Annotated in this window: 47 protein-coding genes and 1 pseudogene; 14 read left to right on the top strand and 34 right to left on the bottom strand. The window is 63.9% G+C overall.

Annotation, left to right across the window (positions count from 1 at the left end; translation table 11 throughout):
* Positions 1-193 precede the first annotated feature (193 nt).
* From ABQJ48_RS07650 to ABQJ48_RS07640, 3 genes are all read right to left on the bottom strand, one after another.
* Complete coding sequence (locus tag ABQJ48_RS07650; RefSeq protein WP_367837082.1) at positions 194-1,093, bottom strand: MipA/OmpV family protein; 900 nt, start codon at positions 1,091-1,093, stop codon at positions 194-196.
* Between the two features lie 417 nt (positions 1,094-1,510).
* On the bottom strand, positions 1,511-2,266 hold the full coding sequence (gene msrA / locus ABQJ48_RS07645) for a peptide-methionine (S)-S-oxide reductase MsrA (RefSeq protein WP_367837081.1): 756 nt from the start codon (positions 2,264-2,266) through the stop codon (positions 1,511-1,513).
* 110 nt (positions 2,267-2,376) lie between these two features.
* The gene (locus tag ABQJ48_RS07640; protein WP_367837080.1) at positions 2,377-2,907 is read right to left on the bottom strand and encodes an Lrp/AsnC family transcriptional regulator; all 531 of its coding nucleotides are present in this window, start codon (positions 2,905-2,907) and stop codon (positions 2,377-2,379) included.
* Between the two features lie 170 nt (positions 2,908-3,077).
* Between ABQJ48_RS07640 and ABQJ48_RS07635 the strand changes: the two genes are divergently transcribed.
* Positions 3,078-4,094 (top strand): 1-aminocyclopropane-1-carboxylate deaminase, encoded by a 1,017-nt coding sequence (locus tag ABQJ48_RS07635; protein WP_367837079.1) that lies wholly within the window; start codon positions 3,078-3,080, stop codon positions 4,092-4,094.
* Positions 4,095-4,193: 99 nt separating this feature from the next.
* Here ABQJ48_RS07635 and ABQJ48_RS07630 read toward each other — a convergent pair whose 3' ends face one another.
* On the bottom strand, positions 4,194-5,084 hold the full coding sequence (locus ABQJ48_RS07630) for a LysR family transcriptional regulator (protein WP_367837078.1): 891 nt from the start codon (positions 5,082-5,084) through the stop codon (positions 4,194-4,196).
* Between the two features lie 132 nt (positions 5,085-5,216).
* Between ABQJ48_RS07630 and ABQJ48_RS07625 the strand changes: the two genes are divergently transcribed.
* Positions 5,217-5,942: a pirin family protein gene (locus ABQJ48_RS07625; RefSeq protein ID WP_367837077.1), complete on the top strand. Its 726-nt coding sequence runs from the start codon at positions 5,217-5,219 to the stop codon at positions 5,940-5,942.
* A 168-nt stretch (positions 5,943-6,110) separates the two neighbouring features.
* Here the strand turns inward: ABQJ48_RS07625 and ahpF are convergent, their stop codons facing one another.
* The 3 genes from ahpF to prpR all read right to left on the bottom strand — a co-directional run bounded on the left by ahpF (position 6,111) and on the right by prpR (position 10,580).
* Positions 6,111-7,703, bottom strand: a complete 1,593-nt coding sequence (gene ahpF / locus ABQJ48_RS07620) for an alkyl hydroperoxide reductase subunit F (protein ID WP_367837076.1) — start codon at positions 7,701-7,703, stop codon at positions 6,111-6,113.
* 159 nt (positions 7,704-7,862) lie between these two features.
* Positions 7,863-8,426, bottom strand: a complete 564-nt coding sequence (ahpC, locus tag ABQJ48_RS07615; RefSeq protein ID WP_367837074.1) for an alkyl hydroperoxide reductase subunit C — start codon at positions 8,424-8,426, stop codon at positions 7,863-7,865.
* Positions 8,427-8,561: 135 nt separating this feature from the next.
* The gene (gene prpR, locus ABQJ48_RS07610) at positions 8,562-10,580 is read right to left on the bottom strand and encodes a propionate catabolism operon regulatory protein PrpR (RefSeq protein WP_367837073.1); all 2,019 of its coding nucleotides are present in this window, start codon (positions 10,578-10,580) and stop codon (positions 8,562-8,564) included.
* A gap of 244 nt (positions 10,581-10,824) precedes the next feature.
* On the opposite strand from prpR, the gene ABQJ48_RS07605 reads away from it, so the two are divergent.
* Both ABQJ48_RS07605 and ABQJ48_RS07600 read left to right on the top strand, forming a co-directional pair.
* Positions 10,825-11,706 (top strand): isocitrate lyase/PEP mutase family protein, encoded by an 882-nt coding sequence (locus tag ABQJ48_RS07605; protein WP_367837072.1) that lies wholly within the window; start codon positions 10,825-10,827, stop codon positions 11,704-11,706.
* A 400-nt stretch (positions 11,707-12,106) separates the two neighbouring features.
* On the top strand, positions 12,107-13,546 hold the full coding sequence (locus tag ABQJ48_RS07600; RefSeq protein ID WP_367837070.1) for an MFS transporter: 1,440 nt from the start codon (positions 12,107-12,109) through the stop codon (positions 13,544-13,546).
* Between the two features lie 78 nt (positions 13,547-13,624).
* Here the strand turns inward: ABQJ48_RS07600 and ABQJ48_RS07595 are convergent, their stop codons facing one another.
* The 4 genes from ABQJ48_RS07595 to ABQJ48_RS07580 all read right to left on the bottom strand — a co-directional run bounded on the left by ABQJ48_RS07595 (position 13,625) and on the right by ABQJ48_RS07580 (position 18,532).
* Positions 13,625-14,503 carry a 2OG-Fe(II) oxygenase gene (locus ABQJ48_RS07595; protein ID WP_367837069.1) on the bottom strand — a complete coding sequence of 293 codons (879 nt, stop codon included), beginning with the start codon at positions 14,501-14,503 and terminating at the stop codon, positions 13,625-13,627.
* A gap of 100 nt (positions 14,504-14,603) precedes the next feature.
* The gene (locus tag ABQJ48_RS07590; protein WP_367837067.1) at positions 14,604-15,083 is read right to left on the bottom strand and encodes a nuclear transport factor 2 family protein; all 480 of its coding nucleotides are present in this window, start codon (positions 15,081-15,083) and stop codon (positions 14,604-14,606) included.
* Between the two features lie 313 nt (positions 15,084-15,396).
* Positions 15,397-16,902: a nicotinate phosphoribosyltransferase gene (locus ABQJ48_RS07585; RefSeq protein WP_367837066.1), complete on the bottom strand. Its 1,506-nt coding sequence runs from the start codon at positions 16,900-16,902 to the stop codon at positions 15,397-15,399.
* 418 nt (positions 16,903-17,320) lie between these two features.
* Positions 17,321-18,532, bottom strand: coding sequence for a CpaE/TadZ family protein (locus ABQJ48_RS07580; protein ID WP_367837065.1), 1,212 nt, complete (start codon positions 18,530-18,532; stop codon positions 17,321-17,323).
* A gap of 541 nt (positions 18,533-19,073) precedes the next feature.
* Here ABQJ48_RS07580 and ABQJ48_RS07575 point away from each other — a divergent pair.
* The 4 genes from ABQJ48_RS07575 to ABQJ48_RS07560 all read left to right on the top strand — a co-directional run bounded on the left by ABQJ48_RS07575 (position 19,074) and on the right by ABQJ48_RS07560 (position 25,308).
* Positions 19,074-19,463, top strand: coding sequence for a hypothetical protein (locus ABQJ48_RS07575; protein WP_367837063.1), 390 nt, complete (start codon positions 19,074-19,076; stop codon positions 19,461-19,463).
* 734 nt (positions 19,464-20,197) lie between these two features.
* Positions 20,198-21,634: a sigma 54-interacting transcriptional regulator gene (locus ABQJ48_RS07570; protein WP_367837062.1), complete on the top strand. Its 1,437-nt coding sequence runs from the start codon at positions 20,198-20,200 to the stop codon at positions 21,632-21,634.
* Positions 21,635-21,748: 114 nt separating this feature from the next.
* Positions 21,749-22,096, top strand: coding sequence for an NIPSNAP family protein (locus tag ABQJ48_RS07565; protein WP_367837060.1), 348 nt, complete (start codon positions 21,749-21,751; stop codon positions 22,094-22,096).
* A gap of 527 nt (positions 22,097-22,623) precedes the next feature.
* Positions 22,624-25,308: a mechanosensitive ion channel family protein gene (locus ABQJ48_RS07560; protein ID WP_367837059.1), complete on the top strand. Its 2,685-nt coding sequence runs from the start codon at positions 22,624-22,626 to the stop codon at positions 25,306-25,308.
* 157 nt (positions 25,309-25,465) lie between these two features.
* Here ABQJ48_RS07560 and ABQJ48_RS07555 read toward each other — a convergent pair whose 3' ends face one another.
* The 9 genes from ABQJ48_RS07555 to ABQJ48_RS07515 form a co-directional block, all read right to left on the bottom strand.
* A complete protein-coding gene (locus ABQJ48_RS07555; RefSeq protein WP_367837058.1) occupies positions 25,466-27,742 on the bottom strand; it encodes an ATP-dependent DNA helicase in 2,277 nt (758 codons plus the stop codon).
* The gene (locus ABQJ48_RS07550; RefSeq protein ID WP_367837056.1) at positions 27,739-29,502 is read right to left on the bottom strand and encodes a VRR-NUC domain-containing protein; all 1,764 of its coding nucleotides are present in this window, start codon (positions 29,500-29,502) and stop codon (positions 27,739-27,741) included. Before ABQJ48_RS07550 ends, ABQJ48_RS07555 begins: the two co-directional genes overlap by 4 nt.
* A gap of 117 nt (positions 29,503-29,619) precedes the next feature.
* Positions 29,620-30,204, bottom strand: coding sequence for a LutC/YkgG family protein (locus ABQJ48_RS07545; protein WP_367837054.1), 585 nt, complete (start codon positions 30,202-30,204; stop codon positions 29,620-29,622).
* Positions 30,191-31,582, bottom strand: a complete 1,392-nt coding sequence (locus ABQJ48_RS07540) for a lactate utilization protein B (protein ID WP_367837052.1) — start codon at positions 31,580-31,582, stop codon at positions 30,191-30,193. The genes ABQJ48_RS07545 and ABQJ48_RS07540 overlap by 14 nt, the downstream gene beginning before the upstream one ends.
* A complete protein-coding gene (locus tag ABQJ48_RS07535) occupies positions 31,579-32,322 on the bottom strand; it encodes a (Fe-S)-binding protein (RefSeq protein WP_367837050.1) in 744 nt (247 codons plus the stop codon). Before ABQJ48_RS07535 ends, ABQJ48_RS07540 begins: the two co-directional genes overlap by 4 nt.
* A 285-nt stretch (positions 32,323-32,607) precedes the next feature.
* Positions 32,608-33,354 carry a FadR/GntR family transcriptional regulator gene (locus tag ABQJ48_RS07530; protein ID WP_367837048.1) on the bottom strand — a complete coding sequence of 249 codons (747 nt, stop codon included), beginning with the start codon at positions 33,352-33,354 and terminating at the stop codon, positions 32,608-32,610.
* A gap of 211 nt (positions 33,355-33,565) precedes the next feature.
* The gene (locus ABQJ48_RS07525) at positions 33,566-35,317 is read right to left on the bottom strand and encodes a S10 family peptidase (protein WP_367837046.1); all 1,752 of its coding nucleotides are present in this window, start codon (positions 35,315-35,317) and stop codon (positions 33,566-33,568) included.
* Positions 35,318-35,567: 250 nt separating this feature from the next.
* On the bottom strand, positions 35,568-36,746 hold the full coding sequence (locus tag ABQJ48_RS07520) for a pyridoxal phosphate-dependent aminotransferase (RefSeq protein WP_367837044.1): 1,179 nt from the start codon (positions 36,744-36,746) through the stop codon (positions 35,568-35,570).
* A 148-nt stretch (positions 36,747-36,894) separates the two neighbouring features.
* Complete coding sequence (locus ABQJ48_RS07515) at positions 36,895-38,388, bottom strand: RNA polymerase factor sigma-54 (RefSeq protein ID WP_367837042.1); 1,494 nt, start codon at positions 38,386-38,388, stop codon at positions 36,895-36,897.
* A 572-nt stretch (positions 38,389-38,960) separates the two neighbouring features.
* Between ABQJ48_RS07515 and ABQJ48_RS07510 the strand changes: the two genes are divergently transcribed.
* A complete protein-coding gene (locus ABQJ48_RS07510) occupies positions 38,961-39,299 on the top strand; it encodes a BON domain-containing protein (protein ID WP_367837041.1) in 339 nt (112 codons plus the stop codon).
* Positions 39,300-39,501: 202 nt separating this feature from the next.
* On the opposite strand, the gene ABQJ48_RS07505 is transcribed toward ABQJ48_RS07510, so the two are convergent.
* The 6 genes from ABQJ48_RS07505 to ABQJ48_RS07480 all read right to left on the bottom strand — a co-directional run bounded on the left by ABQJ48_RS07505 (position 39,502) and on the right by ABQJ48_RS07480 (position 43,397).
* On the bottom strand, positions 39,502-39,954 hold the full coding sequence (locus tag ABQJ48_RS07505) for a ferritin-like domain-containing protein (RefSeq protein ID WP_367837040.1): 453 nt from the start codon (positions 39,952-39,954) through the stop codon (positions 39,502-39,504).
* Positions 39,955-40,700: 746 nt separating this feature from the next.
* Entirely contained in the window at positions 40,701-41,282 is a 582-nt protein-coding gene (locus ABQJ48_RS07500; RefSeq protein ID WP_367837039.1) for a hypothetical protein, read from the bottom strand.
* A gap of 89 nt (positions 41,283-41,371) precedes the next feature.
* Positions 41,372-41,716: a DUF1488 family protein gene (locus tag ABQJ48_RS07495; RefSeq protein ID WP_367837038.1), complete on the bottom strand. Its 345-nt coding sequence runs from the start codon at positions 41,714-41,716 to the stop codon at positions 41,372-41,374.
* On the bottom strand, positions 41,713-42,276 hold the full coding sequence (locus tag ABQJ48_RS07490) for a DUF4142 domain-containing protein (RefSeq protein WP_367837037.1): 564 nt from the start codon (positions 42,274-42,276) through the stop codon (positions 41,713-41,715). Before ABQJ48_RS07490 ends, ABQJ48_RS07495 begins: the two co-directional genes overlap by 4 nt.
* 94 nt (positions 42,277-42,370) lie before the next feature.
* Positions 42,371-42,922 (bottom strand): type 1 glutamine amidotransferase domain-containing protein, encoded by a 552-nt coding sequence (locus ABQJ48_RS07485; protein WP_367837036.1) that lies wholly within the window; start codon positions 42,920-42,922, stop codon positions 42,371-42,373.
* 130 nt (positions 42,923-43,052) lie between these two features.
* Positions 43,053-43,397 (bottom strand): chemotaxis protein, encoded by a 345-nt coding sequence (locus ABQJ48_RS07480; RefSeq protein ID WP_367837035.1) that lies wholly within the window; start codon positions 43,395-43,397, stop codon positions 43,053-43,055.
* Between the two features lie 168 nt (positions 43,398-43,565).
* Here ABQJ48_RS07480 and ABQJ48_RS07475 point away from each other — a divergent pair, with 168 nt between their 5' ends.
* Entirely contained in the window at positions 43,566-44,879 is a 1,314-nt protein-coding gene (locus ABQJ48_RS07475; protein WP_473094108.1) for a DNA topoisomerase IB, read from the top strand.
* Between the two features lie 85 nt (positions 44,880-44,964).
* Here ABQJ48_RS07475 and ABQJ48_RS07470 read toward each other — a convergent pair whose 3' ends face one another.
* Together ABQJ48_RS07470 and ABQJ48_RS07465 are read right to left on the bottom strand one after the other, a co-directional pair.
* The gene (locus ABQJ48_RS07470; protein WP_367837033.1) at positions 44,965-45,261 is read right to left on the bottom strand and encodes a hypothetical protein; all 297 of its coding nucleotides are present in this window, start codon (positions 45,259-45,261) and stop codon (positions 44,965-44,967) included.
* A 334-nt stretch (positions 45,262-45,595) separates the two neighbouring features.
* On the bottom strand, positions 45,596-45,895 hold the full coding sequence (locus tag ABQJ48_RS07465; protein ID WP_367837031.1) for a hypothetical protein: 300 nt from the start codon (positions 45,893-45,895) through the stop codon (positions 45,596-45,598).
* Between the two features lie 333 nt (positions 45,896-46,228).
* Between ABQJ48_RS07465 and ABQJ48_RS07460 the strand changes: the two genes are divergently transcribed.
* The 3 genes from ABQJ48_RS07460 to ABQJ48_RS07450 all read left to right on the top strand — a co-directional run bounded on the left by ABQJ48_RS07460 (position 46,229) and on the right by ABQJ48_RS07450 (position 47,616).
* Positions 46,229-46,753: a PRC-barrel domain-containing protein gene (locus ABQJ48_RS07460; RefSeq protein ID WP_367837029.1), complete on the top strand. Its 525-nt coding sequence runs from the start codon at positions 46,229-46,231 to the stop codon at positions 46,751-46,753.
* A gap of 171 nt (positions 46,754-46,924) precedes the next feature.
* Complete coding sequence (locus ABQJ48_RS07455) at positions 46,925-47,335, top strand: DUF3175 domain-containing protein (RefSeq protein ID WP_367837028.1); 411 nt, start codon at positions 46,925-46,927, stop codon at positions 47,333-47,335.
* Positions 47,336-47,448: 113 nt separating this feature from the next.
* Positions 47,449-47,616 (top strand): hypothetical protein, encoded by a 168-nt coding sequence (locus tag ABQJ48_RS07450; protein ID WP_367837026.1) that lies wholly within the window; start codon positions 47,449-47,451, stop codon positions 47,614-47,616.
* Positions 47,617-47,635: 19 nt separating this feature from the next.
* Here ABQJ48_RS07450 and ABQJ48_RS07445 read toward each other — a convergent pair whose 3' ends face one another.
* The 6 genes from ABQJ48_RS07445 to ABQJ48_RS07420 form a co-directional block, all read right to left on the bottom strand.
* Entirely contained in the window at positions 47,636-48,685 is a 1,050-nt protein-coding gene (locus tag ABQJ48_RS07445) for an aldo/keto reductase (protein WP_367837025.1), read from the bottom strand.
* 142 nt (positions 48,686-48,827) lie between these two features.
* Entirely contained in the window at positions 48,828-49,220 is a 393-nt protein-coding gene (locus ABQJ48_RS07440) for a pepsin/retropepsin-like aspartic protease family protein (protein ID WP_367837023.1), read from the bottom strand.
* 1 nt (position 49,221) lies between these two features.
* Positions 49,222-50,655 carry a TolC family protein gene (locus tag ABQJ48_RS07435; RefSeq protein WP_367837021.1) on the bottom strand — a complete coding sequence of 478 codons (1,434 nt, stop codon included), beginning with the start codon at positions 50,653-50,655 and terminating at the stop codon, positions 49,222-49,224.
* Positions 50,645-52,066 carry an HlyD family type I secretion periplasmic adaptor subunit gene (locus ABQJ48_RS07430; RefSeq protein ID WP_367837418.1) on the bottom strand — a complete coding sequence of 474 codons (1,422 nt, stop codon included), beginning with the start codon at positions 52,064-52,066 and terminating at the stop codon, positions 50,645-50,647. The genes ABQJ48_RS07435 and ABQJ48_RS07430 overlap by 11 nt, the downstream gene beginning before the upstream one ends.
* A 5-nt stretch (positions 52,067-52,071) precedes the next feature.
* Positions 52,072-54,255, bottom strand: a complete 2,184-nt coding sequence (locus ABQJ48_RS07425) for a type I secretion system permease/ATPase (protein WP_473094107.1) — start codon at positions 54,253-54,255, stop codon at positions 52,072-52,074.
* A gap of 129 nt (positions 54,256-54,384) precedes the next feature.
* Positions 54,385-57,270, bottom strand: a complete 2,886-nt coding sequence (locus ABQJ48_RS07420) for a beta strand repeat-containing protein (RefSeq protein WP_367837020.1) — start codon at positions 57,268-57,270, stop codon at positions 54,385-54,387.
* Positions 57,271-57,553: 283 nt separating this feature from the next.
* Between ABQJ48_RS07420 and ABQJ48_RS07415 the strand changes: the two are divergent.
* A pseudogene (locus tag ABQJ48_RS07415) lies at positions 57,554-57,671 on the top strand (IS5/IS1182 family transposase); the annotation flags it as partial.

Below are 57,671 nucleotides of genomic sequence, written 5' to 3'. Positions count from 1 at the left end.
TCGTCCTTCGACGCGCTTGGGGGAAAAACCTGGCCCCGGCTCGAACTTTTCCCGAATCGCGCCGATGCAAACTCGGGCTCTTGCCGGCGAGCTTTTGGCACTCGTAGAACGGCAGCAATCCGCACGCTGCCCCGGCCACCAGAGAGCGCACTGCAGCGCGCCGCCGCGCAACGGCCCGAATCTCGGCCGCTGCTTAGAAGCGGTAGTTGATCGAAACATCCGCCACGCCAGTCGCCCTGCTGCGCGTGATCGGGCTATTGCCCGCACTGCCCACCAGCTGTTCGAACGCGCCGTCCGCCGTCGCAAACCAATGCTTGTCGAACAGCCAGATCGCGCTGACGCCGAAGCCCACCGACTTGAAGCCCGCGCTCGCGTGGTACTCCGGATACTGCGAGTGCGCCGCCTGTTCCCGATTCACGCCGAACCAGCTGTTCATGTACGTGGAGTCCGCCAACGTGACATTCGGACCGGCGAACCAGAAGAAGGTTTTCGAGCTGCCCGGCATCGGCATATAGGCGCCCAGGTCGCCGGTCCAGCCATTGGAGCCGCCAAAATAACGTCTCACGTCGGCGCGCAGCACGAGCGGAAACTCTTTCGAGACGACGTATTCGGCCGCGAGCTTGAGTCCCGGTGCAGGGTTGATATTGCCGAGCCCGTTCAGCTCTTGCGGATCGTCGTGACCGCGACGTCCGAGGTCGTAGACCGCGGCGAGGCTCGCGCGCCAGTTCTCGCCCTGCGCGAAGTTGACCCCGAAGCCTTCACCGCTCGACAGGAAGAAAAGATCTTTATAGCGCACGTCGACGCTCGGGCCAGCCACTACGTGATAGCGGTCCGAGCCCGCGAAGCGCGGCTGAAACGACGCTGCCGCGCCCAGACGCACTTGCCAGTCCGGAATCACAGGCTGCAACATCTTCTGCAGGGCAATGCCTGCCGAGTACTGCCACTCGGCTAAAGGTGAAGGCGTTTGAGCCGACGCCGAACCCGGAAGAAGGCCAATGCCGCCGACGGTTGCGGCGGCCAGCACGATTGCCGTGAAGCCTGTTTGTTTATTGCGGAGCGTGGCGCCCCGCTTCTCTCTACGGCTGTTCACCACTCGAAGCCTCCGATCTCGCTTATCGCAAAGGGGTTCAGTTCCTGTTCGAAGTCCGTCGAGCGATAAAAACGCCCGAGCGACTGCAGCGCTTTAACGTAAGGCATGTAGTTTTTTCAGAGAACGACGCGCTGTGCACGGCGGGGCTCCCAACCGCCCTCGACACGGGCAGACGCGTAGGGGCTTTGTATGAACTAATCCATCGAATGCCCGGCCGACCGTCACACGCACGCAAGATGCGCGCCAAGCCGTCCAGGCGCGCTTCGGATCACCGAGCGCGCGGCGCTGCAAGACGGTCTGGGCGGCCGGGGGAGGCGCACCACGGATGCCGCGACCTGGCGCGAGCCGGCACGCGGCGGACAGCAGAAGGCGGCATCGTCTGCCGCCGCGCGTCAAGCGGTCTCGGAAAAGCCACCGGTGCTATTGAGACGCTTCCACCAAAACCGGCTTGTCCCGATACAGGTTGGGAAACAGACGCTTGAGGTTCGCGACCTTCGGCATATCGTTGATCGCGATATACGCCGAGTTCGGGTGCAGCGTCAGGTAGTTCTGGTGATAGGCCTCAGCCGGATAGAAGCCCTTGAACGGCTCCACCCGCGTGACGATCGGCGCAGCGAACGCATGCGCTGTGCCGAGCTGCGCGATATAGCTCTGCGCGACGCGCCGCTGCGAGTCGTTTAGCGGAAACACCGCGGAGCGGTACTGCGTGCCGCTGTCCGGCCCCTGACGGTTCAGCTCGGTCGGATCGTGGATCACAGAGAAATACACCTGCAACAACTGGCCGTAAGTGACCTTGCCAGGATCGAACGTGACCTGCACCGACTCCGCGTGGCCCGTCTGGCCACCGCTGACGATCTGGTAGTCGGCGCTGTCGCGCGAACCGCCCGAGTAGCCGGATACCGCCTTCGTCACCCCGCGCACGTGCTGGAACACGCCCTGCACGCCCCAGAAGCAGCCGCCCGCGAACACTGCGGTTTCCTCGTGGGCCGTGGCCGCCGAGATCGGCTCGTCGAGCGCGGGCGGCGCGATCACCACCGCGGCCTCGGCGGCGCACGCCATGCGCTGCGCGAGCAGCAGCGCTAATGCACCGATAGCGAGCGATCCCCAAAGAGCCAACCCGGGAGCCAACCCGCGGCAGGGGCTGCGCTCGTCGTCAATGCGATCCTGAGTGTCCATGATGTCCGTCCGATTCGATCAGCGCGCGCCGTGCGCGAGGGCCCCGGAGATGGGTCGTTGGGCAGCGCGCTTGATGACAGCATGCGCGTCTTTTTGCGCGACCGCTCGGGTCAGAGCGGAAATTGGGTGGTCGACAAAATCTCCTTGAGCACCATGAACGAGCGGATTTGCCGGACCCCGGGCAGATACAGCAACTGCTCGGCGTGCAGGCGGTTGAAGCTGTCGCTGTCGCGCGTGCGGATCGTCATGAAATAGTCGAATTCGCCGGTGACGACGTGGCACTCCATGCAGCCGGCAACTTTGTGCGCGGCTTTCTCGAACTCGGCAAAAGACTCAGGCGTCGAGCGGTCCAGCACCACGCCGATGATCACCAGCATTCCTGCACCGGCGGCCTTCGGGTCGATCAGTGCGACCACCGCACGGATCAGCCCCGACTGCTTGAGTCGTTCAACGCGCCGCAAACAGGCCGGCGCGCTCAGCTTCACCTTCGCCGCCAACGCGACATTCGAGATCGACGCGTCGGTTTGCAACTGCCGCAAAATCGCGCGGTCGATGCGATCGAGCGCCTGAAGCGGACCGGCCGGAGCGAGGGCAGCCTTGGATGGACGACGCGGCGCGGCGCGAATTTTCGTTGCGTTCATTGCGCTTTCCGCAGATTTTTATTAAGCCATTGACGGTACTGATCTTTTAAAAGTATGCGCATCGCGATTGTTTCGCAAGCTCATTTCGGCCTGTTTTCCCTAACATTGGCTTTAAACGCGACGCCGCTTTCCTGGAGTCGCGTCGCACCTCTACCGACTTCGGAGCCGCCATGAACCTGCAACGATTTCCTCGCTACCCGCTCACCTTCGGACCCACGCCCATCCAGCCGCTCAAACGCCTGAGCGACCACCTCGGCGGCAAAGTACACCTCTACGCCAAGCGCGAGGACTGCAACAGCGGCTTTGCGTTCGGCGGCAACAAGACACGCAAGCTCGAATATCTGATCCCGGAAGCGCTGGCGCAGGGTTGCGACACGCTGGTGTCGATCGGCGGCATCCAGTCGAACCAGACCCGCCAGGTCGCGGCGGTTGCCGCGCATCTGGGCATGAAGTGCGTGCTCGTGCAGGAGAACTGGGTCAACTATTCGGATGCGGTGTATGACCGTGTCGGCAACATCCAAATGTCGCGGATTCTGGGCGCGGATGTGCGGCTGGTCGAAGACGGCTTCGATATCGGATTCCGCAAGAGCTGGGAAGATGCATTGGACAGCGTGCGCGCCGCGGGCGGCAAGCCCTACGCGATTCCGGCCGGCTGCTCCGATCATCCGCTGGGCGGACTGGGGTTTGTCGGCTTCGCCGAAGAAGTGCGTCAGCAGGAAAAGGAGCTCGGCTTCAAGTTCGACTATATCGTCGTGTGCTCGGTCACAGGAAGCACGCAAGCCGGCATGGTGGTCGGTTTTGCCGCCGACGGCCGCGCGGAGCGCGTGATCGGTATCGATGCATCAGCCAGGCCCGCACCGACGCGCGAGCAGATCACGCGGATCGCGAAGCGCACCGCGCGCCAGGTCGACCTTGGCCGCGATATCACCGAGAAAGACGTGGTACTCGACGAGCGTTTCGGCGGGCCCGAGTATGGGTTGCCGAACGAAGGCACGCTGGAGGCGATCCGCTTGTGCGCGAGGCTCGAAGGCGTGTTGACCGATCCGGTCTATGAAGGCAAATCGATGCACGGGATGATCGATATGGTGCGCAACAGCGAATTCCCCGCGGGCTCCCGTGTGCTCTACGCGCATTTGGGCGGTGTGCCGGCGTTGAACGGTTACAGCTTCATTTTCCGCAACGGCTGATCCATCAAAACGCGCGGCGGGAGGCAACAAGCAGGTCGCGGTGACTCGGGCGGCGCCTGGAAGCCGTCTGCGCCAGCCTCTGCCGCCGCGCGCCAGCCCTCACGCGGCCAGATTCTTTTTCAAATGCTGGCGCAAGAATTCGACAAACGCGCGGATCGTGACCGAGCTTTGCCGATGCTGCGGATACACCGCATACACGCTGGTCGCGTCAGGCAGGAATGCGTCGAGCACGCACACCAGTTGACCGCTCTTAAGCGAATCCGCAACGATAAAATCAGGAAGCCTAACGATTCCAAGCCCGGCCACGGCAGCGTCGCGGATCAACTCGCCATTGTTGGCCCGCAACGGTCCGCGCACTTCCACGCCCTTAACCACCCCATCAACGACGAACTCCCAACTGAGCACACCGCCATGCCCGTACGACAGGCATGAATGACGTTGCAAGTCGGCCGGGACAGCGGGCGCGCCACGGCGCCGCACATACTCCGGACTGCAGCACACCACCATCCTGAGGTCGACGAGCTTCTGCGCGATCAGCGTGGAATCGGCTAGCGTACCGATGCGAATCGCCATGTCGAAGCCTTCCCCCACCACATCGACAGTCCGGTCGCTCAACTCCATGTCGAAGCGCACGTCGCCATGCTCGCGCAGGAACAGCGCGACGAGCGGCGACAGATGCATCATGCCGAACGACATCGGCGCACTCACGCGCAACAGTCCGCGTGGACTCGCGCGCCGCATCGACATGGCCTGCTCGGCATCCTGGACTTCACCCAGAATGCGCTTCGCGCGCTCGTAGAACTCCTGGCCCAGTTCGGTCACAGCTAGCTTGCGTGTATTGCGGATCAGCAACTGCACGCCGAGCGCTTCTTCGAGCGCCATCACCCGGCGGCTGACGAATTGCTTCGATAGCGAGAGCCGGTTGGCGGCCGCCGTGAAGTTGTGGGCGTCGACCGTGGCGACAAAGATTCGCATGTCATCGAGCTGCATCGGATTGTCCACTCCCACGTGACGGTGTTTCTGTTTTGATGGTGATTATACCTGTCCAGATTGACCTACACTCTCATTCATGGATCGCGGACAAACACTGGCCGGGATCGCAGAACTCAAAGGAGAGACAAGATGCTTGAAATCAGACACGCCAATCAACGCGGCCGCGCCGAACACGGCTGGCTCAGTTCGCGTCACACGTTTTCCTTCGCGCACTATCACGACCCGAAGCAAAACGGCTTCTCCGATCTGCTCGTGATCAACGACGACCGCGTGGCGCCGGCGCAAGGCTTCGGCAAGCATCCGCACCGCGACATGGAAATTTTCTCGTACGTGCTGGAAGGCGCGCTGGAGCACAAGGACACGATGGGAACCGGCTCGGTGATCGTGCCGGGTGACGTCCAGTTGATGAGCGCGGGAACCGGCGTAGCGCACAGCGAATACAACCATTCGAAGAGCGAGCCGGTGCATTTCCTGCAAATCTGGATCGCGCCTGCCGCACAGGACACCACGCCGCGTTATCAGCAGCGGCACTTCAGCGCGGACGACAAACGCGGCGTGTTGCGCCTCGTGCTGTCGCCGGACGGCGCCGACGGTTCGCTCGTGCTGCAGCAGGATGCGCGCGTCTACGCCGGCCTTTTCGACGGCGCCGAGACCGCGCGGCTCGAACTGGCGAGCGATCGCTATGCGTACATCCATGTGGCACGCGGCAGCGTGACGGTGAACGGTGTCGAACTCGGCGCAGGCGACGGCGCGCGCGTGCGCGGCGAAGAAGCGCTGAACTTCTCGCAAGGTCATGCCGCGGAAGTGCTGGTGTTCGATTTGCGTAACGTCGAGACCTCGGCGCTGTGGGCTTGACAGGTCACGCATTGCTGCAACGGCTCGATGTACCCGAGGCCGCCCATCGCGGGCGGCTTTTTTTCGTGTTGTTGTCCGATGCCTCGCGCGGGGCCGCCGTCCGCACAAGCAAAAACGGCGGCCAACAGGCCGCCGCTCACCACTGCGGCTACCGCCTTCGCGATTGCATCAAACCGCTGCTTCCGCTTCAGCTTCGCTGACCGCCTCGACTTCTTCGCTGTTGCGGATCAGGTGATCGAATGCCGAGAGCGATGCCTTCGCGCCTTCGCCCACGGCGATCACGATTTGCTTGAACGGCACCGTGGTGACATCGCCCGCGGCAAATACGCCCGGCACCGACGTCGCGCCACGCGCATCGACGACGATTTCGCCGTGCCTGGACAACTCCACCGTGCCCTTGAGCCATTCGGTGTTCGGCACGAGGCCGATCTGTACGAACACGCCTTCGAGCTCGACTGTCTTCACCTGGCCCGAACTCAGGTCCTTGTAGACCAGACCGTTGACCTTCTTGCCGTCACCGGTGATTTCCGTGGTCTGCGCCTGGGTGACGATGCTCACGTTGGCGAGACTGCGCAGCTTGCGTTGCAGCACTTCGTCGGCGCGCAGCGTCGCGCCGAATTCGAACAGCGTCACTTCACGCACGATGCCCGCGAGGTCGATCGCCGCTTCCACGCCCGAATTGCCGCCGCCGATCACGGCGACGCGCTTGCTCTTGAACAGCGGGCCATCGCAGTGCGGGCAATAAGCAACGCCATGGTTGCGATACTCGCGCTCGCCGGGCACGTTGATTTCGCGCCAGCGCGCGCCGGTCGCCAGAATGATGGTTTTGGCCTTGAGCACCGCCCCGTTGACAAGGCGCACTTCGTGGATGCGCCCGGGAATCAGCGCGTCGGCGCGCTGCGCGTCCATGACGTCGACCTCATAGGTCTTGACGTGCTGTTCGAGCGCGGTGGCGAACTTCGGCCCTTCTGTTTCCGTCACCGAGACGAAATTCTCGATGGCCAGCGTATCGAGCACCTGCCCGCCGAAGCGTTCAGCGACCACACCCGTCGCAATGCCCTTGCGCGCCGAGTAGATAGCCGCAGCCGCGCCTGCCGGGCCGCCGCCGACGATCAGCGTGTCGAACACCGGCTTCTTTTCCAGCTCCTTGGCGGCACGAGCGCCGGCGTTGGTGTCGAGCTTCGCGAGAATGTCTTTCACGCCGCTACGCCCTTGACCGAACACTTCGCCGTTCATGAACATTGTCGGCACCGCCATGATCTGGCGCGCTTCGACTTCGTGCTGGAACAGCGCGCCGTCGATCGCGACGTGCCGGATGCGCGGATTGATCAACGCCATCACGTTCAGCGCCTGGACGACTTCCGGGCAGTTCTGGCATGACAGCGAAAAGTACGTTTCGAATTGATAGTCGCCGTCGAGATTGCGGATCTGTTCGATCACCGAAGCGTCGAGCTTGACCGGATGGCCGCCGACCTGCAGCAGTGCCAGCACGAGCGACGTGAATTCATGTCCCATTGGAATGCCGGCGAAGCGAATACCCGTATCCTTGCCCGGCTCGCTGATCGAAAACGACGGCTTGCGTTCGTTGTCGTCGCGGCGTTGGACCACGCTCACGCGTTCCGACAACGACGCGATGTCGTTGAGCAAGGCCAGCAGCTCGTGCGATTTGGCACTGTCGTCGAGCGATGCGACAATTTCGATAGGCCTGCTAAGCTTTTCCAGGTACGTTTTCAACTGAGTCTTGAGATTGGCGTCAAGCATGGCGATTCGATTCCGTGACGAGGGGGACTGGTTTGCCGGCGCCGCACGCAGTCCGGATAGGACAGTTGCGGCCCCAGGACGCGCGAACCGCCGCATGAAGCGGTCCGCACGCTGATGCAGACGCGCGCAAACGCGCGAACTGCGAAAGCTCCGAAGAGCTTAGATCTTGCCGATCAGGTCGAGCGACGGCGTCAGCGATTCTGCGCCCGGCGTCCACTTGGCGGGGCAGACTTCACCCGGATGAGCCGCGATGTATTGCGCAGCCTGCACCTTGCGCAGCAGTTCGCCCGCATCACGGCCGATACCGTTGTCGTGAACTTCGCACAGCTTGATCTCGCCTTCCGGGTTGATCACGAACGTGCCACGCAGCGCCAGGCCTTCTTCTTCGATCAGCACGTCGAAGTTGCGCGAGATGGCCAGGGTCGGGTCGGCGAGCATCGGGTACTTGATCTTCTGGATCGTGTCCGACGTGTCGTGCCATGCCTTGTGCGTGAAGTGCGTGTCGGTCGACACGCTGTAGATTTCGACGCCGAGCTTCTGGAATTCGGCGTAGCGATCGGCCAGGTCACCCAGTTCGGTCGGGCAAACAAACGTGAAGTCGGCCGGATAGAAAACGAAAACTGACCACTTGCCCTTCAGGCTTTCTTCGGTGACGGTCACGAAATCGCCCTTGTGATAGGCCTGCGCCTTGAACGGTTTGACTTGACTATTGATGATCGGCATTACTGAGTCCTCTTTCGAAGTGGTTGGAAAGTGGAGTCAGTATCTCAGACGCCGCTTAATAGGTAAAGCGGATTGTTTTAATCATAGTGATAGATTTGCACTATTTGCCCCGCCGCCGCCGACTATCGCACCGGATCAGTCCTTCAGGAGCCGCCACAGCGTGGTACGGCCGATCCCCAGCGCCCGGCTCGCCGCCGCGCGATTGCCACCAGAGCGTTCGAGGGCGTGCAGCACGTCCTCGCGCGTAGGCGTGACGCGGGCGGGCGTGGCACCGGATGCGCCGTTCGTGGCGTCGGGCTTCGCGCTGAGCGCCGGTCCCCGCGTTATCCGCCCGAACTCCGGAAACACCGCGTGCCAGTCCTGCGACGCGTCCGCGGCTGCATCGCCGGAATAAATCGCGGCGCGCGCCAGCAGGTTTTCCAGCTCGCGGACGTTGCCCGGCCACGCGTAGTGCTCGAAGAGCGGCGCGAGAAACGCCAGTACCCGCTGTTGCGCCGCCTCCGCCAAACCGTATTGGAGCGCGCCGCGACTCAACAAGTGCCGCGCCAGTTGGGAGATATCGCCGCGCCGCTCCCGCAGCGGCGGCAATTCTATCTGGAGCAGATTGAGACGAAAATACAGGTCCGCGCGAAACGCGCCCTGCGCGACGAGCGCATGCAGGTCGCGGTGAGTGGCGGCGATGACCCGCACATCCACCGGCGTCGTGCGTCCGGAGCCGAGCTTCATCACCTCGCGCTCCTGCAGCACGCGCAGCAGGCGGCTTTGCAGCGCGGCCGGCATTTCGCCGATTTCGTCGAGGAAGATCGTGCCGGTGTGCGCGATTTCGAACAGGCCGGGCTTGCCGCCGCGGCGCGCGCCGGTGAACGCGCCCTCTTCGTGGCCGAACAGCTCGCTTTCGATCAAGCCTTCGGGCAGCGCCGCGCAATTGAACGCGACGAAGGGATTGCCGCGCCGCCGGCTGGCGTTGTGGATGCCCTGCGCGACCAGTTCCTTGCCGGTGCCGCTTTCGCCGGTGAGCAGCACGGTCGCGTCGTGCGCCGCGCCGGCGCGCGCGAGACGGCGCACCCGTTCCAGTGCCGGCGAGGCGCCGATCAGATCGTCGAGCTGATGCCGGGCGACCAGCTGCTTCGGCCGCTGGCTGGTGCGCAGCGAGCGGTCGATCCGCTGCGCGACCTGCGCGTCCTGCACTGTCACCACGGAGCCGGTGCGCACGCCGTGCTCGAGAATCGGCACGCAGTTCACGATCAGCGCCCGGCCGCCGATCTGCTCGATGCGCTCTTCGATGGGCTGATCGTTGACGAGGGTTTCGCGCAGCAGTGGACCGACGAGGCGCGCCACCTGGCCGGGCAAGCCGCGTTCGCGGCCCCGCGCCGGCGTGTCGCGCCGGGTGTTCCCCGGATGCGCCTCCTGCGGCCCCGCCACGCCGAGCAGCTCGAGCATCGCCGGATTGACCGCCTCGAGCTGGCCGGCGCCGTCGAAGGCGGCAATGCCATCGCGCAGATGCGCGACGATGGTGTTCAGGCGCACGCGCTTGGACTCCTTCTGGCGGCTCACGCGCGCGAGTTCGACCGACCGCTCGAACGCTTCTTCCACCGCGCCGAGCGAATAAAGAAAGACGCTTTCCATGCCCGCTTGCTGCGCGAGATCGCAGGCCATGCCGGGGCCGATGATCACGCCGCAGCCTTCGGCGGCGAGCTTGTCGACGGCGAGCCGCACTTCGTCGGCCGAGCGGTACGCGCACTGTTGCAGGCCGAGCTTCAGCCACAGGCCGAGGTCGGCGAGTTCGTGCGAGACCGTCTCGTGGAGCGCGAGCCCGATCCGCGCCCCCGGCCATGTCGTGGCGGCAAGGCTGATCGCGTTGAGCACGTCGAAACCGTTGACCTTGACCATCACGACCGGCACGTTCAGATGCTCGCGCAGGTACGCGCCGTTCGAGCCGGCCGCCAGCACCACGTCGACGGCGCCGGCATCGACGTAGGATTGCAGGGTAGCCACGGCCGCGCCATAGCCTTCCCGCACCGGGAAAAATTTCGCGCGCTCGGCGTAGCGCGGCGCAACTGTCTCGCAAAGCGACTGCAGCCGGCTGATACTGACCAGTGCGACGCCCGGCCGGCCGGGATCGGCATTGACAAAGGACGGTGCGAAGGTGGACATCGTGGCCACTCCTTTTGTGCCGCTCCGGGGGCTCCCGGTTCGTTGTCGGGAGCCGAGCGTTGAAACGTTTCGTGAAACGTTTCGTGGAACGAAAACGCTATTCTGCCATGAACTGCCACAGCCAGTCGCTCGGCTCAACTCCTTGATTGCATAGCGACAATGTGCCCAACCAAGCGATACGGCACAGTTCCTGCAGAAGAGCGCCCATTGCACCCACGACTTTTCTTTCTGGAGACACACCGTCATGACTACTGCCGCTAACCGTCGCGCCGCGTTCCGCGCCAAAGTCAACGAACGCCAGGGCCTGCTCGTGCCCGGCGCCTTCAACGCGATGAGCGCCCGCGTGGTCGAGGACGCGGGCTTCGAAGCGCTGTACATCACCGGCGCGGGCGTCACCAATATGTCGCTCGGGCTGCCGGATCTGGGCTTCATCGGACTCGCCGAGGTCGCCGAACACACTGCGCGCATTCGCGACGCAGTCGGGTTGCCGCTGATCGTCGATGCCGACACCGGCTTCGGCAACGCGCTGAACGTGCGCCAGACGGTGCGCGTACTCGAGCGCAGCGGCGCCGACGTGATCCAGTTCGAGGATCAGGTGATGCCGAAGAAGTGCGGCCACTTTTCCGGCAAGGAAGTGGTTGCGACGAGCGAGATGGTCGGCAAAATCCGTGCGGCCGTCGACGCTCGCGAAGACGGCAATCTGCAGATCATGGCGCGCACGGATTCCGCAGCGGTCCACGGCATCGAGGATGCCATCGAGCGCGGCCATCGTTTCATCGAAGCGGGCGCCGATATCCTGTTCATCGAGGCGACCGAATCGCTTGCCGACATTGAACGGTTGCCCGGATTGTTCGACAGGCCGCAACTGATCAACATCGTGATTGGCGGGAAGACGCCGGTGCAGTCGCGCGAGGCGCTCGCCACGTTGGGCTACGGCATCGTGCTGTATGCGAACGCGGCGCTGCAGGGCGCCGTGCTCGGCATGCAGCGCGCGCTCGGCAGCCTGAAAAGCAATGGCCGGCTCGACGAGGACGCGACGCTGGTCGCGCCGTTCAGCGAACGGCAACGGCTCGTCAACAAACCGCTGTATGACCGGCTCGATCGCGAGTACGCCGCGAAGGGCTAACCGACGCGCGACGATCCTGTTGCCGGCGCTAGTGGCGGCGCACCAGGCTGCATGGCTGCGCGCAGCGGCTGGCGCAGCGGCACGCAGCGTGCTGACTGCGAATTGAAGCTTGCGTCGTGCGTGCGGCAACGGTATGGCGCCGGTTATTGCGTTAGGATCTGGGCGGGCCGAGGTGCGTGCGATCAGTCATGGCTTCACGCGTGCATCGCCGGCAGTGGCCCTGGCGGCCTCCTTTCTGAGCCGAAAGCTGGAACGGGAGGCCATGAGGCCCATCCCCATCCCGCAAACACAGACCACAAGTTAGTCGCAATAAAACAATGAAGTTCAGCCCATCGCGCGCCCCGCGCCCACACACTCTCCACCTCGACCTCCCCGCCCGCCTCACAGCGGAGAGCCGGCAATGACCGGCGGCAGCGCACGCAACGCGCACGTCGGCTGGCTGCCGTATCTCGTCGCGGCCACCTTCTTCATGGAGTACCTCGACACCACGGTCATCGCGACCGCGTTGCCGCAGATGGCGCACTCCTTCGGCGTCGGCCCGAATAGCCTCAGTCTGGGCATGACCGCGTACATGCTGGCACTGGCGATCTTCATCCCCGCCAGCGGCTGGGTCGCGGACCGCTGTGGCGCGCGCACCGTATTCTTCAGTGCAATCGCCGTGTTCACGGCGGCCTCGGTGCTGTGTGGCCTGTCGCAGAACGTCGTCGAATTCACTGCGGCGCGCGTGCTGCAAGGCATGGGCGGCGCCATGATGGTGCCGGTCGGCCGCCTGATCGTGGTCCGCAGCACCGAGAAGAGCCGCATGATGCAGGCCATTTCGACGATCACCTGGCCGGCCATCGCGGCGCCGGTGGTCGGGCCGCCGGTGGGCGGCTTCATCACCACCTACGCGTCGTGGCGCTGGATCTTTCTGCTGAACGTGCCCTTCGGGCTGGCCGCGATGGCCGTCGCGCTCGCGGTGGTGCCTAACCTGCGCGGCGCCGAACGTAAGCCGCTGGACGTCGTCGGTCTGCTGCTGAGCGGCCTGACGCTCACGGCGATCCTGTACGGCGCGGAACTCGCCAGTCAGGCCGGCACCAACCCATGGATCGCGGGCGCGGTGGTGTTCGGCGGTCTGGTCGCGGGCGTAGTGGCGTTCCAGCATGCGAGGCGCCATCCGCATCCGTTGATCGACGTGTCGACCCTGAAAATTCCCACTTTCTCGGTGACGGTGGTGACCGGCTCGTTCACCCGCATCGGCATCGGTGCGGTGCCGTATCTGATGCCGCTGCTCTTCCAGGTCGGCTTCGGCTTGTCCGCGTTCAGATCGGGACTGCTGTTGCTCGCGAGCGCGCTCGGCAACCTTGGCATGAAGGCGCTGACCACGCGCATTTTGCAGCGCTACGGTTTCCGCATGGTGTCGATCGTCGACGTGGCGGTAGCCGGCGTGTTCATCACGGCATGCGGGCTGCTCACGCCGAACGTACCGCTCCTGCTCGTCCTGTTCGTCGTGTTCGTGTACGGCCTCGCGCGCTCCATGCAATTCTCGACGCTCGCGACGCTCGCCTACGCCGATGTCGCGCAGCCGCAGATGAGCGCGGCCAGCACGCTATGGAGCGCGGCGGCGCAGATGACGATCGGTCTGGGCATCGCGTTCGGCGCGGTCTCGCTGCGCGCGGCGGCGTTCTTCAACGGCGAGACTACGGGTCACGTCTTCACGCTCGACGATTTCCGCCTCGCGTTTCTATTTGCCGGGGTGCTGACGCTGGTGTCCGTGGCCGGCTATATGGGCCTCGCGCCCGACGCCGGGCGAAGCATCGGCGGGGGCTCGCGTGCGAGCGAGGATCCGGCAAAGGGGTGAGGGGAGCCGGGCGCCGGCGACCCGAACGCGAGCGCACACACGCAATGCAAGCCGGTCAGGCGGGCAGATCACGGCCGATCAGCCGTAAGCGCGTTCGCGCATCCACTTGGTCATGATCCACTTGTCGCCGGCCAGCACCGGCGCGCCCGCGTGCAAGGTCAGCGGATCGAGCTGCCGCTGGCCGTTCATATAGCGGAAATACACCGCGCCGCCCCGGTTCGCCGCAACCGAGATGCCCGCTTGCGGGAACGTGGTTGCGCCGCCGTCGGCCACGTCGTTCAGATAGATCACCAGCGTCGCCACCCGTTGCCCGCCCCTTGCCGTATGCACCGCGCTGCCCGGCTGATCGGGCGGGAAGTAGTCGAAATGCGCGCGGTATTCGCCGGTTATGCCGTAGTGCAGGATCTGCAGCCCTTCGCCGTTTTCCACCGGCCAGTTCATCAGACTCGCGATGCGCCGGTCGAGCCTCTGGATGAACGGATCTTCGCCGCGCTCGTACCAGATGCCTTCGCTGGTGCGGTTGCGAATTACGTCTTCTTTACCGGTGTCGGGATTGACCGTCGTGGAACGCTTTAACCGATGACGCGAGCGTTGGATGATCTCGTCGCACTCGTCGGCTGACAGCACGTCTGAAAACACGATGACCTGTGGGCGCTCGCAGCGCATCAGCACGCGCACATCGCGGTCGTACGCGCGAATCACATTGCCGCGCCTGACCGGCGATTCGTCGTACTGATAGTTGTGCGGCGCGGCCTGCGCACGTGCGGGCTCGGCGGCGAGCGGAGCGGCAAGTCCGGCGTCCGTCGCGCGCAGTGCGAAGGTTCGATGCACCGCGACGCGCGCCGCGTCGGTGGCAAAGCCCGCCCGCACCATCGCCTCGATCAGCGAATCCGGACTGCAACCACGCGCGACATTGCTGCCCAGCCACTCTTCCCAGGCGGCATCCACTATTGGCATAGCACTCCCTATCAATCGCCGTTAGCACATACAGGGTCAACTGGCCGAATCATAGCAAGCATCCTGCCCGCGATATCTCGATAGAGCGGCGACACCGCGTTCAGCGATTCCGCTCGCGAGCCCGATAGGTCGCGAGTCCCTTGCGCGCCTGCGCGCGAATCATTCGACGCACGAGTGGCGACCAGCCGAGCAACATGCCCCGCACGCCCAGCGCCTGTCGCAGCCACAGCCACAGGCCGAAGTGGTCGCGGTGCTCGATCATGCGCCCATCGCGAAACGCGAAACGCGCGTCGATCTGGTTGATCACCGCGCGGCCCGTCTGGCTGAACCGATAGCGGGCGACCCAACGGGCTCGGCCGGCATGCTCGTCGGCGGTGACGCCGTCGAACGTCAGCGAGAAATCCTGGGCGCGCTCCACCAGCATGCGCCACATGTCGCGCGCTTCTTCGCCGTGCAGTTCGCCGAACACCGGGTCGCTGAAGACGATGTCATCGGCATAGCAAGCGACCATCGTGTCGGCGTCGCGTCGCTGGAACGCGGTGTAAAAGCGTTCGATCAGTTCGGAGTTGGGATGGCTCATTTTTTGTGGTGCGGGAGCGGAGCTGGATGGGAAGCCACCTGAAAATCTGTCCGCATCTGCTCGATTGCGGGAATGCAGGACGATAGCGGAAAAGGGCGCGCGCGGGCAACGTGAAGTGGCGATCCGCTCCGCCCCGCGGCATCGGCTCGCCTCGCTTGCGTTCTGCCGCGGAGCAATTACGCGCGAACGGCGCGCAACGCCCTCGGGTTGTTCCTCGACATCACGAATACGGGCGGAGCATGCTCTCGCTGACCGCGGCTGCGCATCCTATCGGCGCGGCGCGCATGACGATGTGGCCCGCGTGCGGGCAGCGCTAGACTTCGCCCGCGTGCGCCCGGCTCCTGATTTCGGCGAGCGATACGTCGACCAGTAACCGGCCGGAATCGAACACCGTGACGAGCGCGTCTTCCCATTCGCTCGGCTCGCCCTGCTCGTTCTGCCTGCTTTCCTGGCCCCGCTTGTGCTGCTCTTCCTCGTCGCCCTGCTGCACTTGCTTCTCGCCCGCGAGCGGCAAGGCAACCGTCCGATATTCGCCCGTCAGGCGATTTCTCAGCAGCGTCAACCGCCCTTTCATCGAGCGCTTGCCGGTGTCCGTGACAGGGTCCTTGTGCACATCGTGCCACGCGTCGCCCAGGCGGATGGCCGAGCACTTCATCGCGAAGCGCTGGGTATCGCGATTGATCTGCTGCAACAGCGCGCCACCCATGCCGAACACGATGTTGTCCGCGGCGAAACCGGCCTCGTCCATGGCGGCGAGGATCGCTTCGATCGAATCGTGGTTCACGCCGTCGCCCTGAATCACGCGCACGTTCTTGAGCACGCGCCGTCCTTTGCCGTTCACGACAGAGCCGAACGACGCGTCGAGCGCGCGCAGCGTCTGCAACACGATCGTGCGCGGGTCGCCGGAGTCGGGCCGGATCACCAGCATGCCGCCGGAATCCAGCACGGCCTGCTTTAACTCCGTGCCCCACACGCGCAGCGCGGTGAAAAGATCGTAGGAGTCGGACACGACCGAGACGATCGCTCCCGGCTTGCCGAAGCGCGCGATCATATTGCGGAACGCGTCGGCTTCGCGCTCTCGGCCCCACGACGTGATCGTGCTGTGCTCGGCCGCCGGCACCGAAAAAGCCGCCATGGTGTCGTTGTAGTAATGGTTCGCCGCCACCACGCCGAGCACCGTGTCCGAGCCCATGAAACTCACCAGATGCGCGGCGCCGCCGATCGCCGCCGACTCCGCACTCGACACTCCGCGCGAGCCGAAGTCATGCAGCTTGAACGGCAACTGCGTGAGGTCGTCGCTGCTTTTTTGCAGATACGCGCGGATCGTTTTACGCAGATGCCAGCTTTGCGTCGCCACCGTAATCGGATACCACACGCGCAGCAGCATGGTTTCCAGATACGAAGCCAGCCAGAATACGTGCGGATCATCGCATTCGACAGTGACCAGCACGTTGTGTGTCGGCACGACCGAGCCTTCCGGCACCGCGCGAATGCGCACCGGCAGATAGCCGCCGCACTGCTCGACTATATAGCGCCAGGCCGCCTCGTTAAACGGCTCGCCATGCGCGAGGAAAAAGGCTCGCGCTTCGTCGATCATGTCGGCCGTGACAGGGCGGCACAGGTACTCCTTGATCAGCATTTGCAGCCCGAAAAACAGCGTGCAGTCATAGCGCCCGCCGCGCGACTCGATGTATGAGAACATCGCCGACGCTTCGGGCGGATATTGCAGGTAGTGCGACGCCTTGTACGAATCCGTGTTGAGGATCGGATTGGACAGGATCGACGCGATGTCGTTAGGACCGCGAGTCATGTTCGGCATGGACGATGGTGCGCTCAGACGATTTTCTCCAAGGACACGCGCGGAGACTGCATCCCTTAACCATACACCTTCACGATCCGGCCGGCGTCGCCGGACCGCATGCCTCGGTAGTCGCCATCGCGCCATTCGTCGAACAGCAGCTTCGTGCGCACGATGCCCGTTTCCTGTAACGCGAAGTGGCAACCATTGCAGCGATGTTGCGCACGCCGACACGCTGCAGCAGCGCAAAGCCGATTTTCAAAAGCAAGCAGCCAACGTGCACCGGATGACGCACAAACCGATATGCCGGGCGCCCGACGACGTTGCGCCGCTTACCGGCATCATGCCCAAGGAGCGGCCCGTGAGACCTTCGACCCGCGCCCGTGCGCACTGAAAGGCTCACGAACGTCCGGCGCCTGGGCGCGGGAGGGTGACAGATTCAACCCCCTGGCTTCAATGGCGGCGGCAGATTCGGCCCCGCCATCAATAAGCGGCCGATCATGCTTCGACGGCGGTTCTGCGGCACCGGCCACAGCATACCGGCGAGCAGACCGACCCCTTGCGCAAGCGCGCTGTCGCGGGCGAGCGCCACGAGCGGCACGCCGCGGTTGAGCGCGTCGTCGACCTGCTTGTCGTCGCGCGGCAACTGATGCGCGACTTTCGCACCCAGCGTTTTTTCGAGCATCGGCAGATTGATCTGCGCGTTCTTGTCGTACTGATTGACCACCACGCGCACCTTGCTGGCCGGATAGCCCAATCCGCTGAAAATGTCGAGCATGCGGCGCCCGCCGTGCAGATAAAGCGGGTTTTGCCGCACGACCATGCAGATCGCGTCGCTGCGATCGAGCGCCTGGATCGTCAGTCCGTTCAGGCTCGCGCCGACGTCGATCAGCACCGCCTCATAGCGCTCGCGCGCCAGCGCAAGAATGTGCGCCAGTTGCGCCGGCAGCAGTTCGGCGGCTTTGAGTGGATCGCCCGCGCCCGCCAGCACGTGCAGGTTCGCGTGCACGCGCATCACGCAGGAATCGAGCAACGCGGCGTCGAGCCGCTCGCTCTGCGAGCACAGATCGACGACGGTCGTCGGCGGCGGCCGATCGGCCATCAGCAAACTCGCGTCAGCGAATTGCTGGTTCAGATCGATCAGCAATACGCGCCGGTAGCGCTCTCCGCGCTGTGCAGCCAATGACCAGGCGAGATTGACGGCAAGCATGGTCGCGCCACTGCCGCCCTTGCTCGACACGAGCGAGACGATGCGTCCCGGCCGCCGGCGGGCTGCGTTTTTCTTCGCGTCGATCCGCGTGAGCGTGGCTGTAACGGTCTGCGGGTCGGGTGGCCATGACAGCAGGCAGTGCACGCCGGCGCGCAGCGCCGCGCCTTGCAACGCGTTGGACGGCGCCGGCGTGATCAGCATGCAATGCAGCGCCGGCCTGCGGGCGAGCGCTTCTTCGAGGCCGTCGAGTTCCCGCGCGTTCAGATCCGAGTCGTCGACTATCAGCAGATCGGCGCTGCGCATCGCGCGCGAATGGGCGCGCAGTTGGCGTAGCGTGCCGCACACCGTGCGCAGCCGGTAGCACACGCCGCTCTCTTGCAGCCGCGCGACGATGTGCTGAGCGTGTTCGGTGCTGGCCGTAATCAGGAAGATGTCGATCATGTCGGGTTGCCGCTCTTTCCGTCGGGTCAAGGCGGCGAGGTCGACCGCGCTCGGCGCTCGCAATTATTCTTCGAAATGGAACGGGTCGCTCCCTCGGACTCGGTCGTCGTTGGTGTTCTGGACTGCGTTCGCGCGGCATCGATATCTCGCAGACCGCGTCGCGCCCCGACTCGCTTGCGCGCGGTGCTTGAGCTTGCCGGCAATGACAAGCGTCGGCAGGGCGGACGCCGGTTGCGGCGAAGCGCGCAGCCGGCGGCGGCACAACCGCACAACCGCGTTGCACCTGCGGCGGCTCGATGGTCCCGCCGCACGGCGTCGATCGGCTCGCCAACCAGCTTGTTCATGACAGTCCCCGCCTGATCGGCCGGGGCCTGGGCCAGGTGGCCGTGCCCGCGCAACCTTGCGGACACGGCACCCGGTTCACCTCGTAACGCGTCTCTCTGCGGAGACTCGTGGCCTCTCCTCGCTTCCTGGCGCCCGGCCGGTCCTGTCCGTGCGCTGCCCCTTCCCTTTTTTGTGCGGTCCGTCGCTCGCGAACAGCATGAACAGCACGAGCGCGCAACCTGTCGATGTTGCGCTCCCCTTCGCGCCCGTCAAAAAAACGGAAAAGCGGCTTGATCAATTTTTGTTACGTCGTCCGGTTATGAATGACCGATATGGCTATCAATCATTCACCCGCTTTTTAATTCGACGTCCGTTTTATTGGCCCCCGCCGCCACCTCGCAAACTCACTTTGGCTTCCCCGGCCATGTTCGCGAAGCGTTGCTTTGCCGCCGGTCTGTTTTTTTTCACCGTATGCCCCGTGCTTCGACCCGGGCGGCAACGCATTCTTTTGGTGCGCAGAGCTTATTGCAACGGCTATGCCATGTTGCGCAAAACCCATGAGCAGCCGAGCCCTCTCCGGCGCCGGACCCTGGCTCGGCGGGTTTGACGTCGAAGATTGATTCGTTCGTGACACGCGAACCCGATGGCCTCGTCGCGCGACCGAAACCTCGTCGCCGGCATCGCAAGCCGCGTCAGCAGGGGCGCGCCGCGCCTTGCCGCAGGTCACGCGGTGGCGCGCTCGAAAGTGCCTGCCCGCCAGTCGGCCGTGAGCCGGCTCGCGAGGCCCTGTCAAATATGTAGCAAATATGACACACGCCTCACCGCAATGCGCGATTTTCGCGCACAGCTAGCTCGACGCCAATTGCGTGCTTAAGTGCGACACCTCTCATAACAGGGATTGACCCGTCGCTTATTAATCGGGCATACGCACGCGATTTCGGCAAAATGCTTTCTGGATCGCTATTGTTTGTGTGGCGCTCTGCGGCGCTTTCGCTTATCTTTAAGCCATTGCGCCAATTAGAGCGCCGGTCTCGGGTCAACGAGGCAAGAAACGGCTTCTTGATTTCGGGGAAAGTCGTCTGGCGGTTTCAGTAATGAACGCTGTCGCCGCTACCGGTCCAATGTGTAGCATCTCGCGGCTTGCGCCGCCCGCTCCATGCCCCCGCCATTGCATTACTGAAGCGTTGTCGCCTGGCTGCCGCAGCCGGTTCCGAACATCGGCAGGCAGCGTCCGGTCATGCACCACACCGTGGCGCCGCTCTCCTGAGGGCCGGCGTTGCCCGCCGGCGTGGTGTTGATGCCGAATAGCAGTCCTGAGAGCAGCCTTGAACCGGGGATCACATGACTACGCCTTGCACGACCGTCGACACTGAACGCACCGTGTTATACGTCGCGAACTCGCCCGATCCGAAACTGGTCGATTTTCTCGCGGCGTCCGGCTGGCAAGCGGTGCACGCAAAAAGCACGGCCGCCGCCGAACGCGTGATCGAGCGCGGCAACATCAAGGTCGGTCTCGTGCAACTGCCCGACGACTGCACGTCGCAGCATCTGTCCGCGCTCGCGTCGTGCATGCGGCGCGCCGAGACCAATTGGGTCGCGCAGATCGTGCCAGGGCAGACAGAAAACGAACTGATCGGCCGCTTCATCCTCGATTACTGCTTCGATTTCGTCACCCGACCCTGGCTGAACGACCGGCTCATGTTCGCGCTCGGCCATGCGCACGGATTGTCGAGCTTGCGTCAGGCGCGCATCGCGCCAGAACCGTCGCTCGGCCGGCACGGCATGGTGGGCCAGTGCGAGGCGATGCAGCAGCTCTACCGCCGCATCGACAAATGCGGGGTGACCCATGCGCCGGTGTTCGTCGCCGGCGAGTCGGGCACGGGCAAAGAACTGACCGCGAAAGCGATCCACGAGCGCTCGCCGCGCGCGGGCCGCGCATTCGTGGCAATCAATTGCGCGGCAATTCCGTCGAGCCTGTTGCAAGCCGAGTTGTTCGGCCATGAACGCGGCGCTTTCACCGGCGCACTGCAACGCAAGATCGGGCGGATCGAAAGCGCGCACGAGGGCACCCTGTTCCTCGACGAAATCGGCGACATGCCGCACGAATGCCAGGCCGTCCTGCTGCGCTTTCTGCAGGAGGGCACGATTGAGCGGCTGGGCGGCAGCGGCCCGATCCATGTCGATGTGCGCGTGATCTCAGCCACGCACGTCGATCTGGACAAGGCGGTCGAAGACGGCCGCTTCCGCTCCGACCTGTATCACCGCCTATGCGTGCTGCGCCTCGTCGAACCCCCGTTGCGCGAGCGCGGCGGCGACATCAAGCTGCTCGCCAACTATGCGCTCAGCATGTACCGGCAGGACGGCGCGCGCAAGCTGCGCGGGTTGTCGCGCGACGCGATCGTCGCGATGTCGAACTACGATTGGCCTGGCAACGTGCGCGAGCTGATCAACTGCGTGCGGCGCGCGGTCGTGATGAGCGAAGGCCGCTTCATCAGCGCCGGCGACCTCGGCCTGCCCGAAGCGGACAGCGGTCCGGCGATCACCCTCGCGGAAATCCGCAGCAAGGCGGAGAAGGACGCCATCGAACACGCGCTGCAGCGGCACGGCTACAAGCTGTCCGAAGCGGCCGCCGAGCTCGGCATTTCGCGCGCGACGCTATATCGCTTGATGCACGCGAACCGGTTGCATCAGGAGCCGCTGGACGTGCGCGCTGCCAACCCGAACGGCGGCACCGATGCGGGCGAAGACGGGCAGCGGCAAGCGCCATCGCTCGCGTGAACCGGCGCGGGCACGCGAGCGTCGCACAGTTCATCACGCGGTGAAACGTCGCAACCGGACGGACGCCATACTGAGTCCACGCGTCTCGTTTCGAAACGCAACCGGAGCTTGCGTATGGCGATCACCTGCTTTATCCGTTATCAAATCGACCCGTTCCAGCGCGATGCGTTCGACCAGTATGCGCGCAACTGGGGCCGCATCATTCCGCGCTGCGGCGGTCATCTGCTCGGCTACTTTCTGCCGCACGAAGGGACCAACGACATCGCGTGGGGCTTGATCGCGTTCGACAACCTCGCGGCTTACGAGGCCTATCGGGCGAGATTGCGAAGCGACGCCGAGGCGCTCGATAACTTCAGGCTCGCGCAGACCCGGCGCTTCATTCTGCGTGAAGAGCGCACGTTCACCGAAGTGGTCGAGGGGACGTTCGGCCTTGCGCCGGTTGGCGCGATGGGCGCGGCCTAATCGGGCTCGTACAGCTGCCGCGGCGTGCCACGCGCGCTGCAGCCGCTGTCTAACGAGCCCATTGGTCCGAGGGGCGGCTGGCCCGCCCGCTTACATGCCGTTCGACATTTTGCCGGCGTTTTCCGAACCAAACGGCGCTCGATACGGGCGGCAAGAGCCGTCGTTCAGCGCGTCCGCGATTCACGTGACTCGCGCGCCGGCCTTGTCTGGGACGCCCTTCGCCTGACCCGAGCATGCGTGCCTTGCGCACGCCCACGATGCCGCGGCCGACGAGGCAAGCTTCCTGCTATCCATCTTTGCCCGGCTTTTGGCCCGGCCCTCGCAGCATCGGTTATCGTTAGGCTTTCCCGCCGATAACTGCGCCCGCCCGCCACCGCGCATTCGCCCCTGACCAGCCCCGAGCCACGTCCAGCGGCCTGCGCCAGCGGAACTTGCGCGATGAACCCGTGTCGGTTCAGGGTCACGCCGCCGAACGCATCCATGCGTTTGGGCACAATCGTCCGCCCTGGTATCCCGCCCGTCTCCCTATGCGAAAAATAGTTCACTTCTGGTTTTTCATTCTTCTCGTCTTCGGCGCGGCGCCGGCCGTCGCCATCGCCGCGGCCCAAGCCACTGCCGCCCATACAGCCGCCACCTCCGGCAGCGCGGTCAGTCTCACGCCCGCGCAGGCTCGCGATGCACTTGCCGTCCTCAATGACCCGAAGCGCCGCGCGCAGGTCGCCGATACCCTCCAGGCGATCGCCGCCGCGGGCGCGTTGAGCGCGCCGGCCGCCGCGTCGGCGGCCGCGCCGGCCGCGCCGGTAGCGGCTAGCGGCGCCGCCGCGCTCGTCCCCGCCGCTTTCACGTCCAATGGACTCGCGTCGCAATTGGCCCGCCAAGGTGCCCATTGGGTGATGCAGCTCGGCAAGTCGCTGCGCGGCTCGGTGGCGGCGCTGCTCGACGTCGCGTCGGTGCGCGCCTGGTGGAACTGGCAGTTGACCAACCCGCATGCGCGCGCGGTGCTAGTGAACGTGCTGTGGTCGCTGCTGGCTGCGCTGGTACCGGCCCTCGTGCTGGAATGGCTCGCGCGGCGCGTGTTGCGCCGCGCCTATCAGGCGCTCGCGGCGCGCCGCGAACGCAACGAAGCGGAGACGGACGGTGCGCCTGTTGATACCGCGCCGCCGTCCGTTGCGCCGGGCGCCGCCCCGCCATCGGCGCCATCGGCCCCGCCATCGGCCCCATTGCCGCCGCTACCGGCAGGGCCGGTGCCGCCAGTGCTCGAAGCCGAGGCTCAGGCCGTTGCCCCGGCTCCGGCTGCCGCTGCCGCTGCCGCAAAAGACAGAGACATCGAGGCCCAAGGCAAACGCAACGCCACCCATCACTGGACGCTGTTGCAACGTCTGCCGCGCGCGCTGCTCGTCACCGTGCTGCGGCTGGTGCCGCTCGCGGTGTTCGTCGGGGTAGCGAGCGCGCTGATGTCGGTCGTCGCCGACGGCGGCACGCCGCAGGACAATGCGCTCGATTCGCTGATCGACGTCTATGTACTGAGCCGGGTGATCGCGATCATCGGCAGCTTTTTTCTGCAGCCCACCGCGCCGCGCCTGCGCCTGTTGCGCATGGACGACGCGTGGGCGGTGTTCGTGCAAAGCTGGATCGTGCGGATCGTCAGCGTGGTGGGCGCGGGCGTGGCGCTCGCCGAAGTCGCGCGAGCGCTCGGCCTGAACGACGCCGCGCATCTCGCGTTCCTCAAAGTGGTTGCGCTCGCCGCCCATGTGATGATTTCGATCCTGATCCTGCGGTGCGCGAGGCCGGTCGGCGACCTGGTCCGCGCGCGCTTCGCGAAGCACGACTCGTTGGCGATATTCGGCAATGCGTTCGCCGATGCGTGGGCATGGTTCGCGGCGGCGGTCGTGATGGCACTGTGGTTCGTCTGGGCGTTCGACGTGCGCAACGGCTATCACGCGCTGGCGCATATCGGCGGCTGGACGCTGGCGATTCTCGTCGGCGCACGGCTTGCGTCGATCGTGGTGTTCGGCGCGCTGGCCCGGCTCTTTAGCGAGCAGGACGAGCCGGAGAAGTCACTCGTGCATCAGCACGCGTACCGCTATTACCCGCTGGTGCGGCGCGTGATCGGCTGGGTGATCGGTATCGTCACCGCGCTGTCGCTTTTGCAGGCATGGGGCGTCGACGTCGTCGACCTGTTCCGCGCCGGCACGATCGCCCACCGGCTCGCGTCGGCGCTCGCGACCATCGGCGTGGCCGCGGGGGTCGCGCTGATCGTGTGGGAAGTCGTCAACGTGGCGGTCGAACGGCGGTTGCACAACTGGACCACCAGCGGCGACCTGATGCGCGCCGCGCGCCTGCGCACGCTGTTGCCGATGCTGCGCACCGCACTCTTCTGCGTGATCGCGCTGGTCGTGGTGCTGACCGGCCTCAGCGAACTGGGCGTGAACATCGGACCGCTGCTGGCGGGCGCCAGCATCTTCGGCGTCGCGCTCGGATTCGGCTCGCAGAAGCTAGTGCAGGATTTCATCACCGGCATTTTTCTGCTGATGGAAAACGCGATGCAGGTGGGCGACTGGGTCACGCTCGCGGGTGTGTCGGGCACCGTCGAATATCTGTCGATCCGCACCGTGCGGCTGCGCGGCAGCGACGGGTCGCTGTTCACCGTGCCGTTCAGTTCCGTCTCGACGGTGAACAACACCAATCGCGGGCTCGGCAACGCGGGCGTGCGCGTCAATATCGTGTTCGGCCAGGACGTCGATCTGGCGATCAGTACGCTCCAGGAAATCGGCGCCGCGCTGCGCGAGGACGAAAAATTCAAGGACGGCATTCTGTCGGACTTCGCGTTCTGGGGCGTCGATGCGGTGGACGGCTCCGCCGTCACGCTGGCCGGCCAGATTCAGTGCCGCGATACGGCGCGCTGGGGCGTGCAGCGCGAATTCAACCGGCGCATCTTCGACCGGTTCCGCGAACGCGGTATCGAGATCGCGAACCCGCAACGCCATCTGCTGAGCTGGGACCCGGCAGGCGAGGCGGCCAGGATAGAAACGGATGACGGGTCGCGGCCAGCGTCGAAGGACACGCTAGCCGTCCCGCCTGACGTTGCTTCTGCCAGGACCGCGACGCGCAAGGGCGACGCGCCGGTCGACGATCAGATTCCGGTCGATCCCAAGCCCGCGGGCGGTCCGGGCACACCCGGCAATCCGAGGAGCACTTCCCCGCATCAGTGAAGCGACGCGCGGCCGTCGCCGTGCGGCCACGCGCGTCGGCGTCCGTGCGTAACGATGCCTACCGATGCGCGAGGCAACGCATGATGCGCGGCGCGCTGCATCACACGATCCCACCCCGGCGAGCGCGCGAAGCATCACGTTGCGGATCGCCGGAGTGTCAGCGCACCTGCCACCAACGCGGCAACAACCGCCGCACTTCGGGCCGCCGGTAGCGGTCGTCGATCAGGTACACCACGCCCTCGTCCTGCTCGGTGCGGATCACGCGCCCGGCGGCCTGCACGACCTTCTGCAAGCCCGGATACAGATACATGTAGTCGTAGCCGTTGCCGAACCTCGCGTCCAGCGTGCGGCGCATCTGCTCGTTGACGTCGTTCATCTGCGGCAAGCCGAGCGTGGCGATGAACGCGCCGATCAGTTGCTGGCCGACCAGATCGATGCCCTCGGCAAACGCGCCGCCCAGCACCGCGAAGCCGACGCCCTGATTCATGGTCCGAAAGCGCGCGAGAAACGCGTCGCGTGCAGCTTCGTCCATGCCGGGTTGCTGGGCCCAGATCGGCAAATCCGGATGGCGCAGCCGCATCAACTCCACTACGCGCTGCAAATACTCGAAACTGCTCAGGAACCCCAGGTAATTGCCCGGCTGCGCCGCATACTGCTTCGCGATCAGCTCGACGATCGGCGCCAGCGAGCGTTCGCGGTCGCGCCAGCGCGTCGATACATTGCCGGCCACGCACACCTGCAATTGCTCCGCGCGAAATGGCCCTTGCACGTCGAGCCATTGCGTCTCTTCCGGAAGCCCCAGTGTGTCGCGATAGAAATGGTGCGGGCTGAGCGTGCCGGAGAACATCACGGTGGTGCGGGCCGCCGCATAGCGCGGCGCGAGAAACGGCGCCGGAATGACGTTGCGCACGCATAGTGTGGCGCTCCTCTTGTCGCGCGGCGCATCACGGTCGCTAGCCAGCGTCACGTCGAAAATGGCATGCTCGCCGAATTGCTCGGCCAGCGCGACGAAATGCATCGCGTCGAAGAAAAAGCGCAGCGACGCCTGGTCGATCGAAAGCGGCGCTTCGGCGAGTTGATCCGTGACCGCGCCGATCAGATTCTGCGCGGCCGACAGCAGTTTGCCGGGGACATTCGCGTACACCTGATACGTGTCGGTCTGCGCCCGTTTGAGCGCGCTCCACTCGCGCTGCAAGCGTTCGAGCGGCTTGCGCAGGCCGGCTGGTGCAGTCTTGCGCGCGAGCCTGAACGCAGCCTGATCGAGCGACGCCGTGTACATGCGCCGCGCACGGTCGAGCAGATTGTGCGCTTCGTCGACCAGCACGCCGACGCGCCACTGATTGATTTGCGTCAGCGCGTAAAGCATCGCGCTGCCGTCGTAATAGTAGTTGTAGTCGCCGATGACGACGTCGGCCCAGCGCGCCAGCTCCTGGGCCAGATAGTACGGACAGACCTCGTGTGCGAGCGCCGCTGCGCGCACTGCCGCGCGATCCATGCGCGGCGCCGCGAGCGCCGCGCTGCGGGCCGCGCCGAGCCGGTCATAGAAGCCGCGCGCGAGCGGACAGGACTCGCCGTTGCACGCTTTGTCGGGATGCTCGCAGGCCTTCTCGCGCGCAACCAGCTCCAGCGTCCTCAACGGCAACGGCGCACCGCACGATGCGGCGCTGCTGTGCAGCGATTCGATCGCGTCGAGGGCGAGCGCCCGCCCCGGCGTCTTCGCGGTCAGAAAGAAGATCCGGTCGATGTGCTGCGCCCCGCACGCCTTGAGCAACGGGAAAATCGTCGCGAGCGTCTTGCCGATACCCGTGGGCGCTTGCGCCATCAACGGCTGGCCGTCCCGCGCCGCGCGATACACCGATACCGCGAGTTCGCGCTGCCCGCTGCGAAACTGCCCATGCGGAAACTGCAGCGCACCGAGCGCGGCATTGCGCCCGACGTAATGCGCCTCTTCCTGCACCGCCCAATCGAGAAATCGTTCGCACTGCTCGATAAAGAAAATCTCCAGTTCGCGAGCGCTATGCGTTTGCGTCAGCAGGGTTTCCTTCTGAGCGCCGATCTCGAAGTACACCAGCGCAACCGTGAGTTCGGCGAGCCCGCGCGTGCGGCACAGCAAATGACCATACACGAACGCCTGCGCCCAATGCAGCGTGCGGTGATTGGCGGGCATCCGTTCCAGATCGCCGCGATGCGTCTTGACCTCTTCGAGACGATTGGCGGCCGGATCGTAGCCGTCCGCGCGCCCGCGCACGGTCAGCCCGCGATGTGTGCCCGTGAGCGTGATCTCGCTTTCATAGCCGGCCGCGCGCCGCCCGGCGACCGTCATATGGCCGGCCATGCCTTCGAGTGACGTCGGCGCGGGCGTGAAGCGCAGATCGAGGTCGCCGCGTCTCGCGGTGAACTCGCACATTGCACGAACGGCCACGACGTAGGTCATGCCGCCGCCCCGGTGTCGATCTCGGCGATGGTCTGCGCCACGGCTCCGGGTTCCATGAGCGCTTGTTCAGCCCACCGCACGTCGAGCACGCGTACCGGCATTCCATGCTGCGCGCAGTATGCGAGCCAGCGAATCTGATTGTCCTGCAAGCGGTCGCCGGGGCCCTTCACCTCGATCAACTCATAGCGGCGTTCGGCCGGCCAGAAGCGAATCAGGTCCGGCAAGCCCGAACGGTTGCCGCGAATATCGCGCAGCAGGCGCTCGAAGCACAGCTTCAGATGCGCGGCGGGCACACAGTCGAGCGCCATTGCGATGAGTTCCGGCGTAAGCAGTCCCCAGAAAACGAACGGCGATTGCAGCCCTGCCTTGCTATTCAGGTGCCGCAAAATCGTCTCGCGATAGAGGCCGCTATCCAGTTGCGCCAGACACGCGGCGAACGATTGCGCGCGGCGCGCGGCGAAATCCGGTGCGTGCAGATCTGCTGGCCCGCGCTGGAAAGGATGAAAAAACGCGCCCGGCAACGCCGCGAAAACCGGCTCCCAACAGAGCAAGCCGAACAGCGAGTTGATCAGCGCGTTCTCGACGTAATGCACCGGCGCAGCCTCGCAACTGAGATGATCTCGTGCGACGTATTCGACCGCTTGCGGCGTGTCGGGTTTGGGCAACACCAGCGTGCTGCGTTGGACTGGCCGGGCGGCCGGCAGGCGTGGCGCCGGTTCGCCGCGCTTGCGCCGCAACCTCGGCACCATGCGCGCGATGCGCTGCGCCTCTTCTTCGCTTTCCGGCGCGCTGGCCGCTTCCGAAGCTAGCGCGAACGCCTCGTCGAAGCGCTCGCTGCGTTCCAGCACTCGCATGCGCCGGTAACGTGCGCCGGGCCATGCGCAGCTTTCGTAAACGGCGAGCGCGGGGCTCCAATGGTGCCGGCGTTCGCAATCCTGGCCGATACGAAACAGCAATTTCGCGCGTCGCGACTGGAGCCACGGGTTCGCGGTTTCGATCGCGGCGACCGTCGCGACGAGTTCCTCGTACGCCGCCGCCGTGCCGTCGCTGGAAAGGCACGCCAGTGCCTCGCGGCACGCGTGCAGCGCGAGGTAGATGTCGATGTCCGCGCGTTGCTGAAACGCACGCGACGACGGCGCGAACGCCACCTTCTCGTACTGGAACACGCCTAGATCGGCGAGCACGAACTCCGACCAGTCTTGCTGCAAATTGCCGAAGAACATCAGGCGCAGCCGTTCACAAAGCGGCGCAATGACGACGTGAAGGACGCAATCCGTAGTCTGCGGATGCCATGCGCAAAGCGGTCGCTCTGCGTCGTTATCGCCTGGATGAAACGGCCGCAGCGTTTCCAGCAGATCCGCTTTGCGCAGGCTCCTGGCACCGGGAATCAACGCGATGGTGCGCGCGAATGTGTCCAGTAACTGCACGCGCGTGCTGAGCGCAAACAGAGCGTCTAGTGAGAGCTTCGGCCGAGTGTCGATCCAGCCGAGCGCCGCCATCGGCGCGGCCGCCTGCAACGGACAGCCAATCTCGTCGTAAGACAGCCGGCTCGCGCGAAACAGGGTGCCTTTGCGCATCAGCATGCGCACGAGCAGCGCCCGGGCTGGCTGCGGCAAGCCCACGAAAGCGTGAATGAACGCATGCTCGTGCGCGTCCATCAGATCGCGGTAACGCGTGGCGAGCCACGCCAGCGCGCGCTCGAAGTTCAGCAGGTAGTAAGGAGCGTCAGAAGGGGAATCTGACCGAGCATGGGTTGCCACGGCTTGTGCATCACCTGTATGTTTATACAGTGATGATAGCAAAGTCGGCCGCGGCGGCGGCCGGCCGGCGCTCAGCGATAAAACGCGGCACGCATCCCAACTGCAGCGGAAAATGCCTCAGGCGGCCAGCCAGACCACCGTCAACGAGCGCACGCCCTGTGCGCCGCGAATCAGCACGCCTTCGATATCGGCTGTCGCAGACGGCCCCGTGACGAGCGCCGCATAACGCGCGTCGCGGAAATCGTCGCGCCGGTAGACGTCCTGCAAGCCGTCGACCAGTTGCGCGGGATCGAGCAACACGATCAGATGCTGGACGATATAACCCAGCGCGTTGACCACGTACTCGCGTTCGCTGAACCAGACGGAGCCGGTTTCGGCCACCCCAAAGCGTGCACGCACCACGCCGACGTCGACGTCCTGCAGCGAAGCAGGCTCGGTGTCCGCCGTCAGCGCGCGCGTACCCGGCACCTGGGCGCTTGCCGATGCAATCGACACCGCATCGCCGAAGCGCTCGCGGATCAGGGCGCTCGCCTCGCCGGCAGTCGCCGCCTCGGCACAGGTGCCGCCCATCGCCTGCAATGCCGCCGTGAAACGCGCACGCAAATCGCCGCCCGGCGTGCTGAACAGCGGCACCTCCGGGCACGGCCGCGCCGACGGTTGCGCGGCGCGCACCTTCGCCAGAAAAGCCTCACGCGTTGCCATCACCGCCTCCGCGATTTTTCTTGTACCAGGCATGGAAGGTCAGCTTCGGCGCTTCCGGCAACTCGCGCTGCTTGCCCCAGATGTTGAGCGGGTTATACAGCACGAAGTTCGGCAGATGCCGCAATGCGCCGCCCATCGACGACACCGTCGCCCGATACAGCGTCGGGCTCCCCAGCAGGCGTCCGGCCATCTTCAACACTTCCTGCTTCACGAACGGCACTTCATGGCGTGCGGCGATCACCGTGCGCCATTTGTAGATCTGCTCGTGAATGTTGATTTTCACCGGACATACGTTCGTGCAGCTGCCGTTGAGCGTCGACGCGAACGGCAATGCGCTGTAGCGCTTCAGATCGAAAGTCGGATTGATGATCGCGCCGATCGGCCCCGAGTAGGTGCCGCCATACGAGAGTCCGCCGCTGCGCCGATACACGGGACAGGTATTCATGCACGCGCCGCAGCGGATGCATTTGAGCGAGTACCAGAAGTCCTCCATCGCGAGCCGCTCCGAGCGGCCATGATCGACGAGGATGAAATGCATCTCGGTGCCCGGACGCGGCGCGCGGAAATGCGACGTGTATTGCGTAATCGGCGAGCCGAGCGCGCTGCGCGAGAGCATGCGGATGAACACGCCGAGATCCGACACCCTGGGAATCAGCTTCTCGATGCCGATCGACGCGATATGCAACGGCGGCACGTTCGCGGACAGATCCGCGTTGCCCTCGTTGGTGCACACCACGACCGTGCCCGTCTGCGCCACCGCGAAATTGCAGCCGGTCATGCCGGCGGTTTTTTCACGCACGAAGTACGGGCGCGTATTCATCCGCTGGCTCTCCGCGAGATAGTGGATGTCGCTGTTCTGCGGATCGGTGCCGATGGTGCGGCCGAACAGCTCGGCAACATCGGCGCGCAGCTTATGGACGGCGGGCACCACCATGTGGCTCGGGTCCTGATGATCGAGCTGCTGGATGCGTTCGCCCAGATCGGTCTCCATCACCGCAATCCCGCGCGGTTCGAGATACTCGCGCATCTTGCATTCGTCGGTGAGCATCGACTTGCTTTTGACGAGCGTGGTCATGCCTCGCTCGGACATGATCTGGTGCACCAGCGCGTTGTGTTCCTCCGCGGTGGCTGCCCAATGTACGACCACGCCGTTGGCCTCGGCAGCCGCGGCGAACTGGTCGAGGTAATCGGCGAGGTGCGACAGCGTATGTTCCTTGATACCCGAGGCGAGTTCGCGCAACGTCTCCCATTCGGCGATGCCATGCGCCTGCGCGTCGCGCTTCTCGCGCAAATCCCACAGACGTTTGTCGTGAAACGCGACATGCTCCGTCTTCTTGATGAAAGCGCCCGCGGCTTTCGCGTGGTCGATGCGGCTCATGCGCGTGCTCCGTTGAGGACCTGCGCGATATGAATGAAGCGCGCGTCGGCCTTCATGCGTTCCGCGCAGCCTTGCTGGTGCATCAGGCACGACATGTCGCCCGACACGATGTATTCGGCGCCCGCATTCAGATGGTCGCGCACCTTGTCCTGCCCCATGCGCACCGACACGGGTTCTTCCGTGACCGAGAACGTGCCGCCGAAACCGCAGCATTCGTCGGGCCTGGCCGGCTTGACGAACTCGATACCCTTCACGCGTTCGAGCAATGCACGCGGCTTCGAAAATGGTGCGCCCGCGATCTCGGACACCGATGCTTCCTTCAGATGACGCAGCGCGCTGCAACTGTTGTGCAAGCCGACGCGATGCGGAAACTCGGCCCACGGAAATTCGCGCGCGTCGACCACGTCGTGCAGAAACTCGACCAGTTCATATGCGCTCGCGCGGACTTTCTTCACTTCGCTCGTCTGTTCGATGGCGGTGAGATGCTCGCGGACATGATGAATGCAACTCGCGGAGGGTCCGACGATGTAGTCGTAGCCCGCGAAATTGCGCGCGAACACGCGCTCGGCGCCGGCTGCGTCGGCATGCGCGCCACTGTTGGCCATCGGCTGGCCGCAGCAGGTTTGCTCCTGCGGATAGTCGACCTCGATGCCGAAGCGTTCGAGCAATTCGAGCGTCGCGATTCCCACTTCGGGGTAGAACGCGTCGATGAAGCACGGTATGAACAGGGCGACTTTCATAGGCTCTTTGAAAAAAAATCGGCGAGCGGGGATTCGCCTACTCTACTGCGGAACCGGGCGCCAAGGCGATCAGGGCTTGCATCAGCCCGGGCGCTTCCGCGCAAGTTTTTTTTGACGGCTGGGCCAGCTTGGTCAGGTTGGTCTGACCAAGAATATAGGGAAGTCGCAGGAGGTGTCAATCGCGAAAGAGAGCGCGCGGCACCACGCGCGAGATGAGAACCGATGCCGGCTCGTGCAGAGGCCGCAGCGTAACAGGCTAGCCGGGGCGACTACGCAGTCTTGCTCTCACGCGACGCCATTCGCGGAGGGATGGGCCGCGTCGTCCTCATACATGCCGCGCACGTATGTCAGGTGACGCTCGGCCGCCTTGCGCGCCTTCTGCGCGTCGCGCGCAATGACGGCGTCGTAGATGGCCTGATGCTGGCTCATCAACTGCTTTTCCATCGCGTCATCGTAGTCGATCAGACGATGATATTGCCGCATGCCCTCGCGTATCAGCGTATGGATGCCGTGCATCACATGAGTGAGCGCGACGTTGTGCGTCGAGTCGGCAATCGCAAGATGAAAGGCCGCGTCCAGTTCAGCCAGATTCACGCGATCCTGCGACAGTGAGCCGGCCTTCAACGCCTCGAAGGCCGCGCTGATTTTCTCGAGGTCCGCCGCGCTCGCGCGCTGCGCCGCGTACACGGTCGAAATGGCTTCGAGCCCCTGGCGCAGCTCGAGAATATCGGCGCTCGTGCGCGGATTTTTCAGCAGCAGTTCGGCGAGCGGTTTGGAGATGATCGGCGCGGTCAGGTCGACCACCGTGAAGCCGCCACGCCCCGACGTTTCAATGTAGCCGTCCGCTTCCAGCCTGATCAACGCTTCCCGCAGCGAGGGCCGCGACACGCCGAGTTGCATGGCCAGATCGCGTTCGGCCGGCAGGCGGTCGCCCGGCATCAGCGTGCCGTCCGAGATCAGTTGCTTGATCTGGTCGGACACCACGTCGGAGAGCCGTTTGCGCGTGAAGGACTGGATCGGGCGGAATTCCATGGGCAGCGATTGGTGAAACCGGTTGACGAGGCAGACTGGCAGGCAATGGCCGATGCCCCTCGTGCGACTTCGAACGCGACTATCGCACGGTGCGTGGATTATACCGTTCGACGGTTCGCCGCATCCGCATGCTGCGCGCGTTGCGCTGTTGCGACTTCAAACGGGCCAACGAGGCCGCTCGAAGGCCATGCTTCGCGTGGGTCCGCGAATCTCAGCGCGCGCCCGCTTGATAGAAGTTCACCAGATCGCCCTTGAGGGCATGCAACGCCTGATCGTCGAGATAGATCATGTGGCCGCTCGGATAGTACGCGAGCCGCACGTTGGCGCGCAGCGCCGCGTCGAGCCCGAGATGGGCCAACGCGTATTCGGTGGCGTAAAACGGCGTGGCCAGATCGAAATAGCCGTTCACCGACATCACCCGCAGTTGCGGATTCTGCCGCATCGCTTCAGCGAGATCGCCGGCCGCATACGGTGCGGTCAAATGCTCGCCCCACCATTCGCGATGTTTCCAGTCCCAGTGGGTCAATGCTTCGTCGTTGAAGACCACGTAGCGATCGGCGGGCGTGAAGTGCAGGTCCTCGGCGAAGTGTCGATGCAGCGCCGCGTCGAAAGCGCTGGACACGCTCGTCACGGACGCGTCGAAATCGGGATGCTCGGACGCATCGTCGAAATCGGTGCCTTCGAAACGCCCATCGTAACGACCCACGCTGCGCGACTGATCGCGCAACAACTCACTGCGAAAGCGCGAAGGATATAGGCGCAGCCGATTGCGCTTCACGTAGCCGACGTCGAGCCCGGTGAACTGCGCAACGCGCGCGGCAATCGCATCGCGCTGCTCGTCGGGCAGCGCATCGCCCTGCGCCAGCGCTTGCGCGTAAGGTCCGCGCGCAAACGCGCGCGCTTCGTCGAGAAAAGCCGGCAAGCTGGCAGGCTTGGGCAAGATCTTGTCGTGATACCAGGCAATCGCCGCAAAGCTCGGCAGATAGCTTTCGCTTTTGAAATCGGACCCGGGTGCAAAGGCTTGAGAGTCGAGCACGGACGACATCAGGATCACACCGTTGAGCGCGATATTGTTCTGCCCCAACCGGTACGCAAGCATCGCGGCGCGCGCGGTCCCGTACGATTCGCCCAGCAGATACTTCGGCGAATTCCAGCGCTGGTTCACCGTCAGATAGCGGTCGATGAACCGCGAGAAGGCGCCCAGGTCCTGGTCGACGCCCCAGAAGTCTTTGCCCGTTCCATGCCCGACCACCCTTGATAAACCCGCGCCCACCGCATCGATAAACACCAGGTCGGTGACGCCGAGCAGGCTGTCGGGGTTGTCGTCGAGCGCGTAGGGCGCGGGCGGCGTGCTGGCCGGACTCGCCGTTCGTACCCGCTTGGGTCCGACCGAGCCGATCATCAGGAACACGCTGCCGGCGCCCGGTCCACCGTTGAAGAGGAAAGTGACGGGGCGCGTCGACGGTGCTTTGGCGGCGACCGTGTAGGCGACGTAGAACACGCTCGCATTGGCCTGGCCGGTTTTGTCGTGCAAGAGCAGGTTGCCGGCCGTCGCCGTGTAGTCGACCTTGTGGCCATCGAGGCGGATCGAATGCTGGGTGACGGTCGAGCTTTCCGGTGGCACGGGTATGGCAGCCGCGGATTTGCCATTGCGCTGTGCCGTATCCGAGCTATCGTTGCGAGCCGCAGAGGGTGTGCGCGGCGGTACGGTGTGCGGATCGTACTGTTCGTCGTTTGCATCGACTTGTCGGCGCGACGTGCCGGTCCGGCTGCGCACGGGCGCCCCGGCTTCCGACGCCGCGCCTTGCGTTGCGACCGGCGCATCGGCATGGGACGAATCATCGAGCTCAGCGGCTGCGCACCACTGGCTCAGCGCGCCCAGCGCGAGCATTGCGCCTGCGAGCGTCGCCAGCGATCGCGCCGTCACTGCTCGGCGTAAAGAAAAATAGAAACGATGGCCCATGGCGTTCCCCCGTGCAAATCTGGATGCGCCGGCGTGCTGGCTCCAGGTGTCTGTCGGTATCCGCCGACCCGCAGACGACCCGGCGCTCGATTCTTGACGCAAGCTTGACCGCCGTCAACAGAAACCTCGCGCGGTGGCTGGCTCATCATCGCTTGCGGTGACCAACCGAAAAAAGATCGAATTGCCGCAGAAAGCCCGGCCCGTCAGCGGGCCGCTTGCCTGAACCCATACCCTCGGACCCGGCACCGGGTCAACGCACCCGCAAGCCATCCACGAACGCCGCGATCCGCTCGCATGCCTCGATCAGCCGGGCCTCTTCCACGACGAAGCCGAGCCGCACGAAGCCATTCGCGGTCTCGCCGAACGCGCTTGCGTCGAGCACCGACACCCGTTGCGCGCGAAACAACTGCCAGGAGAAATCCACCGTCGCGAGACCGGTGCCGCTCACGTCGACCATCATGAACATGCCTGCCTCGGGCAACAGGCAGTGCAGGCCCGGCACACGGTGCAGGCGCTCGAACACCACATCGCGCCGGCGCCGGTAGATCTCGCGCATTTCTGCGGCAATGGCTGCCGTGTTTTGCACGGCCGTCAGCGCGGCCTGCTGGATGAACCCGGGCAAGCCGTACAGCATTGCGAGCGCAAGCCGACCCATGTGCTCGACCAGCTCCGCAGGCCCGACCGCCCAGCCGACGCGCCAGCCCCCCATCGCATGCGACTTCGACAGACTGCCGAGCGTCACCGTGCGTTCCGCCATGCCGGGCAGCGACGCGATGCTCACGTGTTCGCGCTCGAAGGTCAGCCCGGCGTAGACCTCGTCGGAAAGCACCCACAGATCATGCTGGCAGGCAAGCCGCGCGATGCGCTCGAGATCGGCGCGCGGCATCACCACGCCGGTCGGATTGCATGGCGTCGCGAAGAAAATGGCCTTGGTGCGCGGCGTGAGCGCGGCTTCGAGTGCGTCGCAATCGACATGGAAGGCCCGCGCCGGATCGACCGGAACCGCGACCAGCGTCGCACCCGCCGCGCGGACGCAGGCTTCGTAGGTCAGGTACATCGGCTCGGGGACGATCACTTCGTCGCCCGCTTCGAGCAGGCACAGCGACACAGCGAACACGCCGTTCTGCGCACCTGCGGTGAGAATGACGTTGGCCGCGCTCGCCGCGCAGCCGGTGGTGCGCACGTGTTCCGCGGCGATCGCCGCGCGCAGCGGCTCGCGGCCGGACACCGCGCTGTAATGCGTATCGCCTTCGCGCAACGCGGCGATTGCACGCTCGACGATCGGCGCGGGCGTCGCGAAGTCGGGGTCGCCGACGCTCAGCACGATCACGTCTTCGCCGGCGGCGGCCGCAAGTTGCGCGACGCGATGGATTTCCCACGCGGACGTGCGTCTGCCTTGCAGCCGCTCGACCCGATTCGAGTACTTCATTACGCTCACCCGTTTCGCCTGGACCCGCCAATGTAATGGCGCGCGCACGAAACGTCCAGACACGCAAAAAGGCCACGCGAGCGGACAGCCTCGCGTGGCCCTCAAACGTTGCGCTTGAGCGCAGCCCCTTTCACAGAGCGCCGCGCATTCATATCTGGCGGCGCAACTCCGCCGGCGGCACCTTCATCAGATGCCGGTACTTCGCTACCGTGCGGCGCGCGACCAGCACACCCTGGTCCGCGAGCATCTTTGCGAGCGTCACATCGGATAGCGGATCACGGGTGTTTTCAGCGGCGATCATTTCCTTGAGCAGCGCGCGCACCGCGGCGGCCGAACACGTGCCGCCGCTTTCCGTACCCAACTCGCGGGGGAAGAAGTGCTTGAATTCGAAAATACCGCGCGGCGTAGCCATGTATTTGTTGCCGGTGGCACGCGAGATGGTCGACTCGTGCAGGCCTAGTTCTTCGGCCACATCGCGCAGCACCATCGGCTTGAGCGCGATTTCGCCGTACTGGAAAAAGGCCTTCTGATGCGCGACGATGCATTCCGCCACGCGTTGAATGGTATCGAAACGCTGCTGCGCATTACGGATCAGCCAGCGCGCTTCCTGCAACTGCTGGGCGAGCGGCGAGCGGCTCGCGCCGGCCGACTGCGCGAACAGTTCCGCGTACATGCGATGAATCCGCGCACGCGGCTGCACCGCCGGATTGATCGACACCACCCACTTGTTGCGTACCTGGCGCACGATCACGTCCGGCACCACGTAGTTGTCCTCGGTGCGGCCATAGCAGTTGCCGGGCTTCGGATCGAGCTTGCGCACCAATGCGCATGCCACCCGCAACGCTTCCGCGCTGCAGCCGATCTGCTTTTGCAATTCCGCCTGCTCACGGCGCGCGAGACGTTCCAGGTGATGCTCGACGATCTGGCGTGCGACCTCACGCCCCGGCGTATCCGCAGGCAATGCATTGACTTGCAGTGAGAGACACTCGGATAGCGAACGCGCGGCGAGGCCTGGCCGGTCGAGCGATTGCACGAGGCGCAGAGCCACCAGCAGTTCTTCTTCTGTCAGCTCGGGTTCGAGATCGACGCTAGCGGCGAGATCGGCGAGCGACTGGCGCAGGTAGCCGTCATCGTCGAGCGCCTCGATGATGAAGCGGGCCACCGCGCGGTCGCGGTCGTCGAGCCGGTACAGACGCAGCGAGTCATGCAATTGCTCATGCAGGGTCGGTTGCGAACGGGCCCATTCGGCCGGATCGCTGCCCTCGGAATCGCCGTTCTGCCGCGCCGAACTGCGGCTGCTGTAGTCGCCGGAAAACTCGCCGCCCATATCGCCGCCCAGATCGTCCTGACCCGCGCTTTCTATCGTGTCGCCGCTGCCGGGATCGGCTGGCAGTGCATCGGCTTCGGCGCCGGCGACGGTATCGGCGGCGGGCAACGGCGTGGCCTCGTCGGGGGACGTGGCGGTCGCGAGCGCGACATCCTCAGTTTCCGACGAGTCGTATTCGAGAAACGGATTGGTGTCGAGCGCAGTGCGCAACTCCTGCTGAAACTCCAGAGACGACAACTGCAATAGACGCACCGATTGCTGCAAACGCGGCGTGAGTGCGAGAGACTGCCTTGTGCGTAGTTCAATTGAAGGCATCGTAGTGAGGTCCCGTTGGGTAGCTGGATGGGTAGCTGATGAAAAGCTGATGAGGTAGCTGACAGGAAGGCCGACAAAAATCCTGTGCTTTGAACCGTTGAGAGCAACACCCGTACCAGTTCGTCCAACCCGCTGTTTACGTGGGGCTTTAGTGTGCGCGCGGGGTGCCGGGCCCGCTGATTGCGCGCGTGTCGGACGCCCTTTTTACAAGCGTCCGGCAAATTTCGGTCCGCGGGCGGACCTGCACGGCGTGCGCGCTTCAGCACAGCGCGCCGCGCTATTCTTCAGCCTAATGCACGCGCGGAAGCGGTTTTGCCGCGACACGGCTGGCTCACTCAATCGATCAGGCACACTACTTGCGGACCACCACAGTGTGGACGGATGTGTGACTGTGCGCGTCAAACGCATCAAACCGATGCATTGACGCACGCGCTGCCCTCGCATCCGGTGTCGATAACGGGCCCTGACGGAACCGTAGCGGCAACGACCCCACGCGCGTCATCGGCGGCTGCCGCCGCGATCGACCGCAGGCAACAAGACCGCAATTTTCATCAACACCCGAAGGAGAAACCATGAAGACCATCCAACTTCTGAAGACCGCAGGCAGCATCGCTTGTGTTGCGTTCGCGTTGAACGCGACGGCCCAGACCAGCGCTTCCGCACCGTCGGCCTCGTCCGAAACGATGGGCCAGCATCTGGACGACAGCACCATCACCACCAAGGTCAAGGCGGATCTGCTCGCCGCGAAGAACGTCAAGTCGACCCATATTCACGTGAAGACCCGCAAGGGGGTGGTGTGGCTCACGGGTTCCGTGCCGTCAGCCGACGAAAAGGCCGCCGCCGAAGAAGTCGTGCAAGGCGTAAAGGGTGTATCGCACGTGAAGAATCATCTGAAGGTCGCCGCCGAATAGAATCGGGCAGACCGCAGCAAAGATGCCGGCGAAAGCCGGCACTTTGCGAAGGTTTGGAACACCCAAAAGGCCGCCCGCCATGCGGACGGCCTTCTTCTTTGCTCCATCTACGGCTGTTTTTTTGCGAACGCCATGCTCATTCGGTTGCCGGCTGCAGGGGCGACCACCGCCCTGCCCCGACCGCCTACTTCGTTAGCACCGCTTAACGCCGCGTGGCAACATACTGATCGCGCAGTTCGCGCACCCGGTCGTGGTTCTGAAGCACGCCTTGATACTGCCGCTCGACGATCGCCCGTACGTCCGCCGGCAAATCTTTTTCGAGCGCGTCGTGGTAGCGTTTCTTGGCGACGTCCTCGCCCTTTTCGCATTCCACCAGAATGGCGTGATCGCTGCGATCGGTAACTGCGGACTTCACATCGACCCAGCCACGATGCAGCGCGCCACTCATGCTTCCGCCAGTCTCGGGCTTGCCGCCAAGCTTCTGCACCGCGTCCTGCAACTCGCGTGCACCGCGCGCGCAGTCTTCGGCACGCGCCAGAAACATCGTCTTCAACTGCGAGTCATGTGCATCTTCGGCTGCTTTGCGAAAGCCCTTTTCGCCGTCCTTCGACGTTTCGACCAGATCGTTCAGCACGGAAACAACGTTCGTAGCCATTCAATACCTCCAGGTTTCGTTCATCGTGGAATCCGCTGCCGGCTTTGACCGTTGACATGCGTTTGCGAGGCGCAGGTCGTTACAGGCGGAGTTCGCCAATCTATTCGCACGGAGCGTGCCTGGCGTCATGCGGTCGCGGCTGATCGCAACCCGTCAGCAGATTCGCAGCACTCTTGCATACGCGCGTAAATGTTGCGTGCCGCGCCGCGCTGATACGCTCGGGAAAGCCCGGCCCAGCGTCATTTTCCGCAATGGCACAACGGTTGCTTCCCACGCAGCGCCCGCATTGCGCAGAGCGCACGCATCGACACAGAGCGTACGCGCAAACCATCGAAAACGACGGGCACGCGGTAACGACAGGGAGAAAACACGATGAAGAAGGTCACGCGCGCGGAATGTCTCGTCTGCATTGCCATCGTCTCATCTGGGGTGGCTCTCCAGATTCGCGAACATGTGCAAACGCAAGACGCCACGCCCACGAATCCGCCAGCGCAGGTGTCGTCCTGCGGACCTTCGCGCGACGGCCTGAGGCCGGCCGCCTGCGAACAGCCGACGCGCAACGAACGTCAAACGGATGACATTACCCGAGCGAATCATCGCGCGCGGCAGATATGGGTGTGAAGATGGTCGGGAAAGGAGCTGCGCGTCGGATGCAGTGAAACGTGAGAGACCGCACAACGCACAACGGCCCGGCAAATGCAGGGCGTTGTGCATTCAATCGCATCGAAAGCCGAATCAGACCGCCCTCAAGCATGCTTCTCGCCGTAGTCGTTCAACGGCTCGGGCGTCTTCAGCGGATCGAAGTCGGCCCAGCGTCCTTGCTGCCAACGGCCGGTGGCTTTTTCGATCGCCGTGCCGCCCGCTTCGCGCAACACGCGCGCGGCGTCGAGCTGATTGTCAGGCGATACGTGCACGGCGACGAGTACGCCCGAATCGCGCGACTCCTGTTGATAAGGTAGATGATGACCGGTCTTGCCCGTCTCTCGCGTGCGGGACATGGCGCCGACCAGCGAGCCGACGTAGGCGCCGACGCCTGCCGCGATCAGCGACACGAGCAAGGGCGCGGCGAATGCCGCGAAGATCGCAACGCCCACCACGGCACCGACTACGGCGCCGATGGTCACACCCATGCCGGCGCCCTTGGGCGAATCTTTGGCGCCGGCATCCGTGCCGGTGTCGCCGCCGATAGGATGACGTGCATGCTGGCCACGCGGATTGACGAAGAAGAGCGTCACGTCTTCCTCGACGAAACCCGCGTCGAAAAGTCTTTTCGCCGCATTCTCGGCGGCCGGAAAAGTGGTGAACCGTGCTGCGACGATGAGTGACATAAGGCCTCCTTGCATCGTTGAGATCGCGCTGGCGGACCGTGCTGCCGCAATGTGCCGCGGTCGCGCCGCGGATTGCAGCATGCGACGGGCTACGCGCTAGCGCCGCGATCGGATTCCATGCCTTCCACTCTGAACAGTCCGCTATGCAACACTACGCCTTCTCCCTGATTCTGGTCGAGCGCTTCGGCGCAAACCGAGCGGATGCGCTGACGGCCTTTCTCGAACGCTTCCATCAACGCCGCTTCGAGCGCCGACTCGGCGCCGAAGTGATCTTCCAGCGCTTCGGCGGTAATGGCGCACACCACCGCCTCGCCGTCTACCCGCGCCGTGAAGCGAACCAGCAGGTTGGCGCCGTCGAAGGCCGGTTTGTCGTCCGGAAAACTGATCTGCATAAGGGAGTCCTCATAGGCTGGCCGCGGCAGGATCGCATTCATGACGAGCCCTTCATGTCGCCGGCAAGTTGCTGCGCCATCTTGAGGTGGTGCTGGATGGTCGGCAACGCGTGCGCGGCCGCTGCTTTCAGTTGCGCGTCGGTGCCGCTCTGGCTTTCCTGCTGAAACAGGTCGACCGCGCGCTGATGTGCCTCGACTCCGATCTGCTCCACGTAAGCCTGATCGAATTGCTTGCCCTTCAGGGTTTGCAGCTTGCCGACCAACGCTGAATCCGCGGCCGGCGTCTGCTTGAAGCCTTTCTTCGCGACGAGCGCCGACATCGTATGCGAGAGCTTCGTATGGTCGGCGATCATCTGCTGCGCGAATTTACGCACGTGCGGATCGTTGGAATTTTTCAGCGCGATCTTGCTGGCTGCAATTTCGGTGGCGTCGGACTTGGACGCGTCGAGCACAAACTGCTGATCCGCGGGCGAAAGTTGGGTGCCGCTGACCGGCGCGTCGCTCGCCGGGGCATCGCTGGCTTGCGCGCAGGCCGCGCCGATGCATGCCGCGTTCAAACCGAGCGCGACAGTCATCACTTGTAGGGAATACCGGATTTTCATTGCATTTTCTCCCTGTTAGACGCGACGCGAAAGCCGGACCGAGTTGCGGGCGCAGCGCGGGGCTCGTGCCGCGCGCCGCGTGTACCGGTTTTACTCACACCGACTCGCGCCCGGACAGTCGCGCGATCAGCGTTTTGTTGAAAGCGGGCAGATCGGCCGGCTTGCGGCTTGAAATCAGATTGCCGTCCTCGACCACTTCCTGATCCACCCAGGTGCCGCCCGCGTTGCGGATATCGTCTTGCAGGCTCGGCCAGCTCGTGAGCGTGCGCCCCTTGACGATGCCCGCCGACACCGGCAGCCACGCGCCGTGACAGATCACCGCGATCGGCTTTTTCGCGCTGTCGGCGGCCTTGACGAAGGCCTGTGCCTGCGGCAGCAGACGAATTGCGTCGCCATTCACCACGCCGCCGGGCAACACCACCGCGTCGTAGTCGTCCGGGCGCGCCTGGTCGAAGGTCGAATCGACTTCGACCGCATCGCCTTTGTCGACGTGCTTGAAACCCTGGATCGTGCCGGGCTTGGCCGAGATCACATGCACCGTGGCACCCGCTTCCGCGAGCGCACGCTTCGGTTCAATCAATTCGGCCTGCTCGAAACCATCTACCGCAAGAACCGCCACCTTGCGACCATTCAACGTGCTAGCCATGCGTACTCTCCTTTCATGAGGCGGCGACGGCGCGCGCCGCGCGACGTCGCCGCAGGTAGTGCTTGTCGGACTACCGCAAAAGACGTGCCCGTCTGCTCGTCTGCGTCGGGCGTTAGCTCACGCGCGCGTGTCAAAGCCCGGTCGGGTCTTCGTCGAGCCCGTCGTCGTCATTGGGCGCGAGCGGATCGATCACCTGGTCGGCTTGCAGGTCCCGGTCGGCCGTCAGCGTCGAATCGCCGTCGGCGGCGGCGCGCTCGCCTGTGCCTGCGCGGTCGGTGTCGCTGTCGAGCTCTGCCGCGCCGGTTTCGAGCGCGTGGTTGTCCAGCTCGGAGTCGATGTCGAAAGCATGCCGCTTCGCGCCCGCGACGTCGCTGCCGCTGTCGGACGAATCGCTCGGGCCGAGCGCACCGGTCGTGCCGGCGGTTTGCTTGACCACCTGTTGCGGCTCTTCATCGGGATTCAGCGTGCTGCTCATTTGGCTCTCCTTGGGTTGGTGGGTCACCCTTAGTGCTTCGCAAGGACCGTTCCGCCGCGCGTCGAGCGGCGTGCGACCGACGCGCTGGGCATCGACCTTGCTAGCAGCGAATCACCGGCGCCGCGTGCGTCTGATTCCCGAACCTGCTGGAACTTCCACCCTGCCGCGATGGCCGCCACGACCTCTTCGATGCCACCCCGTTCCGAAGCCACGGACGAGACCGCGAAACAATCGGCCGCGCTGGCGATGCCGCCGGGTTTGCGGCATTCGGACGACACGCGTCCGGGCTACTCGCGCAAGCGTGAAAAAGACGGCTTCGCGTATTTCGACACGGAGGGCAAGCGCATCGTCGACGAAGATGAGATCAAGCGCATCAACGCGCTCGCGATTCCACCCGCTTACGAGGACGTCTGGATCTGCCCCGATCCGCGCGGCCATTTGCAGGCGACGGGCCGCGACGCGCGCGGGCGCAAGCAGTACCGTTATCACCCCCGTTGGCGGGAAACACGCGATGCCGATAAATACGAGCGCATGGCGCAGTTCGGGCGCACACTGCCGAAGATTCGCGCACGCGTGGCGCGCGACCTCAACCTGCCCGGCATACCGTGCGACAAGGTGATTGCCACGATCGTGCAACTGCTCGACACCACGCTCGTCCGTATCGGCAGCGTCGAATATGCGCGCGAGAATCAGTCATACGGATTGACGACGCTGCGCAAGAAGCACGTGAAAATCGAAGCAGGCCAGTTGCGCTTCAGGTTCCGCGGCAAGAGCGGCATCGAGCACGACGTGACGGTCGACGACCCCCGTATCAAGCGCATCGTGCGCCGCTGCGCCGAGCTGCCGGGTCACGACCTGTTCCAGTATCTTGACGAGGACGGCACACGCCACACCGTCGGCTCGGCCGACATCAACGACTATCTGCGCCGTGCGAGCGGCGCGGACTTCACCGCGAAGGATTATCGGACGTGGGCCGGCAGCGTCTACGCGCTGGCCGCACTGCGGCGGCTGGCGTGCAGTAATGCGGCGCAGGCGCGCCATCATGTCGTCGCCACGATCAAGGACGTAGCGGGCTTGCTGCGCAATACGCCGGCCGTCTGCCGCCGTTGCTACATACATCCGGCGGTGATCAGCGCGTTCGAAGCCGACGAGTTGCAAGACCTGCAACCGGGCCGCGCCCAACGCGGATTGAAAGTGGATGAAGCCGCGTTTGCCGCGCTGCTCGCGCGCGCCGAGCAGCGTGCGGCGAAGCTCGCCCGGCAGGCCGGCGCGAAGGGCCGCAAGGCGCGCGAGGCGGCGGTGGCCGACAGTATAGAAGGATCGTTGACGACCTTGCTGCAGAAATCGCGCGTGATCCGCAAGAAGGCCGCAGCGCGGGCGAATGGGAAAGACGCGCCATCGACAGCGCGAACGGGAGCCGCGGCTGTCAAGCGGAACACCGAGCCGGACACCGGACGGGACACCAAGCGGGCGGCTCATTGAACAGGCACCACGCACCGCGTGACAGCAAGTCTGCGTGAGTCGGCAAGTCATCGCTCATGGCGGACTCACTGCGTGCCGCAGCCCGTCAAGCTTCCTCGTCATACGCAGCCATCACGAGCCACAGGTCGCGCTCGCCATCGCGTATTTCGGCAGCGAGCGCATACGGGTCGGTCGGATTGCACACCCGTTCGAGCGCCCGATGCGCGAGCTCTCCATTGTCGAACACGCATGCCGAGAAGGGCCGCACGTCCTGCTTGCCTTCGAACATGCGTTGATGCCTGCGATACACCAGTGTCTCGGCTTTCCAGCTGCGAAAACATTCGCGCACGTGCGCAAAATCGCCCCCGCAAATATTCACCTGGTAATGAATTCTGTGTGCCACGATCGATTCTCCCGCGATGCAAGCGCCACCCATGCGCTCCCGTGTCGACGAGCGTCAAGCACATAGGGTCCTTGCACCGATGCAGCCGGAGCAGCGAATCTTTTGTTGCCATCGCGCTGTTCGGCTGTTCCTACTACTGTTCCTTGCAATCCGCCGTAAAGCGTCGCGCGCGCGCTCGCTTGCGCAGCGACTGCGGATTCGAACGGATCGGCACGGGGCTCGCGCCGATCCGCACTACCTCATTGCTTTTTCACCTCTGCATTGGCGAATGATCGGCTACTGGCAGAAAGCAACGATCTTTATCGGAAGGCGTTGCACACGAGCGCACCGTCGCTCACTGCCCCTTCGTGTCGCTGCTGGCATTCGCACCGGGGGTGTTGGTCGTATCGGTCATTGGCTTCTTGGTCTTCGACTTCGACATATGCGACTTCGACATGTGCGACGAACCGGAAGTCATTGCCCCCGAGGCGGGTTCGCCACCCGCCGTCGGCGCGGCAGTCGCGGCGCCATGCGCATTCCCCGAGCCGCCGGATCCGGAGTTACCGCCGTTGCCGTTGCCGCCGCCCGCTTGCGCGAATGCAGCGCCCGACATTCCAACGAGTGCGGAGAGCAGCAGTGCTTGTGAAAATTTCATCAGGATCTCCTTGAGTAGATGGCCGGCGTAGAGTTGCGCGCGGTCCTGCGCATCGTCCGGAACTGAGGATCACGCCGGCCTGCCGTTATCCACTTCTGCTTAAGCAAGCGCTATGCCGCACGAAGCGCGTCGGGCTAGTTGCGCGCCGTCGCAAAGGCAGACAGACAGATAGGTTTGGCTCGCTGGCGTCGCCGAAATAATTTCAAGTGCGGGGCAGCCTTTACGCGAGTTGTTCAGAAGGCAGATCCGCGCGCCCTCGCGATGATCGTCACGGCGCGATGGAACGCCGGTTGCTGAACTTCGGGTACATCCATCTCTGAGAGGAGTCGAATTATGCTCAATCAGTCACAGACGCAAAGCGGGATGGGCCAGCAGCAGGGAGCCGAAATCGTCGGCAAGGGCGCCGCGACCGCCGATGGCCCCGGGCCGGATGTGATGGCGGCGGCCACGCTCGACGGCAACCGCGTCCTTAGCAGCGACGGCGAGGATATCGGCAAGATCAAGGACATCATGCTCGACGTGCGCTCCGGGCGTGTCGCTTATGCCGTTTTGTCGAGCGGCGGTTTCCTGGGTATCGGCGACAAACTGCTGGCGATTCCATGGCGTGCATTGACGCTCGATACGGAACAAAAATGCTTCGTGCTCAACATGGTCGCCGAACGCGTGAAGAACGCGCCGGGCTTCGACAAGGACCACTGGCCGTCGATGGCGGACGAGAGTTGGGCGACCTCCGTGCATCAGTACTACGGCAGCGAACCGTACTGGGGCGACAGCTACATGCGGCGCGACGATGTGGTCGCCGGCACGATCCCGCCGGGATCGTCGGACGCTCCCGAGGCCGGAGGAGTGAAGCTGTAGTCCGCGTTCTCGCGTGAGCCTGAGCCACGGCAGCAGGCATACGTTCACGCGCTGCGCCGGCATGCCGGGTTGCGGCAGCCGGCGCGTTTCACTGCGCTCACGCACCCGACGCGCACGCGAATCCCTCACTTCGCCGCAGCGCCGAACCGAGCGCGACAAGGAGGCAAACCTATGCCCGCCCGAAAAACCCCCCGCAAGTCCAAACGACCGGTGGCGCGCGGCAGATCGGGGCGACCGCCCCGACAGCGCCACGCGCAGGCGCATGCACGGCATCGCGCGCGATCAGCGAAATCGGGCGGCGCCGCCAGTTCGCACAAGTGGTCGCATCACGTGATGGAGACCAGCGACGCGATGGATATCCAGCACGATATTTTCAAAACCGGCAGCGCTGAGTCGATCGCGCAGTCGCTCAAGCGCTCGTCGACGCAAAGCCGCCGCCGTAAGGGCACGCCGTTTCAATCGGCGATGTCGATGCTCAATTTCTACATCAATCGCGCGGGCCGCAATCTGCCGAAGGAACGCCGCGACACACTGGAGCGGGCCAAGCGCAAGCTGCGCGAAGCGTTTGGACGGGCGCCTTGAGCGGGGCTTGCGACGGAGCGACAGCGACGACGCCGCAATCAGCTTTGAGCGTCTTTTGAACAGATCGGCGTCCCGCATGATCGATACCATGCGGGCTTGCGGCGCAGAATCATGTGCGAAACAGGGCGGTTACGTTCGTGATGCTCGGCCTCTCGCCTTGGGAACTGGCCGTCGGTCGACGCGCCGAATGGCTGAATTCGCGGCTTGCGGGCAACATCGGGCTGAACACACCCTTCACCGACCGCACGATGCGGCGCGACGTGCGCCGCCGCCCATCGTAGTCGATCGCAACCCGCCCGCCTACGCCCCCCGCCGCGTTTGCGCGAGCTGCCGGCGACGTTCTTCACCCTGGCGCTCCAGCATCCAGCCCGGATACTCGGCCGGCAGCGCGCTGACCTTGTCGAGCGTCGCCAGCTCGTCAGCGGTAAGCGAAACGCCGGTGGCCGCAATGTTGTCGTCGAGCTGTTCGACCTTCTTCGCGCCGACGATCACGCTGCTGACCACGCGCTGATGCAGTAACCAGGCCAGCGCGATCTGCGCCACCGACACCTGCCGCGCATCGGCAATCTCCCGCATCGCATCGATGCAGTCATACGCGCGCTCACGGTTCACCGGCGGAAAGTCGAAGCTCGCTCGGCGGCTGCCCGCTTCGCCTTGCTGTTCGCGCCCGTACTTGCCGCTGAGCAAGCCGCCCGCAAGCGGACTCCACACCATCAGTCCGAGGCCTTCGCTGTGCAGCATCGGCACGAGTTCGCGTTCGAGGTCGCGGCCCGCGAGCGTGTAATACGCCTGCAGGGTTTCAAAACGCGCGAGCCCGAGGCGCTCCGCGATGCCGAGCGCCTTCACGATTTGCCAGGCGGCCCAATTCGACACGCCGACATAGCGCACATGTCCGTGCTGCACGAGCGTATCGAGCGCGCGCACGGTTTCTTCGATCGGCGTGGCCGGATCGAAACCGTGGATCTGGTACAGATCGACATGGTCGAGTTGCAGGCGCTTCAGACTCGCCTTCACCCCGTCGATGATGTGATACCGCGAAGCGCCACGCGCGTTCGCGAACTCGCCGGTCGGGCCGAATACTTTAGTCGCCACTACGACCTTCTCGCGCGGCACCTTGAGGTTCTTCAATGCCTGACCGGTGATCTGCTCGGACAGACCGCCCGCATAGACGTCGGCCGTGTCGATGAAATTGATGCCCGCGTCGAGCGCGCGGCCGACCAGCCGCTCCGCGTCGCCCTGCTGCAGATCGCCGATCTGCTTCCAGATGCCTTCGCCGCCGCCGAAGGTCATCGTCCCCAGACATAATTCCGAAACAAACACACCGGTACGGCCAAGCTGGTTGTATCGCATCGTCGAAGCTCCGTCTTTACGTTGGTGAAGAAGTAAGCGCTAGAGAATACTGCAATTGGCGCAAGGCGACAGCGAACTCACGACGGCAGGCCAATGGGCGGCGGTTGCATCGCTCGCAACGTTGCAGGCAACATGTCTGCAGTCAGCACGTTGAGATTGACCATTCAGACGGCCCGAGCCTGAGCGACGGCAGAAAGCGAGCGGATTGCGAACCCCGCAATACGCTGGGCGGATCCTTTATCGACCCGGCCCTCAGCATATCGGCTGCAGCCGAAGTAAATGCTGTCCTTGCTGGTCCAGTGCCGACGATCATCGAATAATCCTTTCCGTCGATGCCGACCGGGACGAGATAAGGTCCCGAGTTTTCGGTCATCGGCAAGCGTGCTTCCAGTTTCAACTGGCTTTGCGCGTTGGAGTGAGCTGTTGCCGTTTCGGCAAACGCGTGGAAACAGACAACGGCCGAACTGGTAAGCCGAACAGGAAAGGGCTGTAACAACCTCTTCACTTTCGATATCTTCATTTCGGTGTTGGCCACATTACCGCAGGTCCGTGACATCCAGCCTTCCGAGTTTCGATGCAAGATCAATGCGCGCGTTGTCCCAGTCCGCCAGCGCCTCGATGCGCCGCTGTTTCGCGTTTGCCAGTGCGGCCAGCGTGTTCATCAGTTCAAGGATATTTCCAACACCTGCATCGTAGCGATGCCGCGCTGCCTCCCAGGCCTGCTGCGCCGTGTCGAGCAGCTTCGCGCTGTTCTGTGCGTTGCGCGTTGCGCCCGTCAGCAACTGGTAGCTCGTCCACACATCCAGCGCGACCCGCCGCCTTGCCTCGTCAACAGCGTCCTGCTGCCGCTCGGCCTGGGCCTTTGCCTGGTCGGTCTGGTAATGTCGCCCAAAACCTTCAAAAAGCGGGATGCTGACCTGGACGCCAATATAGGCTTCATGTCCGGTGGCCGGATAGGTGGGCAGACCGAGCCCCATGCTTTTGGGCTGGTTGTCCCGGCTGTATTTCCCCGCCAGGCTGATCGAGGGCAGGCCCTGCGCGCGCGTCTGTGAGACCTTCGCGAGCGCGGCTTCGTACTGCGCCTGCGCCGCACGAACGGAGGGATGCGCGATCTGCACATCACGGATCATTTGCTCAACCGGTTCGCTGAACGTCACGTCCATGCGCGCATCTTCGCTCACACGCGGCACATCCAGTGCCACGGAAGGATCGAGTTCCATATCCGACGCCAGCGTACCCAGCGCAGTCTGTGCGTCACTTTCAGCCTTGGTCAGACTGAACACTGCCTGTTCGTGCTGCGTCTGCGCCTGCAGGGCATCCGTGACGGGCGCAACGCCCCGGTCGGTGCGGGCCTGTGCGGCGACCATGCTTTGTCGCGTCATGTCCTCCACATCTTTCGCCGCATCGAGTTCACCCATCGCCGTCTGCGCTGCGTAGTAGTCCCTGGCGATCGTGGCGAATTCGTCCTGTAACGTTGCATCGTGCGTTGCGCGCGCCGCTTCCAGCAGCGCATCCGCGTTCCTGAGCAACGCCTCGCGTCCCCCGAAGTCGAAAAGCAACCAGTTCAGCGACACGCTTTCCGAGCGCACCGTCGCCGTATAGTCCGAGCCGAGCGTCGGGTGATTCCCGATATCGACAACGGAATTCTCGCGCACACCCTGCCAGTTCGCGGAAACGGTCGGCAGATACGCTGCGCGCGCGGCGCCGACGCCCGCCGCCTGCGCCTTTACATCGGCCCATGCCTGACGGGTTTTCGGATTGCTGCACAGCGCACGCTCAACGGCTTCGGCCAGTTGCAGGGGACGCGCGGGCGGCCCCGCTGGACATTCGTCTGCAGCCCGCACCATCGCGCCCGCAGCGGTAGGGGAAATATCCCGTTCTGCACGAAGGACATCAAACGCGTGGGCGGCTGCGAATTGCGAGAGCAAGGCGGCGAGCGCAGTGAACCGCATTATCTGCCTAGCGTTCACGCATGCTCTCCCGTGCCGTCTGGAGCAGCGGATCGAGGAAGTAGCCGATCACGCTGCGCCTGCCCGTGCGAATGTCGGCCGTCACCGCCATGCCCGGTGTGAGTGTGATCCAGCGGTTATCGACACGGATATGGTTGGTGTCCAGACGGATCCGTACCGGAAAGGTCAGTCCGACTTTCTTGTCCTGCACGGCATCATTCGAGACCTCGGTGATGGTGCCGTTCAAAAAGCCGTAACGCGTATAGGGAAACGCCTCGATCTTTACGGCGGCGCGCTGGCCCCGCTCGACAAACCCGATGTCCCTGTTTTGCAGGCGCGCTTCAACTTCGAGCGCATCGTCGGGGACGATTTCCATGAGCGATTGCGCGGTGGTGACGACGCCTCCCAGCGTATGGACCGACAGTTGCTGCACCGTACCCGCGACCGGGGCCGTGAGGCTCAGGAGTTGCTGGCGGGTCTGTGCCTTCGACTCGTCATCGCGACCCTGGGTATCCTGCTGTGTAGCCTTCTCCAGTTCGTCAAGCTGTTCGCGGCGGAACTTCGACGCCGTTGCCTCAACGTCAGCACGCTGCTCTGCAATACCGGCCACCAGTTCATTCGCGTGGCTACGTTGCGCCGCCAGCTCATGCTCCTTGTCCAGCGCGCCCTGCTCCTTGTCGAGGTAATCGTTGCGGGCCACATACCTGTCGGCCACGAGCGCGTGATAGGAATCTGCCTGCTGGCGCGCCAGCGGTGCGGTTTGCGCAAGCTTCGCGATCTCCGCGCGTGTGCTTTCGAGTTCCGCCTGGCGCTTGAGCAGTTCCGCCTGTGCGCTGGCGAACTGGTCGCGGTATTCAAGCCACGTCCCTTCGGCCTGGCGCTGGGCGTCCCGAATCCGCGCGTCGGGTGCACCTTCGACACGGGCGACGATCGGCATCCGGTTGTCGCGCTGGGCCGCAAGCAGCGCACTGGCACGCGCCGCCGCGAGTTCCGCGTCGAGGCGGGCGGAGCGGGCCTTGTCGGCGTCGGCGGCGGCCTGCGTCGTATCGAGCTTCATCAGCAGTTGCCCGGCGGTGACGCGCTGGCCGTCGTGCACCTGAATTTCGCGCACCACGCCCGTGATCGCAGGCTGGATCGTCTTGACCCGTGCATCCGGGATGAACTGGCCGCTCGCCGTCACCACGATGTCGAGCCGCCCCAGTACGCCAATCAACAGCGCGAGCCCGGTCAGTAACACGAGAATGCGCATGGTCCATCTCGGCGCAGGATGTACTGGCGTTTCGACCAGTTCAAGCTGGGCTGGCAGAAACGCGAGTTCGTGAGCCGCACGCTCAGGCGGATCGAACTGGTGGCGCATGTTCCACGCACTACGGAACACGGCGGCGTATCGGGCAAGCAGCTCGCCCACCGCCTGCAAGCGGACAAAACGCAGGAATTTCACGATGCACCGTCCTGCAGCGATATCAGGTAAGCGTAGTAGCCGCCATGCTGCAGCAGTGAAGCGTGATCGCCCCGCTCGACGATCCGCCCTCTGTCCATTGCAACGATCTGGTCGGCATGCCGGACCGCCGCGAGCCGGTGCGCGATGATGATGACGGTTCGCCCCGCGCACATGGCCTTCATATTGTTCCGGATCACACGCTCGGTCTCGAAGTCGAGCGCGCTGGTCGCTTCGTCGAATATGAGAATGCGCGGATTGGTGAGTAGAGCACGCGCAATCGCGAGCCGCTGCCGCTGGCCGCCCGACAGGTTCGAACCATGCTCTCCGACGAGCGTGTCATAGGCTTCCGGCAGCTCGCAGATGAACTCGTGCGCGCCCGCGAGCTTTGCCGCGTGGATCACCGCCGCCAGCGGTGCGCCCGGATCGGTCAGCGCGATGTTGTCGCGGATCGAGCGGTTGAAGAGCAGGTTTTCCTGCAGCACCACGCCAATCTGGCGACGCAGAGACGCGGGATCGGCCAACGCCAGATCGATGCCATCGATACGCACGGTTCCCTGCTCAGGCACGTAGAGGCGTTGTACCAGTTTCGTCAGTGTGCTTTTGCCCGAGCCTGAGCGGCCCACGATACCGACCACCTGACCAGCGCGGATATTAAGGTTAATGCCGTCGAGAATCGGCGGGCCGTCCGGACGATAGCGGAAGCGGATATTCTCGAAAGTCACGGTGCCTTTGAGCGACGGCAGCGCCTGTCGGCTTTGCGGCAGTTCGGTCCTGGAATTCAGGATGTCACCGAGGCGGCTCATCGAAATGCCGACCTGCTGGAAGTCCTGCCAGAGCTGCGCGAGCCGCAGCACGGGCTCACTGACACGTTGCGACATCATGTTGAACGCAACGAGTTCACCGACTGTCAGCTTTCCGTCGATGACCAGTTTCGCGCCAAGAAACAGCGTGCCCAGCGTGACGAGCCTGCCCACAAGCTGGATAGCCTGCTGGCCGACATTGCTAAGCGAACTGACACGAAAGCCCGCCGCAACATAGGCGGCAAGCTGTGTTTCCCAGCGCTTGATGAACTGCGGCTCGACCGCCATCGCCTTGACCGTTTCAACGCCTGACACCGCCTCGACGAGGAAAGACTGATTGTCAGCCCCACGTGCGAACTTCTCGTTCAGACGTGTGCGTAGCGACGGTATGAGTGCAGCCGAAATCGCTGCATAAACCGGTAGCGAAAGCGCAACGATCAGCGTCAGCCAGACGCTGTACAGGCACATCACGCCCAGAAAAATCAACGAGAACGTCAGGTCGATGAACGCCGTGAGCGCCTGACCGGTGAGGAAATTACGGATGTTTTCCAGTTCGCGAACTCGCGCGACCGTATCGCCCACGCGCCGCGCGCCAAAGTAGTTGAGCGGCAGCGCGACCAGGTGCCGGAAAAGCCGCGCTCCGAGTTCGACATCGATTCGATTCGTCGTGTGCGCGAACACGTAGTTGCGCAGCCCCGTCAGCAATGCCTCGAATATCGAACTTACCAGCAGCGCAACACAGACGACGTTCAGCGTGCTGTAGGTGCGGTTGACCAGCACCTTGTCCATCACCACCTGAAACATCAGCGGCGCAACAAGGCCGAACAGTTGCAGAACGAGCGAGACGCCCAGCACTTCGAGCAGTAGCCGGCGATATTTGACGATGGGCGGAATGAACCATGAGAAATCGAACTTCGCCAGTTCTCCGACAAGCGACGCGCGGGAGGTGAACAGCAGCATGCTGCCGGTCGTACGGGCAGCCAAGGTCTCCAGAGGGACGGCCAGAGGTGTTGTTGCGTCGGCTTCGAGAATAAATGCGGTCTTGCCGTCGCAGCGCGCGATGATAAAGTGCTTGTTGTTCCTGTCAAATGCGAGCGCAGGTAACGGCGTGCGATTGAGCCGCTCACCGCGCAAAGGAACGGCATTCGCTTTCAGACCAATCGCGCGAGCGCTGAGCACCAACGCATCGCTATCGAACTTCCGGTCGCCCCGCGCCGCAGCGTGCCGCAACTGGGCCATGTCAGCAGCGATTCCGTGGAACCGCGCGATGACGATCAGGCAGGCAAGAGCGGGATCGATGTCTGACTCGCCGACAGGGGTACTATCTGGCCCATTACTGGATGCGGATGCAGGCGGGTCGATCAGGTCAGGGGAATTCACAGGCTATTGACGTTCTTGGGCATGGCAGCCGTGCCGCCGAGGCAGCACGAAAGGGAAGGGAATCAACGATCACAAAGCATCCGCAACCAGCAGGGCTGCGGATGCTCTTACTGCGGTGGAACCAGCCGTTTAGTGGGGGTTAGCCGCGAGCGTGGCCTGCTGCGGCTGCAATGACGCCGCAACCAGCGTCGAACTGGCTGCCGGTTGCACGCCGTAGGACGCCATGCCCGCAATCAGGTTATTGATCTGCAAATCCGACATGCTCGCGGTAGGTGCGGTGGCATCCTGCGTCGCACTCGGGTTAATCATCAGGTTCACGCCGGCGATGTTCCCGGTGCTTCCGTTCGCATAAGTGAATGTACTGTCAACCAGAATCTGATTACCATTGTTGTCCCGGTTGACCTGGGTGCCCTCAAGATCAAGTGACGAGATGCCCAACTGGTCCAGACTGTATAGCTGGCCGCTCTGGAATTGCCCTGTGCCTGTCGTGTCGACCCAGACCTTCAGCGAACTCCACAATGCATCATTCGCTGTGAGCGATCCATTACCGATTCCGTCAACCTGTTGCGCCAGAGCCTGAAGCGCATCGAAACCTGCGACGAGTTGACTATCCTGATTCACAACGGTTGCGTTGCCCGCATCGTTCGGGTCGTAGACAAGATAGCCTTCTCCCGCCGTCCCCCAGCCAGTTCGAACCTTCTGGCCATTGTTCTGCATATCGAACAACGCGGGCGACTCCTGAACGCTGACTGTATCGACCGCGCCGCCATTGAGATTCAAGATGATCGGATCCGTGCCATCCGGGCAGGAAGGATTGCCGCACACGAGGATGGACCCCGGAGCAGTGTTTGCATCGGGAAGGCAATCCAGCGGCAGGCTGTACGCCGGCAGATCATACGAAGGCATCGAAATAGCCGGATCGCCGGTCCAGAGGCCTCCGTTCGTGAACGAACCGCCTGTACCACCCTTATCAGGATCGTAACCATGGAAATACGCACCCGGCGCTGTGGCCCCCGATGGGTTCAGCGGACCATACGTGCCGGAAAGTGAGGTGCCATTTACATAGGAGAAGGCATTGGCGTTGTTATAGTAAACGGCATTGTTTCTGGTCACGAAATTGCCAGTGGTGTTATTAAGGTCGATCTTCTGATTGTCCGCAATAATCGTATTACCTGTACCCCGGACGACAATGTCTGCCTGCACTGTCGGGTTCGATGAGAGCAGCGTGGAAGCGTCAATCGTATTCCCGTTCCCATTGATATAGATCGTCTGGCCCATATTTTGGGCACCGAGCTGAATCACACTATTCGTCGCATTGATGGTGTTGTTCACACCATTGTCGAGTATGACCGAATTAGAACCGGCGCTAACCGTGTTTCCCGTGCCGTTCACGGCAATGGCGTCATTTGTACTCGCATAGACTGCATTACCGTTGCCGGACACGATGAGGGCATCATTATTTGCGACACTGATGCCATTATTACTGCCATTCACGACAGCCTGTGTGTTCGCGTTGAGCCAGATACCCGTACCCGATCCATTTGCCGCAGTGCCACCCAGTTGGGCGCCGTTTGCGTTGACAGTGTCAGAGACGCCGTTCGTATTACCGATGACCGTACACGAGCCCGCCCCCGTATCGATCCGGTTGCCGCCGCCGTAGACCCCCGTACTGGAGCCGGTCGCCTGGGCAATACCGTTGTTACTGCCATTCACGGTAGCCTGCGCATTCGCGCCGATCCAGATACCGGTACCCGACCCATCTGCCGCAGTGCTACCCAGTTGGGCGCCGTTTGCGTTGACGGTGTCGGAGACACCGTTCGTATTACCGATGACCGTACACGAGGCCGCCCCCGTATCGATCCGGTCGCCGCCGCCGTAGACTCCGATACTGGAGCCGGTGGCCTGGGCAATTCCGTTGTTACTGCCATACACGTTAACCTGCGTATTCGCACCGATCCAGATACCGATACCCGACCCATCCGCCAAAGTGCTACCCAGTTGGGCGCCGTTTGCGTTGACAGTGTCAGAGACACCGTTCGTATTACCGATGACCGTCGACGAGCCCGCCCCCGTATCGATCCGGTTGCCGCCGCCGTAGACTCCCATACTGGAGCCGGTGGCCTGGGCAATTCCGTTGTTACTGCCATACACGTTAACCTGCGTATTCGCGCCGATCCAGATACCGGTACCCGCCCCATTTGCCGCAGTGCTACCCAGTTGGGCGCCGTTGGCGTTGACGGTGTCGGAGACACCGTTCGTATTACCGATGACCGTCGACGAGCCCGCCCCCGTATCGATCCGGTTGCCGCCGCCATTGACCGCCGTACTAGAGCCGGTGGCCTGGACAATACCGTTGTTACTGCCATTCACGACAGCCTGTGTGTTCGCGTTGAGCCAGATACCTGTACCCGACCCATCTGCCGCAGTGCTACCCAGTTGGTCGCCGTTCGCGTTGACGGTGTCAGAGACGCCGTTCGTATTGCCGATAATGGTCGAGGAGCCCGCCCCGGTATCGATCCGATTGCCACCGCCGTTCACGACGCCGCTGGAACCTGAATTGAACGTCACCCCGGCGTTCGACATGTTGAAGGTTTCGCCCGTCCCGGTGACGCTCGTTGTAGAACCGGCCCCGGCGTCAACGATATCGTTGTTACCGCTGACTGTGTCAGTTGCTCCAGCCGAGACATTGATCTGAAACGCGCTGACATCGGCTACTACTCCCGCGCCCGCAATCATCAATTCATCGACGGAGCCATTGTAAGCAAGCTGCACCGAACTCGTCTGCGTTCCCTGAGCATTGTTTTCCGTGTACTGAAATACTCCACCGCTGAGTGTCGTTTCGCTCAGCGTGTCGCCATTCTGGCCTGTCGTGACGATTATCGATTGCCCATTCTGCCCAAATTGCTGCAACTCCTGCATTTCATTGTCGAGGTCAGTCGCACCTTTGGACAATGCATTGCTGAGAGCGTTAACGTAACTCTGGAACCAGTCGGCAGCAGACAGGCCGATACCCACTGCGCCTGCGACACCGCCTACAATAGTTGCACCAGTGCCCATTGTTCCCGCAGCAGCGACTAGCCCAGCCTCCCCGGCCTGCGTTGCGATGGCTCCCAAGCCTGCCGAAACTGCCTGGCCAAGCCCTGCCGCATCGCCAACCAGAGAAGCAAAGGCTTCGTTCTGGCCCGCGGTATCTTTTCGCCCTACGGCATCTGTATAGCTAGGGAAGGTCTGCAAAAGTCCTGGCGTCGACGTACGGGTGGACTATCCTGGGAGATAGGAAAGTTTAGGGGTATCTTCGATGACGCAACTTGGTCTTGGTCTGGATCTGTCAACGAAACGTACACGCAAACGGGAATTTCTCGATGAGATGAGGCGCGTTGTGCCATGGTCGAGGTTGATTGCGTTGATCGAACCGC

It is taken from the genome of Paraburkholderia suaedae (assembly GCF_040812055.1).
GTDB lineage: Bacteria > Pseudomonadota > Gammaproteobacteria > Burkholderiales > Burkholderiaceae > Paraburkholderia.
This window is presented reverse-complemented; position numbering and strand designations above follow the sequence as displayed.

What these genes read in the sequence shown, in the direction of transcription:
- ABQJ48_RS07635 (WP_367837079.1), top strand. Translation starts at nt 3,078, where the DNA reads ATGAACCTGCAACGATTTCCTCGCTACCCGCTCACCTTCGGACCCACG.
- ABQJ48_RS07540 (WP_367837052.1), bottom strand. Translation starts at nt 31,582, where the DNA reads ATGAGCCGCATCGACCACGCGAAAGCCGCGGGCGCTTTCATCAAGAAG.
- ABQJ48_RS07640 (WP_367837080.1), bottom strand. Translation starts at nt 2,907, where the DNA reads ATGAACGCAACGAAAATTCGCGCCGCGCCGCGTCGTCCATCCAAGGCT.
- ABQJ48_RS07555 (WP_367837058.1), bottom strand. Translation starts at nt 27,742, where the DNA reads ATGACCTACGTCGTGGCCGTTCGTGCAATGTGCGAGTTCACCGCGAGA.
- prpR (WP_367837073.1), bottom strand. Translation starts at nt 10,580, where the DNA reads ATGTCCACCTTCGCACCGTCCTTTGTCAATGCCGATCCCGGCCGGCCG.
- ABQJ48_RS07535 (WP_367837050.1), bottom strand. Translation starts at nt 32,322, where the DNA reads ATGAAAGTCGCCCTGTTCATACCGTGCTTCATCGACGCGTTCTACCCC.
- ABQJ48_RS07510 (WP_367837041.1), top strand. Translation starts at nt 38,961, where the DNA reads ATGAAGACCATCCAACTTCTGAAGACCGCAGGCAGCATCGCTTGTGTT.
- ABQJ48_RS07515 (WP_367837042.1), bottom strand. Translation starts at nt 38,388, where the DNA reads ATGCCTTCAATTGAACTACGCACAAGGCAGTCTCTCGCACTCACGCCG.
- ABQJ48_RS07575 (WP_367837063.1), top strand. Translation starts at nt 19,074, where the DNA reads ATGAACAGCACGAGCGCGCAACCTGTCGATGTTGCGCTCCCCTTCGCG.
- ABQJ48_RS07505 (WP_367837040.1), bottom strand. Translation starts at nt 39,954, where the DNA reads ATGGCTACGAACGTTGTTTCCGTGCTGAACGATCTGGTCGAAACGTCG.
- ABQJ48_RS07485 (WP_367837036.1), bottom strand. Translation starts at nt 42,922, where the DNA reads ATGGCTAGCACGTTGAATGGTCGCAAGGTGGCGGTTCTTGCGGTAGAT.
- ABQJ48_RS07465 (WP_367837031.1), bottom strand. Translation starts at nt 45,895, where the DNA reads ATGAAATTTTCACAAGCACTGCTGCTCTCCGCACTCGTTGGAATGTCG.
- ABQJ48_RS07605 (WP_367837072.1), top strand. Translation starts at nt 10,825, where the DNA reads ATGACTACTGCCGCTAACCGTCGCGCCGCGTTCCGCGCCAAAGTCAAC.
- ABQJ48_RS07570 (WP_367837062.1), top strand. Translation starts at nt 20,198, where the DNA reads ATGACTACGCCTTGCACGACCGTCGACACTGAACGCACCGTGTTATAC.
- ahpC (WP_367837074.1), bottom strand. Translation starts at nt 8,426, where the DNA reads ATGCCGATCATCAATAGTCAAGTCAAACCGTTCAAGGCGCAGGCCTAT.
- ABQJ48_RS07530 (WP_367837048.1), bottom strand. Translation starts at nt 33,354, where the DNA reads ATGGAATTCCGCCCGATCCAGTCCTTCACGCGCAAACGGCTCTCCGAC.
- ABQJ48_RS07480 (WP_367837035.1), bottom strand. Translation starts at nt 43,397, where the DNA reads ATGAGCAGCACGCTGAATCCCGATGAAGAGCCGCAACAGGTGGTCAAG.
- ABQJ48_RS07560 (WP_367837059.1), top strand. Translation starts at nt 22,624, where the DNA reads ATGCGAAAAATAGTTCACTTCTGGTTTTTCATTCTTCTCGTCTTCGGC.
- msrA (WP_367837081.1), bottom strand. Translation starts at nt 2,266, where the DNA reads ATGGACACTCAGGATCGCATTGACGACGAGCGCAGCCCCTGCCGCGGG.
- ABQJ48_RS07580 (WP_367837065.1), bottom strand. Translation starts at nt 18,532, where the DNA reads ATGATCGACATCTTCCTGATTACGGCCAGCACCGAACACGCTCAGCAC.
- ABQJ48_RS07445 (WP_367837025.1), bottom strand. Translation starts at nt 48,685, where the DNA reads ATGCGATACAACCAGCTTGGCCGTACCGGTGTGTTTGTTTCGGAATTA.
- ABQJ48_RS07490 (WP_367837037.1), bottom strand. Translation starts at nt 42,276, where the DNA reads ATGAAAATCCGGTATTCCCTACAAGTGATGACTGTCGCGCTCGGTTTG.
- ABQJ48_RS07630 (WP_367837078.1), bottom strand. Translation starts at nt 5,084, where the DNA reads ATGCAGCTCGATGACATGCGAATCTTTGTCGCCACGGTCGACGCCCAC.
- ABQJ48_RS07460 (WP_367837029.1), top strand. Translation starts at nt 46,229, where the DNA reads ATGCTCAATCAGTCACAGACGCAAAGCGGGATGGGCCAGCAGCAGGGA.
- ABQJ48_RS07585 (WP_367837066.1), bottom strand. Translation starts at nt 16,902, where the DNA reads ATGCCGAACATGACTCGCGGTCCTAACGACATCGCGTCGATCCTGTCC.
- ahpF (WP_367837076.1), bottom strand. Translation starts at nt 7,703, where the DNA reads ATGCTTGACGCCAATCTCAAGACTCAGTTGAAAACGTACCTGGAAAAG.
- ABQJ48_RS07520 (WP_367837044.1), bottom strand. Translation starts at nt 36,746, where the DNA reads ATGAAGTACTCGAATCGGGTCGAGCGGCTGCAAGGCAGACGCACGTCC.
- ABQJ48_RS07500 (WP_367837039.1), bottom strand. Translation starts at nt 41,282, where the DNA reads ATGTCACTCATCGTCGCAGCACGGTTCACCACTTTTCCGGCCGCCGAG.
- ABQJ48_RS07625 (WP_367837077.1), top strand. Translation starts at nt 5,217, where the DNA reads ATGCTTGAAATCAGACACGCCAATCAACGCGGCCGCGCCGAACACGGC.
- ABQJ48_RS07595 (WP_367837069.1), bottom strand. Translation starts at nt 14,503, where the DNA reads ATGCCAATAGTGGATGCCGCCTGGGAAGAGTGGCTGGGCAGCAATGTC.
- ABQJ48_RS07545 (WP_367837054.1), bottom strand. Translation starts at nt 30,204, where the DNA reads ATGGCAACGCGTGAGGCTTTTCTGGCGAAGGTGCGCGCCGCGCAACCG.
- ABQJ48_RS07525 (WP_367837046.1), bottom strand. Translation starts at nt 35,317, where the DNA reads ATGGGCCATCGTTTCTATTTTTCTTTACGCCGAGCAGTGACGGCGCGA.
- ABQJ48_RS07565 (WP_367837060.1), top strand. Translation starts at nt 21,749, where the DNA reads ATGGCGATCACCTGCTTTATCCGTTATCAAATCGACCCGTTCCAGCGC.
- ABQJ48_RS07455 (WP_367837028.1), top strand. Translation starts at nt 46,925, where the DNA reads ATGCCCGCCCGAAAAACCCCCCGCAAGTCCAAACGACCGGTGGCGCGC.
- ABQJ48_RS07590 (WP_367837067.1), bottom strand. Translation starts at nt 15,083, where the DNA reads ATGAGCCATCCCAACTCCGAACTGATCGAACGCTTTTACACCGCGTTC.
- ABQJ48_RS07475 (WP_473094108.1), top strand. Translation starts at nt 43,566, where the DNA reads ATGGCCGCCACGACCTCTTCGATGCCACCCCGTTCCGAAGCCACGGAC.
- ABQJ48_RS07495 (WP_367837038.1), bottom strand. Translation starts at nt 41,716, where the DNA reads ATGAATGCGATCCTGCCGCGGCCAGCCTATGAGGACTCCCTTATGCAG.
- ABQJ48_RS07600 (WP_367837070.1), top strand. Translation starts at nt 12,107, where the DNA reads ATGACCGGCGGCAGCGCACGCAACGCGCACGTCGGCTGGCTGCCGTAT.